This is a genomic window from Allobosea sp. 2KB_26 (assembly GCF_052115715.1).
Taxonomy (GTDB): domain Bacteria; phylum Pseudomonadota; class Alphaproteobacteria; order Rhizobiales; family Beijerinckiaceae; genus Allobosea.
Genome location: NZ_JBFRHE010000016.1, coordinates 56,047 through 111,841 on the forward strand (window position 1 = coordinate 56,047; position 55,795 = coordinate 111,841).

The window sequence follows — 55,795 nt, forward strand, 5'->3', positions numbered from 1 at the left end:
CACCGAGCGCTCTCCCCTATAGTCGTGGCATCGTCGATAGGTGAGCACAAACATGCGCGTTGCAATCGTTGGAGCTGGAGCGATCGGCGGGGTTGTTGCCTGGCATATGGCCCAGGCAGGTCTGCGGCCCGTTATCATCGCTCGCGCTCAGACCGCTGCTCTGCTCGCAGCCGAGGGCCTGACGCTCCAATCTCCCTCAGGCACCGAAACGGTAGACGTACAGGTTGCTGCCGATGCAGCCTCCGCAGGTGTCCAGGATCTCGTTCTGGTCGGCTTCAAGGCACATGACTGGGCGAGCGGTCTCGATGCCGTCAAACCGCTGATCGGGCCATCGACGATCGTGCTGCCGATGCTGAACGGCATTCCCTGGTGGTATCTGCAAGGCTTGGGCCCCGAGTTCGGCGACCGGAGACTCGCCGCGGTCGATGCGAGCGGTGCGATCGAGGCGTCGGTTCCTGCCGGGCAGGTTCTCGGCTGCGTCGTCTATATCGGTGCGAACCGCCCCGCGCCGAACGTCATCGCCTGGAACGGCAGAAAGCGCCTTGTTGTCGGCGAGCCATTGAAGCCGCATGGCGGCAGGCTGGCAGACGTCGTCGCCTTCTTGAGAGCGGGCGGGGTCGATGGCGAGCAGAGCGAGGATATCCGGACTGAAGTCTGGCAAAAGCTGCTCGGCAACGCGGCCTATAATCCGCTTTCGGCCGTGACGGGGGCGACGGTCGACAAGATCGTCGGAGATCCTGGGGTCAGGGCCATCGCAAAGTCGATCATGGCGGAATGCGTCGCGGTTGCCGCCGCGCTCGGAATCGCGAATCTGCCGGAGCTCGAAGCACGCCTCGAACTGCCTCCGACATTGATCGGTGTGAAAACCTCGATGCTGCAGGACATGGAGGCGGGGCGCCCGCTCGAGCTTGGCGCAATTGTGGGAGCTGTTGTGGAACTCGGTCGCAGGACGGGCGTGCCCACTCCGCTGATCGAATGCGTCGGCGCCCTGGCGGCCAATGCCTGGCAGCAGCGATGGGGGCGATGATCGAGGCGAGTTCAGGACATCATGCGCCCGTGATGATCTCGACCATGCGTGCTGCCAGGTGAGACAGCGGACGGCTGCGGGCGGTCATCATGCATATCGTGATCGGGATGCGCGGCGTGATCTGCAGTTGGATGAGACCCTCGAACCGCTGCGCTTCGAACAGCATGCTGTCGACGAGTGAGACATCGCCGTCGCGGGCCAGCAAATGTGCGACGGTGATGCTGTAGGGAGCCGTCATGAACGGGGCGTAGTCCAGCCCGGCCTCTTCATGCGCCTTGGCGATCAGCCAGCCGAGCGGCGACGACTCCCGATCGAAGCAGAGGAGCCGGCGCCCGGCGAGTTCGGCAAGATCGACGCTGCCCCGTGCCGCGAGAGGGTCATCCTTGCGGACCAGGGCAACGATCGCGCCCTCGGCCAGCGGTGTCAGGGCGATGTCGTCGCTCACGCGGGGCGAGAACATGAAGCCGATATCGGCTGTCCCGTTCGAAAGTTCGGCGACCGGATTGCCCATGATCAGTTCGGCCCGCGCATCAGGATGGGTCGCCAGAAGATTGCGCAGCGCACCTGCAACCAGTCCCTGTCCGATGCTGGGTGTCGCGGCGATGCGCAGTGGAAGAGCGTGCCCGGAACGCAGATCCGCGACGGTGTCTCGCAAGTTGCGCCACTCAGCCTCGACCGTGCTCAGGCTCGCCATCAGTTCCCTCGCTTCCGACCGGAGTATCAGCCTGCCATCGCGCCGCTCGAAGACCGGCACGCCGAGGCTTCGTTCGCTCCTCGCCACGATCTTGCTGATGGCTGATTGGGTCAGGTTGAACGCGCGCGCGGCCTCGATCGTGGTGCCGAAGCGATGCACCGCAAGCAGGATGCGGGCCTGGGTCGGAGTGAGTTCGCTCACGGCGCAGGCTCCATCAAACAGGTGATCAGGACCCGCCCGGAGTGCTGCAGGTGCGAGTCTTCCCGATGGTGCGCATAGGCGATGACGGCCGGACTGGCGCGCAGCGGGCGCACGGCCAACCCCTCGGTCAATCCGCTGCTGATCACGAAGCCATCGACGATCGCGACGCCGCAGCCCTCGCGCACGAGATGGCAAGCCGAATCGGTATGGCGGACGGTGATCGAGATACGCGAAGCAAGGCCCGTTTTGGTAAGAGCCTGCTGAAAGCTGTCGGCACTGCTGAAACCATCCGGCCCATAGCTGATCAGCCGACGCCCCGCGAGGTCCTCAAGGCCGATTTCGTCTCGCGCAGCCAATGGATCTGTCTGAAAGAACACGCAGACAAGCGGACTTTCCTGCAGCGTGATATTCCGCAGCCCTTCGTTCGGCAGGGGCCCGTAGGTGATCGCAAGATCGGCGTCTCCCGCCGCGAGATGGGCGGCGACATGATCGAACATGATCTCGACCGGGGCTGCGTCGCCGATGGCGCGGCGGACTGCCGTGATCGCCGGCGGCAAGATGCTGTGGGCCAGTCCCGGCACCGTCACGATCCGGAGGCGGTCGACCATGCCGACCCGCATCATGTCGGCCTCATGGCGAGCCCGCCTGAGCGCAGCGAAAGCCGGCTGAGCCCGCTGGGTCAGGGCCTGCGCCTCAGGCGTCGGCATCAAGCGGCCCTGCAAGGTCGTGACGAGGTTCAAGCCGAGTTCGAACTCGGCAAGCCTCAACGCCTTGATCACGGCCGACTGGCTCATCTCGAGCCCTTGCGCCGCCTCACCGGTCCCGCCGAGCCGGACGAAGGCGTCGAGGACCTGCAGTGAGGAGAGCTTCATGACGCACCCTATTCCATCTGGTTGAAGATCTTGCCAAATCTTTCATTAGCAAGACTAGGAGGCACATGAAAGGATGCCGGCCATCGTCGGCATAGAACCGGCGCCACAGGGGATCGCGATGACCAGATTTCGTTCGATGGCTTCGGCTGCCGCGCTTGCGCTCGCTGTAATGACGCCTGTGATGGGCGGCTTCGCTTCCCCCGCCCTTGCCAAGGGCGTGCTGAGGCTGGCGCAGACGCAGGATCTCGTCTCGCTCGACCCGATCGCGACCAGCGACAACGCTTCGATCTTCGCGCAACTCCTGATTTTCGACACCCTGCTCCGCCCAAGCAAGGATGCCACCAAGCTCGCGCCTGGGCTCGCCGAGAGCTGGCAGGTCAGTGCCGACGGCACGACCTACACATTCAAGCTGCGCGAAGCGAAGTTCTCCGACGGCGCACCGGTCACGTCCGCAGATGTGGCGTTCTCGCTGAAGCGGGCCGGCAGCGATGCGAGCAACTGGAAGCGCTTCTTCTCCGGCATCGAGACGATCGAGACACCGGACGAACGCACGGTGATCCTCACGCTCAAGAAGACCTTCACGCCGCTTCTGAACAACCTGGCCTTGTTCTCTTCCGCCATCCTGCCGCAGAAGGCTTTTGAGGCGGCGCCCGACCGCTTTTTCGAGAAGCCGATCGGCTCGGGCCCCTTCACGGTTGCCGCCTGGAACAAGGGCCAGGGGCTTTCGCTGAAGAAGAACGCGTCCTACTGGCAGGCCGGCAAGCCCGACCTCGACGGCGCCGAGCTCCTTGTCATTCCCGAAGGCAACAGCCGCGTCCTGAAACTGCAGGCCGGTGAGATCGATGTCGCACTGGAAATCCCGCTCAACCAGTTGCAGAGCCTCAGCCGTTCGGGGGCGATCAAGACTGCTGTTGCCGATGTCCTGCGCAGCGACTTCGTGATGATGAACACGAAGAAGAAGCCCTTCGACGATGTCCGTGTCCGTCAGGCGCTGAACTATGCCGTCGACAAGGAAGGCCTGGTCAAGGCGCTGCTCTATGGAACCGGCAAGGTCGCGAATTCGCCGATGCCGCCCATGGCCTATGCCGATGCGACGCTGAAGCCCTATTCCCACGATGTCGCCAAGGCGAAGGCCTTGCTGAAGGAAGCCGGCTACGCGGACGGCTTCAAGACCTCGCTGCTGATCCACTCGGGGCGTCCGCTGCACCGCCAGCTCGGGCAGGCGATGCAGAGCGCCCTGGCGCAGGTCGGCGTGACGGCCGAGATCAAGCTGGTCGAGGGCGGCACGCATTGGTCGACAACCAAGGCGGGCGATTATGAGATGGCGGTTTCCTATGCGTCGAGCGATACGATCGATCCCGATCAGCTCGCCGGCTTCCTGATCGTCAATCCCGAGCGCGCCAATGCCTACCACACGGAATGGAAGAGCGAGCGGGTCAACGAACTCTACGAAAAGGAGCGCGTTACGGCCGACGGCCCGGAGCGCGGTGCGATGTTCAAGGAGATGATCAAGCTCGCGCATGACGGCGCGCCGTCGGTCTTCCTGTTCTATCCCGGCACGTCCTACGCCTATCGCAGCAATGTCGAAGGCTTCGAAGTCCTCCCGACCTCCAATTTTCGCCTGGAGGACGTCAAGCTGAAGTGAGGTGCCGGCGGCCCTGCGGGGCCGCCTCGTCCTTCAGTCGCTCATCATGGTCGGTTACATCTTCAAACGGCTGTTCCAGCTGGTGCCGGTGCTGCTTGGCATCACGCTGGCCTGCTTCTTCCTGCTGCGCGCGCTGCCGGGGGATCCGGCAACGCTGTTGCTTGGCGCGCGCGGCGGCCCCGAGGAGGTTGCGCTGCTGAAGCAGCGCCTCGGACTCGACCTGCCCCTGTGGCGACAATATTGGCTGTTCCTCGGCGATATCGGTTCAGGGACCCTCGGCCGTTCGGTGGTGCATGGCCGTGCGGTCTCAGAACTCGTGCTCGAGCGCCTGCCGGCGACGCTGTGGCTCGTTGCCTATTCGACCATCATTGCCGTCATCCTCACCGTTCCTCTTGCCCTGCTCTCGGCGGTCGAGCGGGACAAGCCGGTGGATGTCCTGATCAAACTCGTCTTCACCATCCTTCTCGCCATCCCCTCATTCTGGCTGGGGCTGGTCCTTGTCGTAATGCTCGCGATCTGGCTGCCGCTGTTCCCGACCTCCGGATACGGAGAGGGCTTCCTTTCGCGGCTGCATCATCTGACGCTTCCCGCCCTGGTGATTGCGCTCGCGACGGCATCCCTGACGATCCGCAGCCTGCGCAGCGGCATTCTGAACGTGCTCGGCTCGGATTATGTCACCACGGCCCGGGCCAAGGGTAACGGCACCAACCGCACGATGCGCGTGCACGTCCTGCCGAATGCCCTGATCAGCTCGATCTCGGTGCTCGGCGCACATACGAGCTGGATCATCGGTGGCACGGTTGTGATCGAAACGGTCTTCGCCCTGCCCGGGCTCGGCTCGCTCTTCGTCGAGTCGATCTTCGCCCGCGACTACCCGATGATCCAGGGCCTGACCATCGTCTTTGCCGTGCTCGTGGTCCTGATCAACCTGGCGACGGATATCGCCTACGCGCTGGCCGACCCGCGCATCAGGCTGGATTGAACCATGACGCGATTGCGCCGCCTCAATCCGACGCTGCTGATCGGCCTTGCAATGCTCGCCCTGCTGAGCCTGTTCGTCGGGCTGGGGCAAGTCTGGACACCACATGATCCCTTCCGCATCGACTACGGCAACACGCTGCAGCCGCCTTCGCTGAGCCACTGGTTCGGCACGGACGATCTCGGGCGGGATGTCGCCTCGCGGGTGATGGCGGGCGGACTCGTCGATCTGAGGGTGGCACTGATCTGCGTCGCGGCGCCAGCCATCCTGGGCGCGACGATCGGCGCGCTCTCCGGCTATGTCGGCGGGCGCGTCGATACCGTGATCATGCGCATCACCGACATCTTCTGGGCCTTCCCCTTCCATGTCCTGGTGATCGCCATCGTCGGCGTGCTGGGTCCCGGGGAATTCAACCTCTATCTCGCCTTTCTGCTGGTGAACTGGATCTCGTTTGCCCGCATTGTCCGGGGCGAGGTGCTGGTGCTGCGCGAACTCGAATTCGTCCAGGCCGCGCGCAGTTTCGGCGGTACCGACCGGCACATCGTTGCCAGGCATGTCCTGCCCAACGCCGTGACCCCGGCAATCGTCTATGCGATGGCGGATGTCGTCCTGACGATCCTGGCCGTGACCTCGCTCAGCTTCCTCGGCCTCGGCATCCAGCCGCCAACGCCGGAATGGGGCCTGATGATCTCGGATGGCCGCGAGTTCCTGTTCGACGCCTGGTGGATCGCGACCTGCCCGGGTCTCGCCATCATCTATACCGGTGTGACCTTCGCCCTGATCGGCGAGGGGCTCGACACCGCCTTGCGCCCGAAGGGCTGACCTTTTCCTGCACGGCCGATGCCTGCGCCATGAGGACATCATGAGCTTTTTTCGCGACGATACAGACCTGCAGCGGATCGGCCGCGCCATCGAGGCGCATGCGTCGTCGATCTATTCCGGCCGGGGTGTCCCGCTGGACCAGTTCGCCTATGTTCTGCTGCGCCCGCAACCTGTTGGCGAGCGCCCGATTGGAACTGCCCGCCATGCCAACTGGCGGAGCTATCCATGTTCTCTGGTCAAGGTCTTTCACCTCGTCGCGGCACAGGCGGCCCTCGCCGAGGGACGGCTGACCGAACACGGGGAACTCGACCGCGCGATGCGCGACATGATCCTCTGGTCGTCCAATTCGGCAACGAACTACATCATCGACCTGCTCACCGGCACGACCGGCGACACATTACTGAAGGGGGAGGCCCTGGCCGATTGGTGCGAGCGCCGCCAGGAGATCAACCGCTTCTTCGCCGGTTTGGGTTGGCCCGAGCTGATCGACATCAATCTCGACCAGAAGCTGATGGATGATTTGCGCTACGGCCGCGAGAAGATCGGGCTCGATCTCTCTCCCATCGGCCACAACCGCCTGACCCCGATCGCAATGGCGCGTCTGATGTCAGAGATCTTCTATGGATCCTCGCTGTTGCCGGAAGCTCGCCTGAAGCGGGTGCGCGACCACCTCATTCGCGACCAGGCGAGTCCGGACCGAAGCCGCGGCGCCTATCAACTGCTCGGATATCTCGGCGGCGGCCTGCCGGACGGTTCGCGGATCTGGTCCAAGGCCGGACGGACCCGCTGGCTGGGCGATGCACGCGCCGAATTTCGCCGTCACGACACGATCCGGGCGATCCTGCCTGGCGGCGAGGACTTCATCCTGACCGTCTTCACCCAGGGCGAAGCCATCGCAGAGGATGACGGCTTCCTGCCGGGGATTGGTAAGTTGGTTGCAGCCGAGATAGCCAGAATTTGAGCGGAATTTTGTCGAGCACGGGGACGTCCGGCGGTCGTACGCACGGGAAAAACAGGACCAGCCGCCTCGACGAGGATCGATTTCTGTAGAAGGCGGGAAAGGACCGGGCTATATCAATCGTTCCTCTTTCGTTCGCGAGACTTCGCCATGACCCGGCGATCCGGCAGCGCCGACCTTCCGCTCCACCATGGCCGCGTGCCCGCCTGGCTCGGCCGGCGCATGACGCAGCTGGGCGCGGTCATCTGCGCGGCGATCATCCATCATTATGGCCGCGACGAGTTGCTCCGGCGGTTGGCGCATCCATTCTGGTTCCAGTCCTTCGGGGCGGTGATGGGAATGGACTGGCACTCGTCGGGCATCACCACGAGCGTGATCGGAGCGCTCAAGCGCGGGCTGACACCGCTATCGGGCGAGCTGGGCCTGCATGTCTGCGGCGGGCGGGGCAGCCATTCGCGCCAGACTCCAACCGAGCTCGAACAGATTGGCGCAAGGGTCGGGTTCGACGGCAAGGCGCTCGCTACTGCGAGCCGGCTGGTCGCCAAGGTCGACAGCGCGGCCGTGCAGGACGGCTTCGACCTCTATCTCCATGGCTTCTTCGTTGGGAATGACGGCCATTGGGTCGTGGTGCAGCAGGGCATGAATGGCGATGGCGGCCTTGCCCGGCGCTATCACTGGCAGTCTGAAGGGCTGGGCAGTTTCGTCGAGGCGCCCCATGCCGCCATCGATGGCAAGAACCAGGGCAGCATCATCAACCTGACCGACAGGCGCGCTGCCCTCTCCCGCAACGGCCAGATCGATCTGCTGCGCGACATCGGACCGTCGGGGATCGTGAGGGAATTTGCGGCGCTGGAGCGCGACCGGGCGCCGCCGGTCCTGTCGCCGGCGCAGCTTTCCCTGCCTCATCTCGTCATGCCGGCTCATCACGAGGTCCGACCCAAGGACGTTATCGCGCGACGGCTCCATGGCGCGCTCGCCGCAGCCGCTGACAGCGCTCCCGCCGATTTCTCGGAATTGCTGCTCGTGCCCGGCGTCGGCGCCCGCACGGTCCGTTCGCTCGCGATGGTGGCGGAAGTGATCCATGGCGCGCCGTGCCGGTTCGCCGATCCTGCGCGCTTCTCTCTCGCCCATGGCGGCAAGGACAGACAGCCCTTCGCCGTGCCCACCACGGTCTACGACCAGACGATCGCGGTGCTGAAATCCGCCATCGATCGGGCGAAGCTCGGTCAGGACGACAAGCTCGCTGCCATCGCGCGGCTGGACCGGGAAAGCCGGCGTCTGGAACGCGTCGTCAGCGGCCCGACGCTGGAAGAGTATGTCACGCAGGAGAAACTCCGCTCCGCTGAGTATGGCGGCCGAAGTGTCTTCGGCTGGGAGCAACCGGATGCTGACGCGGCACCGGCGCCGCCTGCAAAGGCAAGCTCGATCTGACCTGCAGCGGCGTCCGCGCTTCATGCTCAGCTATCCGCCGAAGGAGCCCGGTAAGCGCTGACAGGGAGTGAGAACGGGCAGCGCCTCATTCGACCACCCACTGACAAATCCGGAACCCGCGCGGGCGCTGGCGCATGTCGAGATGGAGATGGTCTTTGTGGGAACTGTCGGCTCCCGGCCCGAGCACGGTGGTGAACCGTTGACAGGCGCTCTTCTGCACGGCTTCGCGCGTTGAACGGGATAGAGGCTCCTTGCCAGCGAATGTCACGGCGCGACCATCCTGCATCAACAATCCGCCGACATCGAAGGCGTTGCCGCTCGCGTGCTCGCTGATCGGCGCTGTCGTATCGCCGTTTCGCGCCCGGCAGGCATAGCCTCCCACGCCGGACAGCTTCGCAATCCGGGCGTTCTCCCGGCTGGCCAGCGCAGCGAGATCGTCGCGGACCCAGGCGAGAAGCTCCAGCGCGAAGGGACACCGTACAGTGATCGCGCTGTCCAGTTCGACCCGGGAACCGTCCTGCATGACCAGTTGCTGGAATGTAACCGGGTCATCGATCGCGCATTCGCCGGCGCCTGCGCCGCCGGAGGGCAGCACGCCTCCTCCGCGCTCCTCGAACGTCCTGATGCAGCTCGACGGAGCCGCCGCCCCGCCCGGTTCGTTCACCCCCTTGCCGTCTGCCGGCTCAACCTGCTGTGTCAAACCGGACGGCCGCCGCGGAGGCAGCGGTGCGGCAACGCGTGCCGGATCGGGTTGAGAGACGCCTTGCTCCTCGGCTTGGCGATCACGGGCAAGCGCTGCGAAGCCGAGCATGAGGAGCGAAAGATCGAGGCACAGCGCTATTACCGCAAGGTCATGCCGGCCCTGGCGGGTTCTCACGATTTCAATCCAGGAACTGCACCGGCACACCGGGGCGCACGAGGTCGGCCAGTTCCTCCGCGTCCCAGTTGGTCAATCTCACGCAGCCATGTGACGTCGTCTTGCTGACCCGTGATGGTTCCGGCGTTCCGTGAATGCCGAATGTCGGCTCCGACAATGCGATCCAGATGGTTCCCACCGGACCATTGGGCCCGGGCGGCAGGACGAGGGTTTCTTCGTTCTTGCCCTGCTGGAAGTTCTTGTCGGGATCGTAAGTGTATCTCGGGTTCCGCGCGATGCGTTTAACCGTGTAATGGCCGGTCAAAGAAGGAGTGTCGCTGCTTCCGATCGTTGCCGGATAGCTGGCAAGGATCGTCTCGCCTTCGCCATAGACGACCACCATTCCCGTGCTCTTGACGACATCCACCCGTTTGGCGGCGCCCCTCTGGAGCGAACGTCCGGCGGAGGTGACGTAAATTCCGCTGCCGGCGTCGGTGAAACCCTGGCCTGGGTTAAGGGCGGTCAACAGCTTTTCACTCATGTGAAAGCGTTCGCCGAGCATCTCCTGCGGGCTGGTGTAGGAGAGCCGCTTCATTCTTGCCTGCTTGGCGTAATCGCGGGGGATGGCGTCCGCGAAATCGTATTCCGTATCTCTTTCGGACAGTTTGTATTCGACTATGACATCCTGAACGGTATCGCCCCTGAGGCTGAGCCAGACGCCCTCGTCCAGATCGTCGCCTTCCCCGAGTTTCTCCTGTCGCCGAAACTGCCCGACGGCCTTGCGGAAGTTCTCGCCATCGGCGCCGTCGATCTCACCCGGTGAGATGCTGCGCCGACTGAGCAGGGCCTGGGCCTTCACGATGAACGGATCGGGTCCGGTCGCTTTGGGGTGCGTCCACGCCGCAAATGTCGCAGCGTTGACCTGATCGGCTGTGAGAGCCAACGCCGGGGCTGCACCGAGTCCAAGAAGAACGACCAAGGTCGTCATGCGCAGATCAATGTGCTTCATCGATCATACCCCGAAGAGGTCACATCATATACGGCCGAAGAGGAATGATGTTCCCTGAGCCGCACTCCATGAGCGGCCGGTGACTCAGTCTGTCGACATGCCGGGTTAGTTGGGTGCCGGCATTGCCAGAGGCCGGCGCCGCCCCACCAGCATCCGACCGATGCGAATTGCACGACCGGCAGCATTCACACTGGAGTACGGTGCCAGCCCATCGCCGGGAGACATCGATTCAAAGAAAGACCGTCGGTGCAAAATGCTAACGGCTTCGTGATGCGACGTTTGACAAGTTGCGCGCCGGATCAGCTTAAGCTCGTGGCCCTGTCATTGGGGATCTTCATGAGATTTCGCGCATTAGCAGCATTCGCCCTTGCCGGGCTGTTCTCGCTTCCCCTGACTGTCATCGATCAAGCGTGGGCGCAGGAGAGTGCACCGGCGCGGCGAGATCAGGGCCCGGCAGAGGCTCAGGGCAAAGGGCAGGATTCCCGTCCAGCGACCGGCCAGGGCGTGCCCCTGCCGCAGCCTTCCGTCACGCGCCACGAATTGATCCTGCCCGGTCGTACGCTGCGCTATACGGCCACCGCCGGCTCCCTGCCGGTCAGTGATCAGTCCGGCCGCAAACTCGCCGAAATCGCCTATATCGCCTATGTGCTCGACCGGGGCCTGGGCGTCCCCGCCTCGTCGCGCCCGGTTACATTTGCCTTCAATGGTGGTCCTGGTGCCGCCTCGGCCTATCTCAATCTCGGCCTGATGGGACCTAAGCGGCTGCCTTTCGGCCGGCAGGGCGACGCGCCGTCCATGCCGCCCCTCATCGTCGACAATGCCGATACCTGGCTCGACTTCACCGATCTCGTCTTCATCGACCCGGTGGGCACGGGTTTCAGCCGCTTCGCCGCCGGCAATGACGACGCACGCGGACTGCTCTGGTCGGTCGAGGGAGACTACAAGTCGCTCTCACGCTTCGTCACCAACTGGCTGCGGTTGAACGACCGCCTCGCTTCACCGAAATTCCTCGTCGGCGAGAGCTATGGCGGGTTCCGCGCACCCAAAGTCGCCAGCGAGTTGCAGACCGGCGACGGTGTCGGCGTCTCCGGCATCGTGATGCTCTCCCCGGTGCTCGACTTCACCTACCAGCGCGACGCCGGCAGTTCGCCGCTTCGCTGGGTGGTATCGCTGCCGACGATGGCTGCAGTGAAGCTGGAGCGCGAAGGCAAACTCTCGCGCCAGGCCCTGGCAGAGGCCGAAAGCTACGCCGGCGGCGACTATCTCGCCGATCTCCTGAAGGGGCCACGCGACAGCGGCGCGACCAAACGACTGACCGACAGGGTCTCAGCGCTGACTGGGCTCGACCGGGCTCTCGTGGAGCGCATGGGTGGCAAGGTCGATGCCGGCACCTTTTTGCGTGAACTGGACCGCAGCAAGGGGCTGGTCGGTAGTCCTTATGACGGAAATGTCGCTACCCTCGATCCCGATCCCGAAGCCGCGCGCGGCAGGGTACCGGACGCCGTGCTGGGCGCGATCACCGCCCCCCTGACCAGTGCCATGCTCAGTCAATATGCGAGCGACCTGAATTGGCGGCCCGAAGGGCGCTATTTCCTGTTGAACGAAGAGGTCAACCGACGCTGGAGTTACGGCCAGGGTCGCGGCGACCGCGAATCCATGCGCGAGCTCCGCAACGTGCTCGCGCTCGACCCACGCCTCGAGGTCATCGTCGCACACGGGTTCACCGATCTCGTCACGCCGTATTTCGAGACCAGGCTTCTCCTCGATCAACTCCCCGCCTTGGGCGATCCTGGGCGGGTGAAGCTGCAGGTGTTCCCCGGCGGCCACATGTTCTATTCGCGCGACGCCTCGCGCGCCGATTTGCGCGAGGCTGTCCGCGCTATGATCGAAACCCGCCAGGGATTGTGAGGACGACCGGGCCTCGCGCGGAAGCGCGTGCTCTCCAGCTGAATCACAGGGAATGCACTTCCGCTATGTCCAATGACATTGCGGGTGGCCAAGCACGGCGACATATAGGATTCTGCGCCGATCGAGCCAGGACAAGATGTTGAACGACCCAGGTGAATCGGCAGAGAGCAAGCTTCGCGCTCGCGAAGCGGAGCTCGCGCGCATTCAACGCATCGGGCAGATCGGCGGCCTGGAAGTAGACCTGCGCCACGGTGAATTCAAGAATGTGCGCTCGCCGGAGTATCTGGCCGTCCACGGCTTGCCGCCGGACGCGATCCATGAAAGCCACGAGGCCTGGGTCGCCCGGATTCATCCCAGCGACCGCGAGCGTGTGGTCAGCCATTTCCTCGCTACCGTTAAGAGTCCTGCCACCGAGTATGAAGTCGAGTATCGCATCGTCAGGCCAAGCGACGGCCAGACGCGCTGGATCCTCGCAAAGGCCGAAATCACCAGGGACGAGCATGGCGGCGCGGTTCGCCTCGTCGGGGCCCATATCGACATCACCGCAAGGCGCCGCGCCGAAGAGCAGCGTGAGCTGATCGCCCGCGAGCTTTCGCATCGAATCGCGAATATCTTCACCGTTGTGAACAGTCTGGTGCGGATGGCTGCCCGCTTCGAGCCGGCGAGCAAGGGCTTCGCCGAGAAGCTGCAGAGCCGCTTCCAGGCCCTGCATCGCGCCCATGCCTTCGTCGTCAACAAGGAGATCGGCGACGGTGGATTGACGCTGCTACTGGCGCGCCTGCTCGACCCTTATCGGGAGGGGTACGCAGATCGCGTGACCATTCGAGGTGAGGACGCTGCGGTCGGCTCAAGCGCGGCAACTGCGCTGGCGCTGATTTTTCATGAGCTGGCGACCAATGCGGTCAAGTATGGTGCGCTTACCAGCGAAAGCGGGTCCGTTTCGGTTTCCACTGAGGTGCGGCAGGAGCAGCTTTTCATAACCTGGCACGAGATCGGCGGCCCCAGCGTGGCCAAGCCTTCCGGACAGCCGGGCTTCGGCAGCGTTCTCGTCGAACGGGCGGCGCACTCTCAGCTCGGCGCCAAGATGCAGTACCTTTGGCTGCCTACCGGTTTGGTCGCGGTGATCGAGGTGGGCCTCGCCGATCTGCGTCGCTGAAGCGCCGTCGACCTCTTATGGCATGACCGACCACGCCCGCAGAACTCGCGTCGGCGGGAACCGCGTCGCAGCGTTCAGGACACTGTTCCAGGCGCCTGAACGCTCATCGGCAGCGCAGGCGTAAAGCTCCCCGGCAGAATTCGGAAACGGCGTGAGGCACGGCTCACGCCGTTGGATCTGCATTTCGGTCCCGGAATGCGGCCTCCCCGGCATCGGACACCTCGACCCATTTTTTGTCGGGCGCCGCGTCGGCAACGTAGCTGTCGTGCCAGTTCCACCACTTATAGGTTGGCGTCTGCGGATAGCCTGCAGGAGAGTCCTCCCAGACCTCCTGCCGGCCCAGCGGCGTGATGTCGAGATAGTTCCAGGTGTTCCCCATCTGCTCGTCGCCGCGGTTGTTGATGAAATAGGTGCGAAACACTCGGTCGCCGTCACGATAGAACACGTTCGTGCCGTGCCACTCGTCCACGCCGAAATCGGCATCGAAACCGTCGGTGAGGGTGAACCAGGGCATCGTCCAACCCATGCGCTCCTTCAGCTGTGCGATATCCGCTTGCGGCGCACGCGAGACGAAGGCAAGCGTGGTGTCGCGGGCGTTCAGGTGGGCGAGATGCGCAACCTGGTCGGCCACCATGGAGCAGCCCCGGCAGGCATGGTCCGGCCAGCCAAATACGCCCGGTTCGAAGAAGGCACGGTAGACGATCAGCTGGCGCCGACCGTCGAACAGGTCGAGCAGGCTGGCTTTGCCTGCAGGCCCCTCGAACGCATACGCCCTCGTCACGGCCATCCACGGCATGCGCCGGCGCTCGGCGGCCAGGGCGTCACGGGCGCGGGTTAGGGCTTTTTCCTTCAGGAGCAGATGCTTGCGGGCCTCCTCCCATGCATGTGACGGCACGATCGGTGGTGTGTGGATGACGGGTTGTCCGGCTTTCCGCCCGCTCTCGGCTGATTGTGTCATGGCCTTTGAAACCTCCTGGTCAGGCGATCTCCCGCGCCTTCAGGACGCGGCAGGTTCCCATTTGACGCTCATCGCTCGTCCTTGATCGCCAGAGAGTTTGGCACCGCAAATCGAACAGTGGGAGTAACAAGCGTGGCGATATTCGGATGGGGTCGCTGATCGCAGGCGCGGGACCGTACTCGAAGCAGAGCGCCCTTACCGATCTGCCCTTGCCACTCGCGGGGCTCGCCGCGATCGGGCCGACCGCTCAAACTCGTTTGAGCGTCACTCCGTGTCTCTATGAATCCGAGTGTGGGTGGAGTGCTCCGATCCGGCCGGATACGGATCGAATTAACGGCGAACGGCCCCCACGGCGACGAAGCGGTCATGAATCGTCATGCCGGCCAGCATGGCCGCGACGAACAGTACGACCGGCAGAAACCCCATGGAGAGGGCGGCAATCGCCGGCCCCGGGCAGAAGCCGGCCATTCCCCAGCCGAGCCCGAACAGGGCAGAGCCGAGGATGAGCCGCCGGTCGATCTGTCCGGGCGGCGGGATATGGAAATGATCGTCAAGGACGGGACGCTTCATTCGCCGCACCAGCGCCATCGCGCCAAGCGCAACGGCAAGAGCGCCGCCGAGCACGAAGGCGAGGCTCGGGTCCCAATGACCGCTCCCGATATCCAGGAAGCCGATGACGCGGGCCGGGTCGAGCATGCCCGACAGCGCGAGGCCGAAGCCGAACAAGGCGCCGGCGACAAGCGCGACGAACAGGCGTGGCAAGGGCTGTGTCATCCGACGAGCCTCATGAGGGTGGCCGCAGCGATTCCGGCCACCAGGAAGATGGCGGTCGCGGCAATCGAACGCCGGGAGAATCGCGCAAGCCCGAGGATGCCGTGGCCCGATGTACAGCCCGAGCCCATCCGCGTGCCGAAACCGACCAGCAGCCCGGCGATCAGGATGGCGGGCAAGGAGGCGACGATCGTCACCTGCGGCCAGCGGCCAAAGGCGATGGCGAAGAGAACCGGACCAGCCAGGAGCCCGATCACGAAGGCCGCGTTGGCTGGTACCTGCGCGCCCTGCGCCAGCCGACCCACGATGCCGCTGATGCCGGCGATCCGTCCATTGAGAAGCAGCAGCAACGCCGCAGAGAGCCCGATCAGCAAGCCGCCGGAGAGCGAAGGCCAGTAATTCATGATTGCGGGCCCTCCGGCTGGCAGAAGATCTCATAGAGCGCACCGATCAATTGCGCCGCCTTGTCTGCGGTCAGGCGATAGAAGATCTGCTTCCCCTCCCGCCGGGTCTCGACGATCCCCGCCTCCCGCAGCACCGTGAGTTGTTGCGAAAGCGTCGGCTGGTGGATATCGAGCCGGCTTTCGAGCTCGCCGACCGCGTATTCTCCCTCGGCAAGCATGCATGCCAGCATCAGCCGCACCGGGTGGGCCATCGTCTTGAGCAGTCCCGCGACCTCGTCCGCGCGGGCCGCCATATCGACTGGCTTCGCAACCTCGCTCGACAGGCTCACCAGACCGCCCCTTCCAGCGCATCGAGCGGAATCCTGAGATAGCGCCGGCCATTGTCTTCCGGCTCCGGCAGGCGCCCGCCCCGAATGTTCACCTGCAGCGCATGCAGGATCAGCTTGGGCATCGGCAATGTCTTGTCGCGTGCCTCGCGCAGCGCGACGTAAGCCGCCTCGTCCATCCCCGCGACATGCGGGTTCGCCCGCCTCTGCTCTGCGACCGTACTCTCCCAGCGCGGCTCGCGTCCGCCCGGCCGATAGTCGTGACCGGTGAAGAGTCGCGTCTCGTCGGGCATCGCCAGAATTCCCTGGATCGAGGCCCAGAGCGCTTTGGCGCTGCCGCCGGGGAAATCGGCCCGGGCGCTGCCGGAATCCGGCATGAAGAGCGTGTCATGGATGAAGGCGGCATCGCCGATCACATAGGTGATCGAGGCCAGCGTATGGCCGGGCGAGAACAGGACATGGGCATCGATCGAGCCAAGCTTGAAGCGGTCGCCATGAGCGAACAGCCGGTCCCATTGCGAACCATCCGTCGGCAGCGCCGGCCAGTTGTAGAGCTTCTGCCAGAGCTTCTGCACCTCGACCACATGCGCACCGATGCCGGTCGGCGCCCCGGTCTTCTGCTTCAGATAATGCGCGGCCGAGAAATGGTCGGCATGGGGATGCGTGTCAAGAATCCACGCGATCGTCAGCCCCTGCTCCGCGACATGCGACAGGATCGCATCGGCGCTCGCCGTGCTGGTCGCACCGGATTTCTCGTCATAGTCGAGCACCGGGTCGATGATCGCACAGCTCTTCGTCGTAGGGTCCGAGACGACATACTGGATGCTGCCGCTACGCGGCTCGTAGAACCCCTTGACCTCGGGCCGGGCAGGTACCGCTCGTGCCGCAAGCCAGGCTTGCGCACCCTTGAGGTCGAAGCCGAGGCGCTCGCCGAATGCCCGGACATCCGCCGCCTCAAGACGCCCGTCGAGAACCTCGCCCAGTGCGTGCAGCGTCAACGCACGCGTTCCGGATTTGCAATGGGCGAAAACCGGTCCGTGCGCCGACGCGACGGCCGTCTGGAATGCCCGCACAGCGGCCTCGGTGATGGTCGCGCCGGTGACCGGAATATGCGCATAGGCAATTCCGGCTTCAGCCGCAGCGGATGCCTCAGCCTCGGTGCCGGGCTGGCCGGCCTCCTCGCCATCGGGCCGGTTGTTGACGACCGTCGCGAAGCCTTCGGCCGCGAGCTGCGCGAACTCGGCAAGCGAAGGCTGGCCACCAATGGTGAGCCTGTCGCTGATCCTGACGGTCGCCATGGGCGTCGCTCCTCTTGCGGGTTTTCAATATACAATATCATATAATGTATATTGAAAACCCGCAAGAGGCGTCACATGATCAGAGCACAACCACCCTGGAGCCGCCGGCGACGCGATTATACAGGTCGATCACATCCTGATTCATCATCCGAATGCACCCGGACGAGACGGCCTCGCCAATCGTCCAGGGCTCGTTGGTGCCGTGGATGCGATAGAGCGTGTCCTTGCCGTTCTTGAACAGATAGAGCGCCCGGGCGCCGAGCGGATTGCTCGCACCGCCTGCCATGCCGCCGGCCCATTTCGCATAGCGGCCAGGCTCGCGCCGGATCATGTCCGGCGTCGGCGTCCAGCGCGGCCATTGTGCCTTGCGCTCGACACGCGCCGTCCCGGTGAATTCAAGCCCCTCCTTGCCGACACCGACGCCGTAGCGCAGCGCCTTGCCACCCTCCTGCACGAGGAAGAGGAAGCGTGCCTCGGGATCGACGACGATCGTCCCAGGCTGTTCGCGGGTCGGGTAATCGACGAGCTGGCGCATATAGGCCGGCTTCAGGTCCTCGAGCGAAACGGCCGGAATGGAGAAGCGTTCATTGTCGAGCGCCGCATAGCGCTCGGCCGCCAACGGATCGACCGCCGGGGTCTTCACGATCTGCGGAGGCGGCAGTGAGGTCGTCGTGCAGGCGGCAGCCAGAAGCGGAAATCCGACGACGGAGAGGACCATCCTGACCGCCTTGCGGCGCGATGGCAGCACCGCCGAACAAGTCTGCAGCCTCATTGTGCCGCCTGCTTTCCGCGTGCATCGGCAACGACCTGCTTGAAGCCCTTGTAGTCGAGCGTCGAGGTCCGGAACGGTCCGACCAGGTAGGCCGGCGTGCCCTGCAAGCCCAGCGAATCCGCTTGCGCCAGATTGCGCCGCAGCTGTGCCGTGATCTTCTCTGCATTCGCATCGAGATCGGCCTGCAGGCGGTTCATGTCGACGCCTGCGCCCTTGACCGCAGCCAGGATCGTGTCCTTCGAGCTCAGCCGGCCGGGAAGCCCCATCAGAGCCTTGTGAACGGCCTCGTAGCGCCCCTGATAGCCGGCGCCGAGCGCGATCTGCGAAGCAAGGACGGAGGATTCGCCCAGGATCGGCCATTCCTTGTAGACAAGGCGGATCTTGCCATCCTCCCTGACGACGCGCGCGAGGTCGGGGGCGGATTTCTTGCAGTAGGGGCAATTGTAGTCGAGGAAGGCGACGATCGTGACATCGCCCTTCGGGTTCCCGCCAGCCGGTGCTTCGGGATCATTGAGGATGCCTTCGACATCGATGGTCTGGGCCATCGCCATGGGCGAGATGAAGGGCGCAGCGGCCAGTGCGGCCGCAATACGAATGAGGTTTCTGCGATTCATGCTGGGTTCCGCTCAGGCTTCCGGGTCCGGCTGGACGAATGAGGTCTGGCACCGCACGGCACGCCGGACGGCATGCCATGCGCTACGCAAAGGATGCCCCCGGGTCGGAAATCCACCTTAAGCCAGCCTTAAGCCGCGCCAGCGAGGGAGGCGTGGCCAATGGAGGGAACGAAATGCGTATCCTCGTCGTGGAGGATGATCCTGTTCTGTCGGACGGGCTGAAGGTCGGGCTCGGGCTTGCCGGCGCGACGGTGGACCGCGTCGAGACCTGCGCCGAGGCGCTGGCCGCGCTCGCGACCTCCTGTTTTGACGCCGTGGTGCTCGACCTGATGTTGCCGGATGGGTCCGGGCTCGACGTGCTGAAGGAGATGCGAGGCAGGTCCGACCGCACGCCCGTCCTCCTCCTGACGGCGCTGGACGAGGTCGCAGACCGGATCCGCGGCCTCGATGCCGGCGCTGACGACTATCTCGGCAAGCCCTTCGATCTCGACGAGCTGGCGGCCCGGGTGCGCTCCGTGGCGCGCCGAAATGCCGGCCGCGCCGCGCCGGTCATGGCTGCAGGCGCGATCATGCTCGACCCTGCAACGCTTGCTGCCAGCGTCGCCGGGACCCCCGTCACACTCTCTCGGCGCGAATTCGCGGTTCTGTCGGCACTCATGGAGCGTCCTGGCGCGGTCCGCTCGAAGGGTGAAATCGAAGACCGGCTCTACGGCTGGCAAGAGGATATCGAGAGCAACGCCGTCGAAGTCCATATCCACAACCTGCGTGCCAAGATCGGCCGCGACGCGATCGAGACCGTGCGCGGCCTCGGCTATCGGATGAGACAGGTGACGAAATGAGGCCTGGGCCATGAGCTCCCTGCGCAAGCGCCTCTTCGTCATCCTGATTGCCGCGACCGGGCTGATCTGGCTCAGCGCGGTCGCCTGGATCTATCTCGACAGCAGATCCAAGCTGGAGCATGTGCTCGACACCCGCCTGCAGGAGGCGGCGAAGATGGTGCATTCGCTGGTCGACGCCGGCCGGATGCCGGAGACCGCGATCGCCGGCCTGCCGGGCGCGACGGTTGAGCCCGCGTTCTATGAGCGCCAGCTATCCTGCCAGATCTGGTCGCTCGACGGCCGGCTGGTTGCCCGATCCAGCGGCGCGCCGGGCTCCCAGTTGACCGATCAGGCTGCCGGCTTCTCCGATCGAACGGTCGATGGCGAACGCTGGCGGGTTTACGCGGTCGAAGATGCCCAGAAGGGCATCCGCGTCATGGTCGGCGATCGCATCGGCTTGCGCCATGGCCTGGTCAACGACCTGATCGCCGGGCTTCTCGCTCCCGCGCTGCTGATCGCCCCGCTGCTCGGCCTGCTGATCTGGTTCAGCCTCGGCCGGGGCTTGCGCCCGCTCGCGACCATGGCTGCGGAACTCAAGTCCCGTGACGCCGAGGACATGCGCCCCCTGGCGGCAGCCGAAGCCCCCATCGAGGTCCGGCCGCTCGCACAGGCGCTGAACGGCCTGTTCGACAAGGTCGCCGCCGCCCGTCGCCACGAGCGCGAGATCACGGCCTTCGCCGCCCATGAATTGCGAACCCCGCTGGCTGGCTTGAAGACGCAGGCGCAGATCGCGCTGGCCACAACCGACGCCACGATCAGGGAAGGCGCGCTGCGCCAGATCCTGATCTCAGTGGACCGGACGGCCCGCCTCGTTCGGCAGCTGCTGACGCTCGCAAAGCTCGAGACGGAACAGCAGGGACCCGCCACGGGCCGCGTCCGGCTCAGCGGACTGCTCGCCGAGATCATCGACAATGCGACTCCGGCGGCCGGCATCGACGTCGAAATCGACCCTGGGCTCGCAGCCCTGGATGTGCCAGGCGACCGCGAGAGCCTCGCCCTGGCGCTGCGCAACCTGCACGAAAACGCGATCCAGCATATGCCGCGCGGAGGCGTCGTGTCCTGGCGTCCGACGGCCGATGGTCGCGGCATCGCGGTATTCGACCAAGGCCCCGGTATCCCCCAGGAGGAACTCGGCCTCGTCACGCAACGCTTCTACCGCGGTCGCCACAAGAGCGCGACAGGCACGGGGCTCGGCCTGACCATCGTCGAGATCGCCGCCAGGCGCGTCGGAGCGCTGCTCGTCCTGAGCAACCGAACCGACGGCCCGGGACTGCAGGCAGCGCTCCTCTGGAGCGACGGTTCGCTGCAGCGCTGAAGCATCGGCCCGAAAGGCGGCTTGCGCTATTCGGGCCGCTGCAAAGACAGGTGCTTAGGTCAGTGCTTCGCGAAGACCGTCGTCTCGCCATCTGCCCCGACCAGAAGCGTCTCATACCGGTCCGGCGTCACGCCCTCGACCTCCATGCCGGGAGACCCGACGGGCATGTCGGGCACCGCCAGGCCGATTGCAGCCGGCTTGTCCTGCAGCAGCTTGCGGATGTCCGGGGCCGGCACATGGCCTTCGATGAAATATCCCTCGATGATCGCGGTATGGCAGGACTGGACCTTGTCGGGCACGCCGACCATGCGCTTGCTCGCCGCCATGTCCTTGCTCTCGATGACCTTGGGCGAGAATCCCGCCTGTTCGAGATGCTTGACCCAGGACTTGCAGCAACCGCAGCTCGGGCTGAGATGGACCTGGATGGACTGGGCCGCCACCGGAGCGGCGAAGAGCGCGAGCGTCAGCGCGGTAGCAAGGGTTTTCATCGTTCTCTCCAGATAGAAAGTCATGAGCGGGCCGGATTCGCAGCCGGCAAGGGAAAGCGTCCCATCGTCAGCGCATCCGCGAATTGCTGTTCGCTGGCGGCGAGCGTCGGCAACGTCACAGCGACCCGCAGCCCTCCCTCGGCCCGGTTGGCGAGCAAGATCTCGCCGCCATGCGCATGAATAACGGCGCGCGCGATCGTCAGGCCGAGACCGGTGCCGCCGGTTTCCCGACTGCGCGATTCCTCGAGCCGAACGAATGGCAGGAAGGCACGCTCGACCTCGTGTTCGGGAATGCCCGGCCCGTCATCCTCGATGATGAAGCTCAGGCCGGTCGGTGTTTCCGAAATGACGATCGAGACCTGGTCGCCGTATTTCACTGCGTTACCGATCACGTTCCAGAAGGCCCGCTTCAAGGCGAGCAGCCGCCCGAGCACGCGGCCATGACCCAGTCCGCTGAGCGTGATCATTCGCCCCTGATCGATATGGTCGTCGACGATGGTTTCGATCACCGAGACGATGTCGAGTGGGCGGATCGCCTCGCTGGAGACGCCGCCGCGCAGGAACTCGAGTGTCGAATCGATCATCGACTCCATTTCGGAAAGATCGGCATCGACCAGATCGCGCGTCGGCTCGTCTTCCATCAGCTCCGAGCGCAGCCGCAGACGCGTGATCGGCGTGCGCAGGTCATGCGAGACCGCCGCGAGCGCCTGCATGCGCTCGCCGACGAGGCGCTGGATGCGCTCGCCCATGGTGTTGAAGGCGCGCGCCGCCCGGCGCACTTCGGCGGGGCCGGCCTCGCTGAGCGGTGTCGGGGCCTGGTCGAGGCTGAAGTGTTCGGCTGCCAGCGCAAGGTCGCGCAGCGGCCGCGTCGCCCAGCGCAGCAGCAGCACACCGATGACGATGATCGCAACGCCGAAACAGATCATGATCGCCAGCACGTTCCAGTCGGCGTGCTGCGCGGCCCCGAGCGTCGTCGAAGAGAAATTGACCCAGGAGCCATCGTCCAACCTGACCGAGACCAGCATCATATGGCGATCGGCATCTCCCTCTCCGGCCCCTCCCTCTCCGGCACTTGGCGCCCCGCCATCGGCATAGCCCAGACGAAAGGATTCCGATGCGAGCTCAGGCGCGAGTTCCTTCAGCCGCGCCGCCATCGCCTGCGTGCGTTCGGTTTTCGGCGCGGTGCCGAGGACGAGGCTGACATTGCTCCAGTGCACCTCCAGGCTCGCGCTCGACAGATCATGGGCGACGCGATCGCGCTCGGCATCGTGCACGTTGCCGGCAATCGCGCGCTTGATGGTGACGATACGCTCCGCCAGCGCCTTGTCGCGCTGCACATTGGCCATGCTGTCGACGCTGACGCGATAGGCCCAGTAGCCGGCGAAATGGAAAGCCAGCAGCGCCGCAACGAGGATCAGGATAGCGCGGCCCGCAACCGTGTCGGGCCAGCGCGGACGGAGGGATCTGCTCATGCCGGCTCACCCTCGCGCGCCTGCACGGTCGGCGTGAACATGTAGCCCGAGCCCCGGATGGTCTTGATCAGCTGGCTGCCATTCGTATCCGCCTCGAGCTTGCGGCGCAGGCGGCTGATCTGGACATCGATCGTCCTGTCGAAAGGGTCGTCACTGCTGCGCGTCTTGGCGAACTGCATCAGCGCCTCGCGCGAGAGCACCCTGTTGGCGTGCTCGGCAAAGGCAAGCAGCAGGTCGAACTCGCCAGTCGAAAGATCGACCAGCGTTCCAGACGGCGACAGCAATTCCCGCCGGCGCAGATCCATCGTCCAGCCATCGAAGCCGATCTGCTCGCTCGCGCGGTCGCTCGGCTCGCCGCGGCGGATGCGCGTGCGCCGCAGCACGGCCCGAACCCGCGCCAGCAGCTCGCGTGGACTGAACGGCTTGGTCACATAGTCATCGGCACCGACCTCGAGCCCCTGTATGCGGTCGCTCTCCTCGCTGCGGGCCGTCAGCATCACGATCGGCACCGACGAGATCCCGCGGATATCGCGGCAGAGTTCGATCCCTGAACGGCCCGGCAGCATCAGGTCGAGAATGACGAGGTCGATTTCGCTGCGCTTGAGGATGTCGAACATCGCATCGCCGTCGGCAGCTTCGCTGACCTGATAGCTGTGCCGCTGCAGGAAGCGCGCGACGAGCAGCCGGATCTGCGGATCGTCGTCGACCACCAGCACATGGCCGTGATCCTCGGCCTGAACGCTTGCAGGGATTGGGTTCAACTTCGGTCTTCCGACTGGACGGGCGAGGACTGATCGGTACGCGGCTTGAAGGGCAAGATAACGCCTGCTTGCGCCAAATGCGCGGATCGCTTCGCAACAATTTGTAACGGACGCGGCCGGAGCGCCGTTGCTAGTCAGACGTCACCACGCCGCTGGAGACGCCGAATCGCAATGATTGCAAGACCACTCCTCCTCGCAACCCTTGCGATCGTGCTCGGCGCCTGCGCCGGCAAACCCCTTCCTGACTATCTCGCGCGTCCGGCCGATCCGAGCATGAAGGTCCCCGCCCTCGCCTATCAGAGCGTCACCGCCGGCAACACCGTGCTGCGCCCGGCCGAGCCGAAGGACTGGCGTGAACTCAATCGGCGCGTTGGACCGCAGCCATGACCGAAGGACCGATCACTGTGGCCATGCCTGCGTCCATCTCCTTCCGGTCGATCACGCTCTTCCCGTCGGTTTCCCGCCTCGCCCTTGTCGCAGGCATGGCCGTGCTGCTTGGCGGTTGCGCGACCTTTTCCAGCGATGGTGGCGTCGGCCCGGCGCAGAATCTCGCCTTCAGCGAGCTGAAGAAGGACGTGGTCAAGATCAATGATGCCGCGGCGGCGATCAGCGCCAAAGCTCGGGTCGACCAGCTGCTGAGGAAGCCGCTGACGGCCGATTCCGCGGTGCAGATCGCGCTGCTCAGCAATCGCGGCCTGCAAGCGGCCTTCAATGATCTCGGCATTGCCGAGGCGCAGATGGTCGCGGCGAGCCTGCCGCCCAATCCCCGCTTTGGCATCTCCAAGCTTTCAGGACGATTTGAACTGGAGATCGAGCGCCAAGTCGCAGGCAGCCTCTTCGCGCTTGCGACATTGCCGGCGCGCGCCGCAATCGCCCGCGAGACATTCCAGACCGCACAGTTGCGCGCCGCCGAAACCGTGCTGAAGCTGGCAGCCGACACGCGCCGTCAGTATTACCGGGCCGTCGCCGCCAATGCGCAGGTCGGCTTCTTCGAGCAGGCCAAGAACTCCACCGACGCCGCCTCCGAACTGTTCAAGCGACTCGGCGAGTCCGGCGGCATCAACAAGCTCGATCAGGCCCGCGAATTCGCCTTCGATGCCGAGCTCGGCGCCCAGCTCTCCCAGGCACGCCTGCTGCAGCGCCAGGAACGCGAACGCCTCGTGCGGCTGCTTGGCCTGTGGGGCGATGAGCTGAAGTTCCAGATCCCCGGCAATCTTGCGCCCCTTCCGCAAATCCAGAGCGTCAAGGCCATCGAAGCCGAGGCCCTGCGCAAGCGCATCGATCTGCAGATCGCCCGCGGCGATCTCGACGCGCTGGCGAAATCGCTTGGCCTCACCAATGCGACCCGCTTCGTCAACGACGTCGATCTGCTCGGCCGGCGCACCTATGACCGCGGGCGCAGAGCTCTGGCCGACGGCGACGTCGAGCGGGAGGCGAAGCGCAGCACCACGCTCGAGCTCGAGATCGAGATCCCGATCTATGATTTCGGACAGTCGCGCGTCGTCCAGGCCGAGCAGAACTATATGCAGGCCGCCAACAAGCTGGCCGAGAGGGCCGTCAATATCCGCTCGGAAGCACGCGAGGCCTATACCAGCTATCGCGCCACCTATGACATCGCCCGGCAATACCAGAACAACGTCCTGCCGCTGCGCAAGATCATCCAGGACGAGTCGCTGCTGCACTATAACGGCATGCTCGTCGATGTGACGCAGCTCATCACCGACGCGCGCGGGCGCATCCTTTCGAATGTCGCCGCGATCAATGCGCGCCGGGATTTCTGGATCGCCCACACCGACCTCAAGCACGTCGTGATCGGCGGTGGCGGCACCGGTGGCGGTGGAGCCACGGCCGCCGCGAGCACCGGTGGCGACGGCGGCGGCGCAGGCCACTAGCGAGCAAGGAACGACACCATGACCATGTCACGCAGAGGCTTCATCGGCTCGTCCGGCCTCGTCCTTGCCGGTGCGACAGCCGTCTCCGGCCGCACCGCCTTCGCTTCCGTCCCCGAGGCGCCGACCATGACGGACGCCTCGACCCAGGCGCCATTGGTTCCAACCAGCGGGCCGGATTACCAGCCCGTCGCCACCTTGAACGGTTGGACCCTGCCCTGGCGGATGAACGGCGACTGGAAGGAGTTCCATCTCGTCGCCGAACCGGTCGAACGCGAGCTCGCGCCGGGCATGAAGGCCTATCTCTGGGGCTATAACGGCCAGTCGCCGGGCCCCACCATCGAGGCCGTGGAGGGCGACAAGGTCCGCATCTTCGTCACCAACAAACTGCCCGAGAACACGACGATCCATTGGCATGGCCAGCGTCTGCCCAACGGCATGGATGGCGTCGGCGGGCTGAACCAGCCGCATATCCCGCCCGGCAAGACCTATGTCTACGAGTTCCTGCTGCGGCGCTCCGGCACCTACATGTACCACCCCCATTCGGACGAGATGGTCCAGATGGCGATGGGCATGATGGGCTTCTTCGTCGTTCATCCCAAGGACCCGGCCTTCCGCCGAGTCGACCGCGATTTCGTCTTCCTGCTCAACGCCTTCGACATCGAGGCCGGCTCCTATGTGCCGAAGGTCAACACGATGCTCGACTTCAACCTGTGGTGCTGGAACAGCCGGGTCTTCCCGGGGATCGATCCTTTCGTTGTGGCGAAGAACGACAAGGTGCGCATCCGCTTCGGCAATCTGACGATGACGAACCACCCGATCCACATGCACGGCTACGAGTTCAAGGTCTCCTGCACGGATGGCGGCTGGGTCGACCCTGCAGCGGCCTGGGACGAGGTCTCGATCGATGTCGCCGTCGGCCAGATGCGCGCCTTCGACTTCGTCGCCGATGAGCTCGGCGACTGGGCGATCCATTGCCACAAGTCGCACCACACCATGAATGCCATGGGCCACTCGGTGAAAACCTATATCGGCGTCGGCAAGAAGGACATCGCCAAGCGGATCGCCAAGATCGCGCCAGGCTACATGCCGATGGGCTCCAACGGCATGGGCGAGATGGGCGCGATGGAGATGCCCCTGCCGAACAACACTCTGCCGATGATGACGGGCTTCGCGCAGTTCGGCCCGGTTGAAATGGGCGGCATGTTCTCGGTCGTGAAGGTCCGCGAGGGCCTCGCCAAGAACGACTACAAGGACCCCGGCTGGTTCAAGCACCCGGAAGGCACCGTCGCCTACGAATACAAGGGCGCCAAGCTGACCGAGGCCCCCCGTGCGACACCGCCCGACAGCGGCGTGCAATCAGCCGACTGGCGCGTGAAGGATCCACGCAAGCCTCGGCTTGGCCCGGATGGCAAGCCGCTACCCGCGGCCAGGGCCGGCGGCCATTCCAATCACTGAGCGTCGATCGACACCCCTTCGGGAGAGGAACCATGTCAAAGCAGTTCACGAAACTCGGGTTGGCGGCTGTGGCCGTCATGTTCACCGCCGCAGCAGCGCTGGCCGGTCCTGGCGGAGCCGGGCATGGCCATGGCGACGAGACCGCCTATGGCAAGCCGGGCGATCCCAAGAAGCCGGCCCGGCTGATCCAGATCGCCATGGCCGAGCGTGAAGGCAAGATGCAGTTCATCCCGGACAGGATCGAGGTCCGGCGCGGTGAGCAGATCCGCTTCCAGCTGCGCAACAATGGCGAGCTTGATCACGAGCTGGTCGTGGCGACGCTCGAGGAGAACCTCAAGCACGCCGTCGAGATGCAGAAGAACCCCGACATGGAGCATGACGACCCGAACGCCAAGCGCCTCGCCCCGAAGAAGACGGGAGAGATCGTCTGGCAGTTCACCAAGGCCGGGCAGTTCGATTTTTCCTGCCTGATCCCCGGCCACCGCGAAGCCGGAATGACCGGCACCATCACCGTCAAGTGACCACTGCAACCCTCACATCACGATGGAGACCATGATGCGCAGACTTCTCACGATCGCACTTGTCAGCGGCAGCCTTGCTGGCGCGGCCCTGGCGCAGGACGCAGCTCTGGTGAGCGCGACGGTCAAGAAGGTCGATATGGCCCAGGGCAAGATCACACTTGATCACGGCCCGATCAAGAACCTCGACATGGACGGCATGACGATGGTGTTCAAGGCCGCCGACCCGGCCATGCTCAAGGAGCTGAAAGCCGGCGAGAAGGTCAAGTTCACTGCTGATCGCGTCAACGGTCAAATCACCGTCACCTCGCTGCAAAAGGCGAAGTAAGGGCACCGGTGGCCCGGATCCCGGCAGCCAGCGGGCGCGATCGACTCTGCGTGGCACTCGCTGCCCTCGTCATATCCGCTCCATCCACGGGCGCCGCGAGCGATGGCGACCTGCAACGCGCCCTGCTCGCATCCGGCTGTGCCAACGCCAAGGTCACCAGGCTGCCCGATCAGGGCAAGATCGTCATCTACCGGGCGAACTGCCTCGGTACTGAGCACAAGGTGATCGAGCTGGTCTGCATCGCTGGTCGTTGCACAGCGAGCGGGCCCTCCCCCGAGGACGAGCGGGACGGGTAGCCGAGCAGCCCCTGCCGACAGTCCGCGCAGGGGAAAGCGCACAATAGAACGAAGGCCGGCAGCGGGATCGTCGCTGCCGGCCTTCTTTGCTGGCTTCAAGCGAGGTTCACAGGTCCTGTGGCATGGGCCTTGCCGGATCCTTCGGCGCCCGCAGCGAGGCGATGATCGTCCAGGCGATGATCCCGACCGTCACCGCCGCGAGCACGGCAGCGATCGGCCGATTGACCAGGCCGATCAGGCTGCCGTCGGACTTGATCATCGAGTTGATGAAATACTCCTCCAGCAGCGGCCCCAGCACCACGCCGAGGATGACCGGCGCAACCGGAAAGCCGTTCTCCTCCAGCACGAAGGCAAGCGCACCGAAGGCCAGCATCAGCCCGACATCGAAGAGCGAGTTGTTGATCGCGTAGGAGCCGACAATGGCGAAGAGCAGGATGATCGGCATCAGGATCCTGCGTGGCACCTGCAGCACCCGCGAGGCCACCTTGATGATCGCCCAGCCGAGCGGCAGCATCAGCAGGTTGGCGATGACGAAGACCAGGAACAGCGCGTAGACGTTCTCGGGATTGTTGACGAAGATCGTCGGCCCTGGCGCCATGTTCTTCATCATCAGGACACCGATGGCGATCGCGGTGATCGAGTCGCCGGGAATGCCGAAGACGAGAGCCGGAATCCAGGCGCCGGCAAGCGAGCTGTTATTGGAGGCGCCGGCCTCGATCAGCCCTTCGGGGTGTCCCGTGCCGAATTTCTCGGGCGTCTTCGAGAAGCGCTTGCTCATCGCATAGGACATCCACGCCGCCATGTCGGCACCGCTGCCGGGCTGGATGCCGACGACGGTCCCGAGCGCGCTGCCGCGGATGAGCTGCCACGGGTATTGCTTGGTCAGCCGCCACATATTGGCGAAGATCGGTCCCATCTTCTTGATGACGATCTGCGGCGCGCTGCCGTCCGAGATCATGTGGCGCATCACCTCCGAGCAGGCGAACATGCCGACCATCATCGGGATCAGTGAAACACCGCCGAGCATCTCGGTGGAGTCGAAGGTGAAGCGCGGCTGGCCGGCCGGATTGTTCATGCCGACAAGCGAGATCATCAGGCCGATCAGCAATGCGATACAGGCCTTGAGCGGCGTCGAAGAGCCAATGAAGACGGCCCCGCCGAGACCGAGCATCACGATCCAGAAGAACTCGACCGAGCCGAAGCCAAGCGCGAAATCGGCGATCGCCGGGGACGCCGCCATCATCACTGCGGTTCCGAACAGGCCACCGAGAACCGAGAACCAGAGCCCGATGCCGAGTGCGAGTTCGGGCTCGCCCCGCAGCGTCATCTGATAGGAATCGTCGACATAGGCCGCCGAGGCCGGCGTGCCGGGAATACGCAGCAGGCAGCCCGGAATATCGCCGGAAAAGATCGCCATCGTACTGGTCGTGACGATCGCGGCGATGGCCGGGACGGGCGGCATGAAGAACGTCAGCGGGACCAGAAGCGCCGTCGCCATCGTCGCGGACAGGCCGGGAATACAGCCGACGACGAGGCCGTAAATGGCCGAGGCGGTGATGACGGCGAGCACATAGGGATCGAGCACCATCCCCAGCGCGGTGACATAGGCATCGAGCATGGCAGCCTCACCAGCGGATCGGTTCGAGGGGCCCCCACGGCAGCTGCACGCCGAGACCGAGATAGAAGATCGAGTGCATCGCAATCGCGGCGAGCAGGGAGAGCGGGAGCGCCAGGCCCGGCCGGACCCCGCCCGCCATGAACAGCACGACAAGGATCAGCGGCGCCGTGATGAGGAAGCCCAGTGTCTCCGAGAACCAGAGGTAGAACAGCACTGCGGCCGGCACGAGCGTGAGCTTCAGCAGCGCCACAGGGCTGCGTGCCCAGTCGGCCAGGGCCAGCATCGGGCCGCGGTCGAACGCGCGGGCGCCATTCAGCCCAAGGATGGCGGCGCAAAGCGCCAGCAGTCCCGACAGGATCAGCGGGAAGGCAGAGGGGCCCAGCGGTTGCTGCGAAGGATTCGGCAGATGCCAGGACGCCGTCGCGACGAGCGCGGCCAGCCCGAGAAACACCAGCCCGGCGAAAAGATCGTTGAATTTCATGGAGACCTGCCCGGCGCGAAGGACACGATGGGTTGGACGCGGCGCGAAATCTGCGCCACGTCATGCTCCGGCTCGCGGCCGGGCTGGAAACGGCTGGAGCTACTGGCGCAGGCGCAGGCCGAGTGCGCCCATGATCTCGCCATTGCGCTTGTGCTGCTCGGCGAGGAAGCTGCCGAAGGCCGGCCCCTTGGCAAAGGCATAGCCAAAGCCGCGCTCGGCCAGGAAGCTCTTGTAGGGATCGGAATTCGCCACCTTGTCGGTCGCCTCGACAAGACGCGCCGTGACCTCCGCCGGCAGGTTGGCGGGAGCGGCAAGGCCGCGCCAGGTACCACCCTCATACTCCTTGCCGATCGCATCCTTGACCGTCGGTACCGATGGGAAGGCGGAGATCTTCTCCTTCGAAAGCACGGCAAGCGACTTGACGCGGCCGGCATCGATCATCGGCTTGCCCTCGGGCAGCGACGACGGGACGATCTGCACGCCGCCGGAGGCCAGCTCCTGGAAACCAGGCGCCGCCCCCTGGCTCGGCACGACGACGACGCTCTTCGGGTCGATGCCCTCGAGCTGCAGCAGCCCGGCAAAAGCGAGGTGATAGGCGGCGCCTGCCGCCATGCCCGACATCTTGAAATGGCCGACCGGCTGCTTGCGGATGTCGTCCAGTGCCACGCGCAGATTGGCCCAGGGGCTGTTGGACGCGACGTTGAACGCGGCGGAATCGAAATTCACCAGCGCCAGCGGCGTCAGCTTCTCATAGGTGAAGGGTGCGGTATTCGACCAGTAGAAGGTCGTCACCTCCGCCGTCGCCAGACCGATCGTGTAACCGTCCGGCTTGGCATTGACGATCTCGGTATGGCCCACGACGCCGCCACCACCGGTGCGGTTGACGACATTGACCGGCTTGCCGAGTTCCTTCTCCAGCCCCGCTGCAAGAACGCAACAGCGTCGGTGCCACCGCCGGCGGCCCAGGGCACGATCAGGGTGACGGGCCGCTCCGGCCAGGCGGCGGACGCGGCAAGGCTGGTCGCCGTCATCGCTGCGGCGAGCATCAGGGTCTTGAATGTCATGGCGTTTCTCCGAGGGTGGATTTCTTGAGATCCGGCGGCGTTATTGCGCCGTCCGAGAGCAGGTGCCCGTAGGTGTAGCCAAGCAGGACTTCCATGGCTTCGCGCGCCTGCTTTGCGTCGCGGGCCTCGATCGCGCGCGCAACGGCAGCATGGTTCGGCAGGTTGCCGGTGAAGACGCCGACGGTGATGTCGAAGATGGCGCTCAGGATCGCATCGATTGCGCCGCGAAAGCTGCGCAGCACCGGATTATGCGTCGCCTCGAGAATGGCGAGGTGAAAAGCCTTGTCCGCAGCAATCGCTGCCTGCGGGTCGAACTGACCATCGTCCATCGCGGCAAGCGCAGCATTGATGCGCCAGACATCCTCAGGCGTTGCGCGCTGCGCCGCGAGGGCCGCCGCCGCAGGCTCGATGATCGCGCGGGTTTCCTCCAATGCAAGCAGCAGGCCGCGGTCAAGGCCCCTGCCGGTCCGCACCCATCCCAGCACATCACTGTCGAGCAGCATCCAGTCCTGGGCGGGACGAACATGCGTGCCGTGGCGCGGACGGACGCTCACCAACCCCTTCGCCGTCAGCGTCTTCATCGCCTCGCGGACGACGCTGCGGCCAACCCGGTAATGCGCCTCGAGCTCGTGCTCGGGGGGCAGCACCGCTCCCGGCGCGATCTCGCCGCGCACGATCGCGGCCCCAAGCGTGGCGACCATCGCGCCGATCTTTCCGGGCTTCGCGCCTTTCCGCATGCCATGAGCCTGGGACATCTCGACCCCTCCATTTCCAGGAAAATGCCACGCTCGGGTTTCGCTTGCAACCATTCATCTGATGTTTAACATCTGATCTTCGAAACGACACGCTACCGTGAGGATATGAGATGGGCTTCGCGCCGCCTTTCGCCGGCATTCATGCCATGGTCTACGCCTTGTTCGACGAGCAGGAGCGGCTTGACCGGGCATCGATGCGCCGCCAGACGGAGCTCTGCCTTGCGCTGGGCGTGCACGGCATGGCCGCACTCGGCCTCGCCACCGAAGTCTCCAAGCTGACTCGCTCCGAGCGCCTCTCGGTGATGGAGTGGGTTTCCGAGGACACTGCCGGACGCGTGCCGCTCGCCTTCACGATCTACGGCTCGTCCGTCGCGGAACAGATCGAGCAGGTCAGGGCAGCCGAGGCTGCGAAGGCCGACTGGGTCATCCTGCAACCGCCAATGGTCGGCAGTTTTGGCGCAGCCGAGTATATCCGCTTCTTCGGCCGGGTTGCTGACGCAACCTCGCTGCCCGTCGCGATCCAGAATGCACCGGCCTATATGGGGCGCGGCCTCTCTGCCGACGACATCCGCGAACTGGTATCGCGCCATCCGAATATCAGCCTGATCAAGGGGGAAGGCCCAGCCGTGGACATTCGGCAGCTGATCGCGACCACAGAGGGGCGGCTTCCCGTCTTCAATGGTCGCGGCGGCCTCGAACTGGTCGACAATCTGCGCGCCGGGTGCGCGGGCATGATCCTGGCCCCCGACACGATCGATCACTCCCTACGCGCCTATGACCGCTTCATGGCTGGAAACGAGCCCGGCGCCGAGGCCGCCTATCGCGATGTCTCGCCTGCAATCGTCTTCATCATGCAGTCGATCGAGAGCCTGCTCTGCTACGGCAAGCGCCTCTTCGGCGAGCGCGCCGGCCTTGCCATCCACGACCGGTCCCCCGCTCTGCGCCCCACGGAATTCGGCTTGGAGCTCGTGCGACGGCACGCCGCGCAGCTCGGCCCCTACAAGGCTCCGGCCTGAAGCAACGGCTCGAAAGGCGGATTGCGACTTTCGGGGAAAGCCGATGCAAACACAGAAGGTTGGATCATGGCCCGGATACGATATCCGGCCCGATGATCAAGCGTGTCATGATCGGGCCCGGACGGAAGCCGGCTCGACTGTCCCTGGCCTGCGTTTCAGGGCAGCGTTGCCGCCCGCGACCGCGGCTTCTGGCAGCCTTGTGATTTGACAATTCGGGCAGCGAGCCTAAGTCATGAGACATGATGGCGCGCTTCTCCAATTTCCGTCGCGGCCTGCACCGGGCAGGTAACCTGATCGCGGGCAACTAGCCCCGGATTCGTCGCGCCGCGCGCCTCGGGTTCGGGGCGGTCGGCCTTCCGGCGCCGAATTGGCATCATTCCGGACTTAAGGTCGAAGCGGGCAACGCCCCGCACATCCACCATCAGCGCAAGCGACGAAAGCGTCTGCCGAAGGCAGACTGCCCCCGACGCCATTGTCCGGCATCGTGCAAGCTCGCCTGCGCGCAATCTTCCACTGCTACGCGCAGCCCGCGGGCGCGCATTCATTCAGGACGACGTTCACATGACCAACCGGACCTCCGGCGGGGCAAAGCCCCGTATCACCCTGACCGCAATCGATCACGAGAAGCTCACCCAGCTCGCGATTGCCGCGACCAACACCTTTCCCGATGTCGCGGCGGAACTCGCGGATGAAGTGGCCCGCGCTCGCATTCTCGCCAAGGGGCGGCAGCTTGCCGATGCCGTGCGCATGGGCAGCGAAGTGCTGTTCCAGGACGAGGTCACGGGCAAGACCACGACCGTTACACTCGTCTATCCCCCTGAGGCCGATATCGCCCAGGGCAAGATCTCGATCCTGACCCCGATCGGGACCGCCCTGATCGGCCTCTCGGTGGGACAGTCGATCAACTGGACGACCCGCAGCGGCGACGTGAAGCGGCTGACGGTTCAGGCTGTCCGTGACCCGGCCGACGGCTCGCCGCAATCGACCTGATTGCCGCGGGCGACTGCTGCGAACCCTCAGGATCGGGCGAGAACGTCGGCGAGCGAAGGCCTCGCATGACCGTCTCGCCCCGTCACTGCGGGCGCAGCCAGCATGGCGTTGAGGACGGCCTCCTGCGTTGCCTCCGCCGCCGCGCGGAAGGGCAGATCGATCCGATTCTCGTTGAGTACGACCATGGGTACGAGATCGGCGCGCTCATGATGGCTGATGCGGCCGGCCGTGCTGAAGGCCAGCGCGATATCGCCGCTGCCATTGCCCCAGAATGCGCCGAGCCGCGCCAGTCCCGCGCCGCACCGCCTTGCAACGCGCGTCAGCTGCCGCGACTCCATCGGGATATCGGTCGCCACAACGATGATGACCGACCCGCGTTCGGGCACCGCGGCATGCGGCATGGTGGGCGGAACGGGCCGACGGCCATCCGGCAGAACCAGGTCTCCTGCATTGCCAAAATTGGCCTGGACCAGCACGCCGAGCATATAATCCCTGCCACCCAGCCTGAGCAGGCGCGAGGCCGTGCCGATGCCGCCCTTGAAACCAAAGGCGCTCATGCCGGTCCCGCCGCCGACGGCGCCTTCTTCGACCGGGCCCGCCCTGGCAGCATCAAGTGCCGCGAAGGCGTCATTCTCGCTCAGGACGCGCGCCCGGATGTCTGAGAGAAAGCCGTCATTGCACTCGAGCACGACCGGATTGACCGTTCCGGTCGTCCGGCCGATGTCGGGATTGGCGGCGAGCGCACGCGTCACCAGGGCATTGAAGCCAGTCCCGACCGATAATGTGTTGCCCAGCAGAAGCGGCGTCTCGATCTGGCCGAGTTCGGAGACCTGCACCAGCCCGGCACTCTTGCCAAAGCCGTTGATGACGTCGACACCGGCGCGCAGTTTCTCGCGGAACAGATCGTCGCCATGGGGCAGGATGGCCGTGAACCCGGTCTGGATATCCCCGTCGCGAATCGTCCTGTGGCCGACACGGACGCCGGCAACGTCGGTAATCGCATTGAGTGGGCCGGGCGGCAGCGAGCCGCAGATCAAACCAAGGGAACGGGCGCGGGCAGGCATGGGCGGCAATCCGGCTGGCTGACGATGCTTCCGGCTATAGCGCAAACCCCGGCATCCGCCAGCACCGGAACGCAGCCCCGTTCCCGCGATCAGGGGGACCGGGCGAGAGCGATCGCATCGGCCACTTCCTCGTAGCGATCGGTCAGGGTCGCGGTCGCAACGCGGATATGGGCGCTGGGCAGGACCGAGAACTTGCTCCCGGGATTGACCGCGATGTTGCGCGCGGCGAGCGTCACCATCGCGAAGGGCTCCGAGACGATCGGCACCCACAGGCAAAGGCCGCTGCCAGGCGCGGTGCGGATGCCCCGCGCGGCCAGCGCTGCAGCCAGCCTGTCGCGCCGCTGCTTGTAGATGATGCGGGCCTTCGCCACGATCTCCCGGCTCGCCTCGTCGCGCAGCAACCAGGAGGCTGCGCCCTGGAGAAGGCGGCTCGTCCACCCCGCGCTGAAGGCCCGATAGGATTGGACCTGTTCGACGATTGCAGCCGAACTCGACAGAACGGCAAGCCGCAGATCGGGCCCAAGCGTTTTCGAATAGGAAACGATATGGATCGTGCGCTCGGGAAAGCGCCCGCCAAGTGAGGCGGGCGGTGCCTCCGAAATGTCGGCGACGCCGTCATCCTCGATGATCAGCGCATCGTTCTCGGCGAGAATGTCGCCGATCAGTGCAAGCCGCTCGGCGCTGACCGTCTGACCCGTAACCGAGTGCAGTCGCGGCTGGAACACGAATGCGGCGAGACGCTCCTGGGCCGCGGCCCGCAGTGCGGCCGGCAGGGGACCCTGCTCGTCGCATGCCACGGGCACGATCCTGACGCCGAGATCCTCGAGGATATCGAGCAGGCGCATGGCCGTCGGATGCTCGATCGCAACAGCCGAGCCCGGCGCCACAAGCGCGCGCAGCGTGTTGTAGACCGCATTGTAGCCGCCATTGGTGGCGAGGAATGCTTCTGGCCGATAGGGCCAGTGTGCCTCAGCTGCCTCGCGCAGTTCAGGTACGACCCGGCTCCGTTCATAGCTGTTGAGCTTGTCGACCGATGCGCCATGGGCCAACGCCTGTGCGAGCGGCGGCAGCAGCGCCGTGTCGGGAATGGCCAGCGACAGGTTCAACACGCCGGCACCATAGTCGCCGGAGCTCGCCAGCCGTTCCGGCTGGGCGATGAAGCGATCGCCGCTGACCCAGGTGCCGTTGCGCCCCCGCCCGCGAATGATCTTCTGGCGGCGCAGTTCGCTCCAGGCCTCGGAGATCGTCGCCGGGCTGACCTTCATTTCATAGGCGATGTCGCGGATTGGGGGCAGTCGCGCCCCGACCGGCAGCGCGCCCGCCCGGATCAGCGCGCTGGTCTCCAGGGCGATACCGCGGATGCTGCGATCGACGATCGTCCTTGCGAGCCAGCCGGCGCTGATCGAGCTGTTCATTGCCTGCCATTAAATGTTCAATAACATAATAACATTTGCGTAGCGATTTTTGAACATTTAGCAGTGGCCTTGTCGAGAGCTTTTTCAGAGTTGCCACCATGGCCGTAACGCTGCGCCTTGCCCTCCGCGACTGGGACTACATGACCCCCCTCGTTCTCGGCGACGTCTCCTCGCCCCGGCTGAGGGTCCAGGTCGATCGTGTCGGCACACTGGTCGGCGATCTGGCCACCGACGAAGCCTACGATGCCGCAGAGCTGTCATTCAGCCGCTATGCCCAGTTGCGCCATGACGGCGACGACAAGATCGTCGGCATGCCGAACTTCATCATGCGCGGCTTTCGCCATCGCTGCATCGTGACCACCAAGGACAGTGCGATCCGCTCGCTCGCCGACCTTGCCGGCAAGAAGATCGGCGTTACTGGCTGGCGCGATTCCGGCAACACCTGGACCCGCGCCGCCGTGCGCCGCGAGGGCGTCGGTGTCGAGGACGCGATGTGGTACGCCGGGCGCCTGACCGAGGCTCACCCGATCACCGACCGTCTCGACGGGTTCGGCCGTCCCGGTCGGATCGAGGCCGCCCCGGGCGAGCGCCCGATGGTCGATCTCCTGCGGGATGGCGGGCTCGACGCCGTCTTCACGCCCTTCATGCCCAAGGGCTTCTTCGATCCGTCCTCGCCGTTCCGTCAGGTGCTCGAGGATTTCCGGGCGGCGGAAACCGCCTATTTCCACGAGGTCGGCTACATCCCGGGAATGCACCTGATCGGCTTCAAGGCCGAACTCGTCCGCGACCACCCCTGGATCATGGACGAGCTCAGTGCGTTGATCGACGAGTCGCAGCGGCTCTGGCTCGAGAAGCGCGAGAAATACGCCGATACGACGCCCTGGATGTTCGACGAGCTGCGCCGTTGCGCCCGCGATCTCCCCTCTTCGTGGAGCGCGAGCGGTTTCGCCGAGAACGAAGTCATGATCGCCGATTTCGCGACCGAGCTCCATGAGCAGAAGATCCTGCCGCGCCTGCTGACACCGGCCGAGCTTTTCCCGCAGCAAGCGCAGACCCGCTGACGCGCCCGAGAAGCGTTGCGACAGGCCGGCGCCGTCGCCCGGCCTGCAAGTTCAGACAAGAATGGGGAGTAGCACCATGTATTTCAGATTGATTGCCTCGGTCGCCTTCGCCGGATTGACGCTGGCCGGATCCGCTCTGGCCCAGCAGGGCTCGATCGCGAAGCAGACGGTCAACGAGGAGCTGCGGGCGCGCCTGCCGGAGACCCTGCGCAGCAAAGGCAAGATGATTTCGGTCAATAACGGCTCCTTCCCGCCCTACGAGATCGTCACCGGCACCGAGATGAGCGGCGCAAGCTCCGACCTCACCGATGCCATCGGTCAGGTCCTGGGCGTCACGATCGAGCATGCGACGGTCGGAGGCTTGCCTGCCCTGCTCGCCGGCGTGAATGCCGGTCGCTACCAGTTCGCCTTCGGCCCGGTCGGTGATTTCAAGAGCCGGCAGGAAGCCAACGACTTCGTCGACTGGGTTCAGGAATTCGTCGTCTTCGCGGTGCAGAAGGGCAACCCCAAGGGCATCACCTCGCTCGACACCGCCTGCGGCAACCGCATTGCCGTCATGGCCGGCGGCTCAGCCGAGCGCGTCATCCAGGTCCAGGCGGAGAAGTGCAAGGCGGACGGCAAGAGCCCCATCGAGGTGCAGTCCTATTCCGATCAGCCGAGCTCTATCCTCTCTGTCCGCTCCAAGCGCGCCGATGCCTTCTTCTCGTCGCAGGCGCCCCTCACCTATTTCGTCGCGCAGGCGAACGGCCAGCTCGAACTCACCGGCGTCGGTGCGCGCAATGGGTTTGAGGATCTCTATCAGGGCGCGGTCGTTCCCAAGGGCTCGCCGCTGGGCCCGGTTCTGCGCGATGCCGTCAAGATTCTGATCGATAACGGCACCTATGCCGCGATCATGAAGAAATGGGGTCTCGAGAACAACATGCTCAAGGAGCCCGGCCTCAATCTCGGCGGGGCCCTGCCGAAATGAGCGGCAAGCCCGCAATCGCGCCGCCCGCGGGCGGCGCCGACCCGAGAGACGTGGTCAATGCTCACGCCCCGTTCCCGATCGGCCGCCTGATCCTCTGGGCGGTCACGGCCGTGATCGTCGTCGATTTCGGTCTGATCGTCGCGAGGAACGAGAATTTCGGCTGGCCGGTCGTCGCCGCCTATTTCTTCGATCGCACCGTGCTCAACGGCCTCTCCGTCAGCCTCGGACTGACGGTCGTCGCCATGGTGATCGGCACCGCGCTCGGGCTCGTGCTGGCGATCGCGCGGTTGTCGAAGGACACTCTCGCGAGCTCCTCCGCGTCGCTGTTCATCTGGTTCTTCCGTGGCACGCCGCTGCTCGTGCAGCTGATCTTCTGGTACAATCTCTCGACGCTGTTCCCCCAGATCTCGCTCGCGATCCCGTTCGGACCGACCCTGGCGAGCTGGGAGACAAACGCCGTCATCACGCCGGTCACCGCCGCCATCGTTGGCCTCGCGCTGAACGAAGCGGCCTATATGGCGGAGGTCATCCGTGGCGGCCTGCTTTCGGTCGATCGCGGCCAGGCCGAGACCGCCGAGGCCTTCGGCATGACCAAGGGCCGGGCGTTGCGGCGGATCATCATTCCCCAAGCCATGCGCTCGATCGTGCCGCCGACCGGAAATCAGCTCATCAGCATGATCAAGGCGACCTCGCTCGTCAGCGTCATCGCCATGGCCGATCTGCTCTACTCGGTCCAATCGATCTACAACCGCACCTTCGAGATCATCCCGATGCTGCTGGTCGCGGTCCTTTGGTACCTGCTGATCACCTCGATCCTCAATGTCGGCCAGAGCTATATCGAGGCCTATTACAGCCGCGGCGAACGCCGCGACGGCGCGGCCGCTCCGCTCCCCGCCGCGCAGGAGGCAAGCCATTGACCGCCGCTGCAGCGACCACGCCGCTCGTCAAGGCCCGCGACATCCACAAGTCCTTCGATCATCTCGAGGTGCTCAAAGGCATCGACCTCGACGTGATGCCGGGCGAGGTCGTCGTCATTCTCGGGCCTTCGGGTTCGGGCAAGTCAACCTTCCTGCGCTGCATCAACCATCTTGAAGCCATCAACAAGGGCTTCATCGAGGTGGATGGCGAGCAGATCGGCTATCGGATGCGCAACGGCCGGCTGCAGAAGCTCACGGGCAACGGCATCGCGCGCCAGCGCCGCAAGATCGGCATGGTCTTCCAGCAGTTCAATCTCTACCCGCATATGACGGCGCTGGAGAATGTCATCGAGGCGCCGATCGGCGTCCATGGCATGAACCGCAGGGACGCGACGACCGAAGCGCTCGAGCTGCTCGATCGGGTCGGCCTCTCCGACAAGGCGGCAAGCTATCCGCGCCAGCTCTCCGGCGGCCAGCAGCAGCGCGTCGCCATCGCCCGCGCCCTCGCGATCAAGCCAAAATTGATGCTGTTCGACGAGCCGACATCGGCGCTCGACCCCGAACTGGTGGGCGAAGTCCTGACGACGATGCGCGATCTTGCCCGGCAAGGGCTCACCATGATCGTGGTTACGCACGAAATCGGCTTCGCGCGCGAGGCCGCCGACCGGGTCGTGTTCATGGATGGCGGCAAGATCGTCGAAATGGGCCGGCCGGAGGAGGTGATGGACAATCCGCGCCATCCGCGCACCCAGGCTTTCCTGGCGCGCTTCCTCTGACCTTCTGTGTTTGCATCGGTTTTCCCGAAAGCCGTAATCCACGTTTCGGGCCGGTGCCTTAGCCGCAGTAGTCCGGCCAGTGCGGTCGGTCGCATCCCAAAAAGACCGAGACAGATCATGCCCGCGCTCGACAACAGCTTCGCCCGTGTCTCCGATTTCGAGGCCATGGATGCCGATCTCAGGGCGACGCGCCGATACCTGCATGCCAACCCCGAACTCTCCCACGAGGAGGCCGAGACCGCACGTTATGTCGCGGACAAGCTTGCGGCCTGGGGTTACGAGGTGACCCGCAATGTCGGCGGCCATGGCGTCGTGGCGCGCCTGAGCAGCGGCACCGGGGCGGGCAGCATCGCGATCCGCGCCGACATGGACGCGCTGCCGATCACCGAAGAGACCGGCCTTCCCTATGCCAGCCTCCAGCCCGGCAAGATGCATGCCTGCGGCCATGACGGGCACACCGCCGTCCTGCTCGGTACGGCCGAATACCTCGCCCGCACCCGCCGCTTCGACGGCACGGTGACGCTGATCTTCCAGCCGGCCGAGGAGGCGGGCAGGATCAGCGGCGCCCAGGCGATGATTGCCGACGGGCTGTTCGAGCGTTTCCCCATCGATGCGATCTTCGGGTTGCACAACCATCCCGGCGCGCCGGAGGGCACGATCCTGCTGCGGTCAGGACCGATGATGGCCGCCGCCGACACGGTCACGATGACGATCAGGGGCAAGGGCGGCCATGCCTCGCGCCCGCATCTGACCATCGACCCGGTCGTGGTCGCCTGCCATCTCGTCGTCGCGCTGCAGACTGTCGTCTCACGCAACATCGACCCGACACAGACGGCTGTCGTGACGGTCGGCACCATCCATGCGGGCCAGGCCGTCAACGTCATCCCTGAAGAGGCCAGGCTGGCGCTCAGCGTACGCTCCTTCGAGCCGAAGATCCGCGACCTGCTGGAGGAGCGCATCGTCAGGCTCGCCCGCTCGGTCGCGGAAGGCCACGGCGCGTCAATCGAGATCGACTACGAGCGCGGCTATCCCGTCGTGGTCAACGCCGAAGCCGAGACGGCCTTCGCGCGCATGGTTGCTGAAGAGCTGGTCGGCGCCGACAAGGTTGCGACCTGCCATCTCATCCCCGGCAGCGAGGACTTCGCCTATTTCCTCGAGCATAGGCCCGGCAGTTTCCTGCGCCTCGGCAACGGGCTGAACTCGCCGATCCTGCACAGTGCGCAGTATGACTTCGCCGATGACAGCCTGACCGTCGGTGCCGCGATGTGGGCCCGGCTCGTCGAGCGCTATCTCCAGGCCGCGACGCGCTGAGCCGCTTGCACGTGCCGCGCGAGGCACGGCCGCGGGTCGAATTTCGCGACGATCCTGTTTCGGTCGATTGTCTGGCCGCGATGCCGCGGCCAGCTGCGCCAACTCGGATCAAACCAACTCCTGGCGAGGGCTCGCCCGCGGTCACCACTCAATAGGCCGCGCCGGACTCCATGAGGCGGCTGATCCGGATCAGCTTGGCGTTCGTCACATGAGCGCGAGCAGCTGCCTCGGCGGCATCAAGATCACGCTCCTTGATGGCCTTGATGATTGCCAAATGCTCCTGCGTGACCTCCTCGAGCCTGCCTTCCTTCTCGAAAGTGGTGCCCGAGAGCAGCGCAATCGTGTCCTGAAGTTCGCCAAGCGCGGGTCCGAGATAGCGGTTGCGAGCGACCTCGTAGATCATCTGATGAAACTTGATATTGGCGATCGCCGCGAGTTGAGGCGTTTGTGCCTCGGCACAACGCTGGGCGAGCGCGTTGAGGATATCGATCTCCGTCGGAGACGCGTGTTCGGCGGCGAAGCGCGCTGCGGCACCTTCCAGGATGGCGCGCAGGCTATAAAGTTCAATGATCTTGGTTCCGGTGATTTCAGCAATGATCAGACCGCGACCAGGAACGGCCTCGACCAGGCCGCGCGACTGCATCCGCCCCAGCGCTTCGCGGATCGGCGTACGGCTGACCCCGAATTGCTCTGCCAGATCCTCTTCGCGCAGGCGGGTTCCTTGCTTGAGCTTGCCGCTCTGGATGGCGTCGCGGAGCGCCTGGAGGACATAGTCCACCCGGGAAAGGCCATGCGTGGCCTGCTGGGACGAGCCTGCCTCATCGTCAGCGGATTTCAGGCGCGTGTTCAAACGTCAAAACTCCAATTCGGTCTCTGTTGCGCGCCCGGCTATTGAAGCGGGCCGGATGCCAACATGGTCGTCACATCCCTTATGTTCTTGGTCTGCTCCATTCTCCAGATACTTTCGGCTAGGGACTCCGCCTTGTGCCGCTCAAGAGCGCGGCTGGAACAGTCCAGAAACTTCTCGGTCAACTCCTCCTGCGACATCGGATTGCCAGGCCCTCGGCCGAAAGGCGTCGAGGCCTGCGCCGTAAAGACCTGCCCATTGCGCAGCGTTACGATCACAGTTCCGAGATACTGGTCGCCGTTGCTGTGCGCCCGCGCCGTGCAGCGAGACATCAGATCGAGGATAGCAGCTTCGGCATAGGCGCCGTTCTCGAAATGGGCGAGGCGGATCTGTCCGTCAGCCAGGGCGCGACAGGTCAGATACTGAACGCTGAACTTGGCGTCGAGCCCATTCTTGAGCTCAGTGCGGTTGGTATGTGCCAACCGGCGCGCATGGGTTTCCGTTTCGATGGCGGCGATGTCGTCAAGCGCGAAAGGACCGTGCGCCTGACGCAGCTTGAGTGCAGCATCGATGGCCGAATGGGCACTTCCGCAGCACGGGTGCTGCTTGATGGCAATGCCCGGCTCCAGCGTTTCCAGGGTTCCGCCCCAATCGGCCAGGATCGCGTCAGCGTCGTAGAGGCCCTCGCCATTGAACAGATTGAAGAAGCCCTGAACCTGCTCAAAGGCATCAGCCGATGCCGAGAAGCCAGACTGTGCCAGCCGGGCGGCGTAGAGCCCGTTGCGCGCGGCGAGGCCGGCATGAAGCGGCTTGGCAGCGGTGCCGAAATTTGCCTTCACACCGCTCGACAGCGAGACGGCGATCGCCAGCGCCCGCGCCAACGCCTCGGCATCGAGCTTCAGCATGCGGCCGCAGGCGGCAGCGGCGCCGAAGACACCAAGCGTGGCGGTAGGGTGCCAGCCCTTCTCGTAATGGCAGGGCAACAGGCCCCGCGCCAAACGTGTCTCGGTCTCTATCCCGGCGATATAGGCCCGTAGCAGGCTTGCTCCATCGGCCTCGATCTCTTCGCCGAGAGCGATCAGGGCGGGCAGGACCGGCACCGAGGGATGCCCACCCATGGTGGTGCTACAATCGTCGAAATCGAGCGCATGAGCCGCTGCCCCGTTGACGAGGGCGGCGTCGAGCGCGCTGGCGCGCTCCTGGCTGCCATAGATCACGCAGGGCCCGCTCTGCGAGCCGATGTCGAGGACGCGGGCCGGGATGCGGGCGGCTGGCTCCTGGGCGCCCGCAAGTGCGACACCGAGCGTGTCCAGCAGCGAGCCCTTGGCGATCTGGAATGCCTCTTCCGGCAACGGCCCGTCGGCCAGTCGGTTGATGCGGGTGGCGAGTTCGAGTGCGAAGCTCATAGTGGTTCCTGTGATCAGGCGGCGGCGCTGAGGGCTGCCCGCGAACTCGTCATGCCGATGGCGAGGTCGCGGACGGAGGGCTGGGCCTCGAGGGCGACCAAACGGTCGAACAGCGGGCCGACCTGCGCCGCATCCAGGCTGCGGCGCGCGCAATCCTCAAACTTCGCGCGCAACATCGGAAGCGGCAGCGGGATTTCAGGACCACGCCCGAGCGGCGCAGGAACAGAGTGCTCCAGCACCGTACCGTCCCGCAGGCGCACTGAAACCGTCGCTCCATAGTCATTGGAGTCATCGTCATGAGCCTGCGTTTCGATGCGCTCCATGACGTCCCTCACATGCGGGTCGCGATAGGCCGTGCCTTCGAAATGCTCCAGGGAGACGCGCCCGTCGACGAGCGCACGCGCCACGGCATATTGCAGGCTGAACTTGGCATCGAGCGGGTTCTCGGCCTTGCGCATCACATGCGGCAGCAGGCGACGGCGATGCATCGTCACCGTCACCTTGCCGATCTGAGAGGCATCGATCCGATGCTCGCCGGCGATCGCCAGGGCGGCATCGACCGCACCATGAACGCTGTAGACGCAGGCGTATTTCTTGATCGAGATGCCCGGTCCGTCGAGGTCCAGCGGCGCGCCCCAGCCCTCCAGCATCCGCTGGGCATCGTAATTGCCAGTGCCGTTGAACACCTCGAGGAAGCCCTGGGGGTGCTCGAAGGCGACGGGGCTGGCATCAAAACCTTCCGAGGCAAGCAGCGCGGCGAACAGACCGTTGCGGGCGGCAAGGCCAGCATGGAGCGGCTTGGTCTGGCTGCCGAAATTGGATTTCACCCCCGAGGCGAAGGAGACGCAGAGCGAAAGCGCGGTCGCGAGCGCCTGGTCGTCGAGCTTGAGCAACCTGCCGCAAGCGGCGGCGGCGCCAAAGATGCCGAGCGTCGCCGTGGGATGCCAGCCCTTCTCATAGTGATGGAAATTGACACCACGCGCGATCCGCGTTGCGGTCTCGACGCCGACGATATAGGCGTCGAGCAGGTCCTTGCCCGTCAGGTCCTGTTGCTCGGCGAGCGCCAGGGCGGCCGGAACAATGATGACGGTCGGATGCCCAGCGAGGGATTTGCTGGTGTCGTCGAAATCGAGCGCATGGCCCGACGTGCCGTTGACAAGTGCTGCATCAAGCGGGCGCAGGCGCTCGCTCACCCCCAATACGGAACAACCGCCGGCCACGTTCCCCACCGCAAGACCGGCAAGCGCCAACGAGGTCGTGCTCTCCGGCGCACCGGCAAGCGCACAACCCAGCATGTCGGCAATGGCGACCTTGGCGGTCTCCCGTGCTGTCTGTGAAAAGCTTCCAGGATCGAGAGCGTTGGCTCTGCGGGCGATGTCGAGGGCAAGGCTCATTGTCGGATCCAATGTCGTGTCGGGAGTTCGCCTGATCGCGTCAGGCAGGAATACGAAGAGCCGGAGCCCGTTCCCTGGACGGCGCGGCCGCCTCGATCGTTGTCAGAAGAGAGCGCAGGCGGCTGCTTCCATCCAATGACAGCAAGGCATCGAGCAGGCGTTCCGTGGCGTCGGGCTCCAGGACCCGTCCGGCGCAATCGTGGAATTTGCCGGCGAACTCGGCTTCGCTCATCGGGTTGTGCGGACCGCGCCCCATCGCCACTGAGGCGCGTGCGCTGCGCTGGCCACCGTCTCGCAGCGTGATGGTCACCCGGCCGGCGGAGACATCGTCTTCGTCATGCGCAAGCAGTTCGGAACGGCCCATCACCGCGCGCAATCGGGCACGGTCATAAGCTCCCGGCTCGAAATCCTCGAAGCGGACGGAGCCCTGTTCCAAGGCGCAAGCGGTGACGTAATGAGTGCTGAACTTGGCATCCAGTTCAGATTTCGGATCCGGTCGGTCGATGTTCTTCAGGCGGCGCCGATGCAGATGGATGTCGATCCGGGCGATATCGTCCGTACCGCCAGCCAGATCGTCACGCAGCTCGGTGGCTGCGGCTATGGCCGAATGGACGAAGGCGCAGCAGGGGAACTGCTTGATCGCAACGCCGGGATCGAGCAGTTCCCAGCGCTCCCCCCAGCCTTCCAGCAATGGGCGCATATCCGATACGCCCGCGCCATTGAAGGCGTGGAAGAATCCCATGCCATGCTCCAGCGCGCGAACATTGGCAGTGAAGCCATTGCGGGCGAGCAAGGCCGCCAGCAGCCCGTTTCGATTGGCCTGACCGGCATGGAGCGGCTTCGTCATGGTGCCGGAATTGGCGCGCAGCCCGCTGGCCGACGAAGCGGCGATGGCTATGGCGACGGCCATCGCTTCGTCGTCAAGCTGCAGCAGGCGCCCGCAAGCGACCGCCGTTCCGAAGATGCCCAGCGTCGCGGTCGGGTGCCAGCCGCGCTCGACATGGGCCGGGTTCAGCACCAGCGCGAGGCGCGTCTCCGTCTCGAAGCCGGCTACATAAGCCGCGAGCAGCTGGTCGCCATGACAGTCCAGTCGTTCAGCCAGCGCCAGCAAGGCCGGGACCATCGGCACAGACGGGTGTCCGTCCAATGTCAGGCTGCAATCGTCGAAATCGAGCGCATGGGCGCTGACGCCGTTGATCAGCGCCGCATCGAGCACGCCGACACGCGTTGCACGGCCCAGCAGGAGACTCCCGGACGCAGCATGACTGGGCTCGATCGTCTCGCAAAGCAGATCGACGACGCCTTCATGCGATCCCGCCAGCATGACGCCGATCGTGTCGGCAATGGCGAGCCGCGCCCAGTGCCTCACGGCAGGGGGGGCATTCACCAGCGACAGGGTGTTTGCATGGCGCGCGAGCGCCAGGGTGATATCGGCCATGGGGTCCAGCTTTCGACGGAGGGCCGCAGCACCTCCAGACTTCGACTCAGGGGTTCAGTGTTTGAGGACCTGGCGGAAGAAGGTGCGAGCGCGCTCGGTTTGCGGATTGCCGAAGATCTTGTCCGGCCGCCCGGATTCGACGATGCGCCCATCCGCCATGAACACGACGCGATCTGCCACCGTCCGGGCGAATCCCATTTCGTGGGTGACCACCACCATCGTCATGCCGGTGCCTGCGAGTTCGAGCATTACGTCCAGCACCTCCTTGATCATCTCGGGATCGAGCGCCGAGGTCGGCTCGTCGAACAGCATGATCTTCGGCTGCGTGCACAAGGCGCGTGCAATGGCGACGCGCTGCTGCTGGCCACCGGAGAGCTGGAGCGGATATTTATGCGCCTGCTCGGGGATATGAACCCGGCGCAGATACTGCATCGCGATCTCTTCCGCGTCGCGCTTGGGCAGCTTGCGCACCAGCATCGGGGCAAGCGTCAGATTGTCGAGTACAGTCAGATGCGGAAACAGGTTGAAGCTCTGAAAGACCATGCCGACATCGCCCCGGATGGTTTCAAGAGCGCGACTGCTGCCGTCGAGCTCGGTATCATTGACCGCGATACGGCCTTCCTGGTGCTGCTCGAGGCCATTGATGCAGCGGATCAGGGTCGACTTGCCCGAGCCGGATGGGCCGCAGATCACCACGCGTTCGCCAGTGGCGATATCGAGGCTGACATCGTCCAGCACCTGGATGGTGCCGTACCATTTCGAGATAGAGCCGATCTCGATGGCGTTCTTCGCCCGAGAGCCCTCTGCGGTCGTGGAGACATTCTGCTGCAGCATCAGTGATGCCCCTTCTTCATCTGGGTTTCCATGGCGCGCGCATAGAGCGACAAGGCAAAGCCGAACACGAAATAGACCAGACCGACGAAGACATAGGCTTCGACATAGTATTTGCGCCAAACCGGATCCTGCATCACCGATGTCGTGGCGTTGAGGATGTCGAACAGGCCGATGATCATCACGAAGGACGTGTTCTTCAGCGCCGCAATGATGTGGTTGACGATCGCCGGGAAGGCGATCTTCAGCGCCTGGGGCAAGATGATGACCCGGGTCATTTGCCAATAGCCAAGACCAAGAGCCTGAGCCGCCTCGTACTGTCCACGCGGGACGGCCTGCAGACCACCGCGAATGGTCTCCGCCTGATAGCAGGCGAAAAAGATCGCGATGCCGATGGTGACGCGCAGCAGCTTGTCGACGCTGCTGCCGGCCGGCAAGAACAGCGGCAGCACGTTGACGGCGACGAAGAGGATGGTGATCAGCGGCACGCCACGCAGCGTCTCGATGATCGTGACGCAAACCGAACGCACCAGCGTCAGCGTCGAGCGCCGCCCGAGCGCCAGCAGAACGGCAACGGGGAAGCCCATCACGACCGTTCCGGTGAACATGATCATGGTGAGAGCCAGCCCGCCCCATTCGCTGGTCGCCACCTCCGGCAAGCCGAACAGGCCGCCATACATCAGCACGCCGATGGCGGAGACGGTGCAGGCCCAGAGCAACGCGAGACCGCGCAAATTCCAGAACCGCGGCATCAACGTGATCGTCAGGCTGACCAGGTAGAGGCAGACCGCCAGCGTAGGACGCCAATGTTCGCTATGGGGATAGAGACCGAACAGGATCGTGCGGTGCTTCTCATAGACGACCGCCCAGCAGGCTCCCTTGGCGGCCTGGCAGGCAGCCGGATCGGAAGCGACGAAGACCGCGTCGAGCAAACCCCAGCGCAGCAGGAACTGCCCGATAAAGGCTGCTCCCACGAGCACGACGATCGAGAGCGCGACATGGAAGGGACTGGAGAAGATCCGGTCCTTCAGCCACCAGGCGGCAGTGCGCGAAACACGGGGCTGGCGGCGCCCCGGCGCCGGCAAGATCTGAGCGTCAGCCATCTCAACGCTCCTTCAACGCGACGGCGTTGTTGTAGAGGTTCATCGAAATCGACGTGGTCAGGCTGAGGCCGAGATAGATGATCATCATGATCGTCACCATTTCGACCACCTGGCCGGTCTGGTTCATGATCGTGTTCCCGATATTGACCAGTTCGGGGTACCCGATGATCACGCCCAACGAGCTGTTCTTGGTCAGGCTGAGGAACTGGCTCGACATCGGCGGGATGATGACGCGCAGCGCCTGCGGCAACACGATCCGGCTCATGATCGAGGACGGTTTGAGACCGAGCGCACGCGCAGCCTCGCTCTGGCCTTTCGGCACGGACTCGATGCCGGCGCGAACGATCTCGGCGATGAAGGCACCCGTATAGACCGTGAGTCCGACGACCAGGGCGAAGAACTCGGGCGGAACGGTCATGCCGCCGCTGAACCCAAACCCACGCAGCTTCGGCATGTCGAATGCGACGGGGGCGCCGGACAGGAGCCAGGGCAGGAATGTCGCGGCCACGACCAGCGCCAGGGCCGGCGGCAGCGGCGCCACATAGCGCCCGGTGCGCTCGCCATGACGCTTGATCAGCTTGTAGAGAATGACGGCAGCAACGGCACCGACCAGGAAGCCAAGACCCATCGCACCATGCGCCGGATCCGGTACCAGGACAGGCAGGGTCAGGCCGCGATTGCTGATGAAGCCGATGCCGAGGACATCCAGGGCCTGGCGTGGTGCCGGCAGGTTGCGGATGATCGAAGACCACAGCACGACATGCAGGATCACCGGCACGTTCCGCGCGAACTCCACGTAGCAGCCGGCCAGCTTGGAGACGAGCAGGTTGCGGGACGCACGCGCAATGCCCATCACCACGCCGACCAGCGTGGCGCAGACGATGCCGACCAATGAGACGTGAATGGTGTTCAGCAGTCCGATCAGCAGCGCCCGGCCGTAGGAATCGGCAGCTGTGAAGGAAACCGGCGTCTCGCTGATGTTGAACTTCGCGGCTTCACCCAGGAAGCTGAACCCAGTGGCGATGTTCTGGCGGCGCAGATTGGTGGCGACATTGTCGTAGAGATACCAGCCGACGAAGGCCAGAACCGCGGCCAGGGCCAGTTGGTAGGTGAAGGTCCGGACACCGGGGTCGTTCCGGTTCCACGAGCGCCGCGGCGGTGGTCGCCGCCGCTGCGAAGCCGGCGCGCCAGGGGCGGTGGCCGTCGTGGCGTGAGCGCGCAAATCCGCTGTGCCTGCCCTGGCCTCACTCATCATGGTCATGTCGTTTCCGCAGGCTGGGAGAAATTGACGCCGAGGCATGTCGCTTGCCGTCGCGCGAGCGGGCGTTACTTGATCGGCAGGCCGTAGAGCAGGCCGCCATCCGTCCAGGGCTTGTTCACGCCGCGCGGCAGAGGCAGGGCCGTACCGGCGCCGAAATGGCGCTCGTAAATGTCCTTGTAGCTGCCGACGCTCTTCACCGCCGAGTAGAGCCACTTGTTGTCGAGGCCGAGCTTCGCGCCGAAATCGCCGGTGACGCCGAGCATGTCGCGTACATAGGGATCGCCGGATTTGAGCATCGCGTCGGCATTGGCCTGGCTGATGCCGTTCTCCTCCGCCTCCATGAGGCCGTACATCACCCACTTCACGATGTCGTACCATTGGTCGTCGCCGTGGCGGACGGCCAGCGCCAACGGTTCCTTGGAATAGGTACCGTCGAGAATGACATGGTCATCGGGGTTGGGAGCGTCATAGACCCGCACACCGGGCAGCGCATCGCGATCCTTCGCCAGCGCGTCACAGCGGCCCGCAACATAGGCGCTGGCGAGCTCCTTGTTGTTCTCGATGACGATCGGCGTGTACTTCAGATTGCGTTGGGCGAAGATACGCGCCACCGACTGCTCGGTTGTGCTGCCAGGCGCCATGCAGATGACCGCGCCGTTCAGCTCCTCGATCGATTTGACGCCGGCATCTTTGCGCACGAGGAAACCGAGGCCAGTGTAGAAAACCGGCGGGCTGAAGTTCAGGCCAAGCGCCGTGTCGCGGGTCAGGGTCGCAGTGGTGTTGCGCGGCAGAACATCGACTTCGCCCGACTGGATCGCCGGGAAACGCTGCTGGCTGGAAAGCGCGACGAACTTCACCTTCTCGCCATCACCGAAGATTGCGGCTGCGATGGCACGGCAGAGATCGACCTCGAATCCGACCCAGCGCCCCTTCGCGTCAGGAGCAGCAAAGCCGTAGCGGCCGGGATGGGCCCCGCACAGCAGCATGCCGCGCTCCTTGACCGTCTTCAGCGTCGCACCCTGCTCGGCCATGGCCGAACCGGCCGACAAAGCGATAGCCGCGGAGACCAGCAGCACCTTGCCATGCTTCAGCAAACCCATCCCGAACATGCTTCCATCCCCCGTACTGCGCCGCCGTTTGCACCATCGGCGAGCGCTTGTCATTTATTGAATGCGCCTGTATCCAAAGATATACAACTGAGCACGGAGCGCAAGCGGGCAGAAGCCCGGTGAGCGGAGAATGCATCCAACTCTTTGTATCAATTGAACAATAAGACCGGGATCGACCGGTTCCCAGGATCGAGATCGAAGGAAGACGCGTGATGAGCAGCACAGACCCGCAGGCTGAATCCGCCTTTGGCGAGCCCAAATCCTCCCAGGGGAATCAGACCGGTTCTGAACACGGCTTCCGGCAGGACACGGTCATCTGCCATAGCGGCCGCGACCCGGCCGCTCATTCCGGCGCCGTTAATCCGCCGGTCTTCCATGCTTCCACCATTCTGTTTCCCACACTTGCGGCGCTTGACGCGAAGGCGACGACGAAGATCCGCTATGGCCGCCGCGGTACGCCAACCAGCTTTGCCCTGGAGGACGCCGTCTCCGCCCTCGAGCAGGCAGCGGGCTCCGTACTGACACCTTCAGGCGCGTCGGCGATCTCGACGGTCCTGCTGGCCTACGCCAAGCCTGGCGCCCATATGCTCGTTCCCGACTCGGCCTATGGGCCATGTCGCCATTGCTGCAACGAGATCCTCAGCCATCTCGGCGTTGAGACGACATTCTATGATCCGGTGATCGGCGCCGGCATCGCGACGCTGGTCCGGCCCGAGACCTGCCTGATCTGGATGGAAACGCCAGGTTCCCTGACCTTCGAGATGCAGGACGTTGCGGCCATCGTCGCTGTTGCCAAGGCGAACCGCATCGTGACGGTGATCGACAATACCTGGGCGGGTGGCGTCTTCTTCAAGCCCCTGACGCTGGGCGTCGACATCTCGCTCCAGGCCGGGACGAAGTACATTTCCGGCCATTCCGACATCATGCTGGGCACCATTTCCTGTGCCGAGAGCGTCTATGACCGGATCAAGACCTTTGCCCTCCGGCTCGGCCTCTGCGTCGGGCCCGATGATGCCTATCTCGCGCTGCGCGGTCTGCGGACCATCGCGGTGCGCATGCGGCAGCACCATGAAAGCGGCCTGACGCTGGCCCGCTGGCTGGCCGCACGCCCGGAGGTCGAGCGCGTCATGCATCCAGCCTTGCCGCAGGACCCCGGCCACTCTCTATGGAAAGCCAATTTCACCGGCGCGTCCGGCCTGTTCGGCTTCGTCCTGAAGGAAAAGGACCGCACACGCCTCGCCGCCATGATGGATGGGCTGCGGCTCTATGGCATGGGCTCGAGTTGGGGCGGCTTCGAGAGCCTGATGGTCCCGACCAATCCGTCCCCCCTGCGGTCGGCGACCAACTGGGCTGTCGATGGCCAGTCGATGCGCGTCCATGTCGGGCTCGAGGATATTGCCGACCTGATCGACGATCTCGAGCGCGGATTGAAGCGGCTGACCGCCTGATCTCGATCCCGCACTTCTTCACGGCGCGACCGCCAGGAGGTCGTGCCGACACGCTGCTCCCGGAGAATGACGAGCGATGCTCACAGTTTATGGCCGCAATAATTCCTCGAATGTCGCCAAGGTGCTCTGGACGCTCGACGAGCTCGGATTGCCCTACCAGTTGAACAAGCGCGGCGGCAGCTTCGGAGGAACGGACGATCCGGTCTATCGTGCACTGAACCCCCATGGCCGCGTGCCCACTCTCGATGACGACGGGGTGATTGTCTGGGAGTCGAACGCAGTCATCCGCTATCTCGCAGCCAGGTACGGTGCTGGCCTGCTCTGGCCCGAAGCTCCCGGAGAGCGGGCCCAGTCGGATCGCTGGATGGATTGGGCATCGATGACGCTGGCCCCCGCATTGGCGCCCCTGCGAAAGCAAGGACTGACGGGAGACGATCTCAAGGCCAAGCGGGACGCTGCATTCGCACAGTTTGCCGTACTCGATCACGCCCTGGCGGATCGCCCGTTCATCGCCGGCGAGCATGTCAGCGTCGGCGACATCCCGCTCGGGCCGATCGTTCATCGCTACATGCTGCTGACGGGTGACAAGCCGGACTGTGCCAATCTCGAGCGCTACCATCGCCAGCTGATGCAGCGCCCCGCCTTCATACGGCATGTCGCGGACGCTCTCAGCTAGGCGATAAGCCCTCGCCGAATGGGTCGGACATGAGCAGGGTGGCATGCGGGCGCTTCGCCATTGCCCGCGTGCCAGGCACCGTTCCGAGCGTCATCGCTGACGAGGCCGCAAGCCCTTGCGTCTTGTCGAGATCGGCGTGTTTGGCGGTGGCCCCGCCCGGACGGCAAAGGAAGAGATATCGACTTACCCCCGCCAACATTCGCCCCAGGCATCATCGGGTCAGCTTGGGGCGCGACGCAACGCTACCGTGGCGCTCGCTGACTGATGCGGATTCCGATTGAAGCGGGCGGGGTATTCCGAAGCGAAGCCGGCAGGGCATTCCGATTTGAAGCCGGCATGTGATTCCGAGATGAAGCCGGCACCCTGAAGGGGGTGTTGGAGGCCTGGGTCAGCCACTCTGGCAGACGTTTTCACGAGCCCGGGAAGCCGGCCTGTCCTGGCCGCTGCCGGCGGAGCTGAGCGATGATGCGCTGGCAGGCCGGTTGTTCGCGCGATCCGGTGCTCTTTCGGGGGCGCGTCGCCGCCCCGAGCCGAACTGGGGCGACCTCGTCGTCGAGCTGAAGAAGCCCGGCGTGACGATGGCGATCCTGTGGGAGGAGTATCGCGGCGTCCATCCGCAGGGCTACGGCTATAGCCGTTTCTGTGACCTCCTGCGCGGCTTCCAGCGTCGGCTGTCGCCGACCATGCGTCAGGAGCACGTCGCCGGCGACAAGGTCTTCGTCGATTATTCCGGTAAGAAGCTCGGCATCGTCGATGCCCGGACCGGCGTCATCCGGGAGGCCGAGATTTTCGTCGGCGTGCTCGGCGCCTCGAACTTCACCTTCGCCGAGGCAAGTTGGACCCAGGCCCTGCCGGACTGGATCGGCTCGCATGTGCGGATGTTCCGGTTTTTCGGCGGCGTCCCCCGCCTGATCGTGCCGGACAACCTGAAGGCCGGCGTCAACAAGGCTTCGTTCTACGATCCGGATCTCAACCGCAGCTACGGCATGATGGCCTCGCATTACGGCGTCGGCGTACTGCCGGCCCGCGTCCGCAAACCGCGCGACAAGGCGAAGGTCGAGAACGGGGTCCGCTTCGCGCAAAGCGCCATCCTTGGACGCTTGCGCAACCAGACCTTCTTCTCGCTGGCCGAGGCCAATGCCGCGATCCGCGACGCCGTCGACCGGATCAACGACCATGTCATCCGGCGCCTTGGCGTCACCCGCCGCCATCTGTTCGAGACCGTCGAGCGGCCGGCCCTGGCGGTACTGCCCGAGGATTACGAGTTCGCCGAGTGGCGCCTGGCCCGCGCCGGCGTCGATTACCACGTCGAGTATGACGGCTATTTCTACTCCGTCCCCCACGGCCTGATCCGCGAACAGGTCGATCTGCGGGCCACCAGCCGGACGATCGAGGTCTTCCATCGCGGCCAGCGCGTCGCCGCTCACCAGCGCCGCTATGGCGGACGCCGGCACGGTACCAACCCCGATCACATGCCGAGCTCTCACCGGCGCTACGCCGACTGGAGCCCTGAACGGGTTCGGCGCTGGGCGGCGACGGTGGGCCCGAGCACGGAGGGCCTGGTCATTGCCATCCTGGCCAACCGCCCGCATCCCGAACACGGCTTCAGAACCTGCCTCGGCGTACTGCGCCTGTTCCGCGACCTCAAGCCGTCCCAGGCCGAAGCCGTCTCCGCGCGCGCCCTCGAGATCGGCGCTTTCGCCTACCGCGCGGTTGCCGCCATCGCCGCCAGACAAGCCGCGGCACCAGCCAGGACCTCCACCGAACCCGCCGCCATCATCGAGCACAGCAATCTGCGCGGCCCCGGCTACTTCCACTGACACCAGGAGACATCATCATGTTGATCCATCCCACCATGACCTTGCTCGCCGAGCTCGGACTGCACGGCATGGCCAAGAGCTTCCAGGAGCTCCAGGCCCAGCCCGAAAGCCGCGCCCTCGAACATGCCGACTGGCTCGCCCTCCTGCTCGAACGCGAGAGCACCGCGCGCAGCCAAAAACGCTTCGAGAACCGCGCACGCACCGCCAGGCTGCGCCACAACGCCAGCATCGAGGATGTTGACTTCAAGGCGTCGCGCGGCCTCGACCGCGGGCTCTTCCTCAGCCTCGCCGGCGGCGACTGGATCCGTCAGCATCGCAGCTTGCTGATCACCGGGCCGGCCGGCGTCGGCAAGAGCTGGCTCGCCTGCGCCCTCGGGCAAAAGGCCTGCCGCGACGATGTCTCGGTCGCCTACCATCGCGCCCCGAGGCTCTTCACCACCCTGGCCCAGGCCCGTGACGAGGGCCGCTACGCCCGCCTGCTCAAGGCGCTCGCCAGGGTCGAACTCCTGATCATCGACGACTGGGGGCCGGAAAAACTCGACGATACCCAGCGACGCGATCTCCTCGAACTCACCGAGGATCGTTACGAGCGCCGCGCCACCATCATCACCAGCCAGATCCCCGTGGACCGCTGGTACGAGATTATCGGGAATCCCACGATCGCCGACGCCGTCATGGATCGTATTGCCCACAATGCCTACCGCATCGAACTCGCCGGCGAGAGCATGCGAAAACGCCAGTCGCAGAGCCCTCCAGCCACGATCGCTTGACCGTCAAATCCATCCACGACAATCATCACGAACGACCCAGGCAAATCACCTCGCACCTGCCGGCTTCAAATCGGAATGGGGTGCCGGAATGAAATCGGAACAGGGTGCCGAATTCATATCGGAATTGCCCGCCGAATTCGTCGGAATCCGCAC

General features: G+C 64.9%; 56 protein-coding genes. 28 read left to right on the plus strand and 28 right to left on the minus strand.

What is annotated here, in order from left to right; translation table 11 throughout:
• Window positions 1-52: 52 nt before the first annotated feature.
• Window positions 53-1,027 carry a ketopantoate reductase family protein gene (locus AB4099_RS28770; protein WP_113517179.1) on the plus strand — a complete coding sequence of 325 codons (975 nt, stop codon included), beginning with the start codon at window positions 53-55 and terminating at the stop codon, window positions 1,025-1,027.
• A 19-nt stretch (window positions 1,028-1,046) separates the two neighbouring features.
• On the opposite strand, the gene AB4099_RS28775 is transcribed toward AB4099_RS28770, so the two are convergent.
• Window positions 1,047-1,922 carry a LysR family transcriptional regulator gene (locus AB4099_RS28775; protein WP_162768314.1) on the minus strand — a complete coding sequence of 292 codons (876 nt, stop codon included), beginning with the start codon at window positions 1,920-1,922 and terminating at the stop codon, window positions 1,047-1,049.
• The gene (locus AB4099_RS28780) at window positions 1,919-2,794 is read right to left on the minus strand and encodes a LysR family transcriptional regulator (RefSeq protein ID WP_113517181.1); all 876 of its coding nucleotides are present in this window, start codon (window positions 2,792-2,794) and stop codon (window positions 1,919-1,921) included. Before AB4099_RS28780 ends, AB4099_RS28775 begins: the two co-directional genes overlap by 4 nt.
• Before the next feature lie 118 nt (window positions 2,795-2,912).
• Between AB4099_RS28780 and AB4099_RS28785 the strand changes: the two genes are divergently transcribed.
• The 5 genes from AB4099_RS28785 to AB4099_RS28805 all read left to right on the plus strand — a co-directional run bounded on the left by AB4099_RS28785 (window position 2,913) and on the right by AB4099_RS28805 (window position 8,629).
• Complete coding sequence (locus tag AB4099_RS28785; protein ID WP_441480614.1) at window positions 2,913-4,439, plus strand: ABC transporter substrate-binding protein; 1,527 nt, start codon at window positions 2,913-2,915, stop codon at window positions 4,437-4,439.
• Between the two features lies 1 nt (window position 4,440).
• On the plus strand, window positions 4,441-5,421 hold the full coding sequence (locus AB4099_RS28790; RefSeq protein ID WP_441480615.1) for an ABC transporter permease: 981 nt from the start codon (window positions 4,441-4,443) through the stop codon (window positions 5,419-5,421).
• A gap of 3 nt (window positions 5,422-5,424) precedes the next feature.
• Window positions 5,425-6,240, plus strand: coding sequence for an ABC transporter permease (locus AB4099_RS28795; RefSeq protein WP_441480616.1), 816 nt, complete (start codon window positions 5,425-5,427; stop codon window positions 6,238-6,240).
• 40 nt (window positions 6,241-6,280) lie between these two features.
• On the plus strand, window positions 6,281-7,201 hold the full coding sequence (locus tag AB4099_RS28800) for a serine hydrolase (RefSeq protein WP_441480617.1): 921 nt from the start codon (window positions 6,281-6,283) through the stop codon (window positions 7,199-7,201).
• Between the two features lie 147 nt (window positions 7,202-7,348).
• On the plus strand, window positions 7,349-8,629 hold the full coding sequence (locus tag AB4099_RS28805; protein WP_441480618.1) for a DUF763 domain-containing protein: 1,281 nt from the start codon (window positions 7,349-7,351) through the stop codon (window positions 8,627-8,629).
• A gap of 85 nt (window positions 8,630-8,714) precedes the next feature.
• On the opposite strand, the gene AB4099_RS28810 is transcribed toward AB4099_RS28805, so the two are convergent.
• Window positions 8,715-9,506, minus strand: a complete 792-nt coding sequence (locus tag AB4099_RS28810) for an extensin-like domain-containing protein (protein WP_441480619.1) — start codon at window positions 9,504-9,506, stop codon at window positions 8,715-8,717.
• A gap of 4 nt (window positions 9,507-9,510) precedes the next feature.
• Window positions 9,511-10,494: a L,D-transpeptidase gene (locus tag AB4099_RS28815; protein ID WP_441480620.1), complete on the minus strand. Its 984-nt coding sequence runs from the start codon at window positions 10,492-10,494 to the stop codon at window positions 9,511-9,513.
• Window positions 10,495-10,830: 336 nt separating this feature from the next.
• Here AB4099_RS28815 and AB4099_RS28820 point away from each other — a divergent pair, with 336 nt between their 5' ends.
• Complete coding sequence (locus AB4099_RS28820; protein WP_441480621.1) at window positions 10,831-12,402, plus strand: S10 family peptidase; 1,572 nt, start codon at window positions 10,831-10,833, stop codon at window positions 12,400-12,402.
• 139 nt (window positions 12,403-12,541) lie between these two features.
• The gene (locus AB4099_RS28825; RefSeq protein ID WP_441480622.1) at window positions 12,542-13,558 is read left to right on the plus strand and encodes a PAS domain-containing protein; all 1,017 of its coding nucleotides are present in this window, start codon (window positions 12,542-12,544) and stop codon (window positions 13,556-13,558) included.
• A gap of 163 nt (window positions 13,559-13,721) precedes the next feature.
• Here AB4099_RS28825 and AB4099_RS28830 read toward each other — a convergent pair whose 3' ends face one another.
• The 7 genes from AB4099_RS28830 to AB4099_RS28860 form a co-directional block, all read right to left on the minus strand.
• On the minus strand, window positions 13,722-14,516 hold the full coding sequence (locus tag AB4099_RS28830; protein WP_113517189.1) for a DUF899 domain-containing protein: 795 nt from the start codon (window positions 14,514-14,516) through the stop codon (window positions 13,722-13,724).
• A 330-nt stretch (window positions 14,517-14,846) separates the two neighbouring features.
• On the minus strand, window positions 14,847-15,290 hold the full coding sequence (locus tag AB4099_RS28835; protein ID WP_113517190.1) for a DUF6691 family protein: 444 nt from the start codon (window positions 15,288-15,290) through the stop codon (window positions 14,847-14,849).
• A complete protein-coding gene (locus AB4099_RS28840) occupies window positions 15,287-15,694 on the minus strand; it encodes a YeeE/YedE family protein (RefSeq protein ID WP_162768320.1) in 408 nt (135 codons plus the stop codon). The genes AB4099_RS28835 and AB4099_RS28840 overlap by 4 nt, the downstream gene beginning before the upstream one ends.
• Window positions 15,688-15,984 carry a sulfite-sensing transcriptional repressor BigR gene (gene bigR, locus AB4099_RS28845; RefSeq protein ID WP_113517233.1) on the minus strand — a complete coding sequence of 99 codons (297 nt, stop codon included), beginning with the start codon at window positions 15,982-15,984 and terminating at the stop codon, window positions 15,688-15,690. The genes AB4099_RS28840 and bigR overlap by 7 nt, the downstream gene beginning before the upstream one ends.
• Window positions 15,985-16,016: 32 nt before the next feature.
• Entirely contained in the window at window positions 16,017-17,315 is a 1,299-nt protein-coding gene (blh, locus tag AB4099_RS28850; RefSeq protein WP_441480623.1) for a bifunctional sulfur transferase/dioxygenase Blh, read from the minus strand.
• Window positions 17,316-17,394: 79 nt separating this feature from the next.
• On the minus strand, window positions 17,395-18,033 hold the full coding sequence (locus tag AB4099_RS28855) for a L,D-transpeptidase (protein WP_441480653.1): 639 nt from the start codon (window positions 18,031-18,033) through the stop codon (window positions 17,395-17,397).
• A 50-nt stretch (window positions 18,034-18,083) separates the two neighbouring features.
• Window positions 18,084-18,701, minus strand: coding sequence for a DsbA family protein (locus tag AB4099_RS28860; protein ID WP_113517193.1), 618 nt, complete (start codon window positions 18,699-18,701; stop codon window positions 18,084-18,086).
• A gap of 173 nt (window positions 18,702-18,874) precedes the next feature.
• On the opposite strand from AB4099_RS28860, the gene AB4099_RS28865 reads away from it, so the two are divergent.
• On the plus strand, window positions 18,875-19,540 hold the full coding sequence (locus tag AB4099_RS28865; protein ID WP_113517194.1) for a response regulator: 666 nt from the start codon (window positions 18,875-18,877) through the stop codon (window positions 19,538-19,540).
• Window positions 19,541-19,550: 10 nt separating this feature from the next.
• On the plus strand, window positions 19,551-20,894 hold the full coding sequence (locus tag AB4099_RS28870; RefSeq protein WP_441480624.1) for an ATP-binding protein: 1,344 nt from the start codon (window positions 19,551-19,553) through the stop codon (window positions 20,892-20,894).
• A 59-nt stretch (window positions 20,895-20,953) separates the two neighbouring features.
• Here AB4099_RS28870 and AB4099_RS28875 read toward each other — a convergent pair whose 3' ends face one another.
• The 3 genes from AB4099_RS28875 to AB4099_RS28885 are packed head-to-tail and all read right to left on the minus strand — an operon-like array spanning window position 20,954 to window position 23,615.
• Window positions 20,954-21,382 (minus strand): DUF411 domain-containing protein, encoded by a 429-nt coding sequence (locus tag AB4099_RS28875; protein ID WP_113517196.1) that lies wholly within the window; start codon window positions 21,380-21,382, stop codon window positions 20,954-20,956.
• Between the two features lie 20 nt (window positions 21,383-21,402).
• Window positions 21,403-22,854 (minus strand): ATP-binding protein, encoded by a 1,452-nt coding sequence (locus AB4099_RS28880; protein ID WP_441480625.1) that lies wholly within the window; start codon window positions 22,852-22,854, stop codon window positions 21,403-21,405.
• Window positions 22,851-23,615, minus strand: coding sequence for a response regulator (locus tag AB4099_RS28885; protein ID WP_441480626.1), 765 nt, complete (start codon window positions 23,613-23,615; stop codon window positions 22,851-22,853). The genes AB4099_RS28880 and AB4099_RS28885 overlap by 4 nt, the downstream gene beginning before the upstream one ends.
• Window positions 23,616-23,786: 171 nt before the next feature.
• Between AB4099_RS28885 and AB4099_RS28890 the strand changes: the two genes are divergently transcribed.
• Genes AB4099_RS28890 through AB4099_RS28915 form a run of 6 tightly spaced genes read left to right on the plus strand, consistent with a single transcriptional unit; the run spans window position 23,787 to window position 28,104 of the window.
• Window positions 23,787-24,002 (plus strand): hypothetical protein, encoded by a 216-nt coding sequence (locus tag AB4099_RS28890; RefSeq protein ID WP_441480627.1) that lies wholly within the window; start codon window positions 23,787-23,789, stop codon window positions 24,000-24,002.
• Window positions 23,999-25,507, plus strand: coding sequence for a TolC family protein (locus AB4099_RS28895; protein WP_441480628.1), 1,509 nt, complete (start codon window positions 23,999-24,001; stop codon window positions 25,505-25,507). The genes AB4099_RS28890 and AB4099_RS28895 overlap by 4 nt, the downstream gene beginning before the upstream one ends.
• 18 nt (window positions 25,508-25,525) lie before the next feature.
• Window positions 25,526-26,962, plus strand: a complete 1,437-nt coding sequence (locus AB4099_RS28900) for a multicopper oxidase family protein (protein ID WP_113517199.1) — start codon at window positions 25,526-25,528, stop codon at window positions 26,960-26,962.
• Window positions 26,963-26,994: 32 nt separating this feature from the next.
• The gene (locus AB4099_RS28905) at window positions 26,995-27,483 is read left to right on the plus strand and encodes a cupredoxin domain-containing protein (RefSeq protein WP_441480629.1); all 489 of its coding nucleotides are present in this window, start codon (window positions 26,995-26,997) and stop codon (window positions 27,481-27,483) included.
• Window positions 27,484-27,514: 31 nt separating this feature from the next.
• On the plus strand, window positions 27,515-27,808 hold the full coding sequence (locus AB4099_RS28910; protein ID WP_113517237.1) for a copper-binding protein: 294 nt from the start codon (window positions 27,515-27,517) through the stop codon (window positions 27,806-27,808).
• Window positions 27,809-27,858: 50 nt separating this feature from the next.
• Window positions 27,859-28,104, plus strand: a complete 246-nt coding sequence (locus AB4099_RS28915; protein ID WP_441480630.1) for a hypothetical protein — start codon at window positions 27,859-27,861, stop codon at window positions 28,102-28,104.
• 106 nt (window positions 28,105-28,210) lie between these two features.
• Here the strand turns inward: AB4099_RS28915 and AB4099_RS28920 are convergent, their stop codons facing one another.
• From AB4099_RS28920 to AB4099_RS28930, 3 genes are all read right to left on the minus strand, one after another.
• Window positions 28,211-29,722, minus strand: a complete 1,512-nt coding sequence (locus AB4099_RS28920; protein WP_113517202.1) for a tripartite tricarboxylate transporter permease — start codon at window positions 29,720-29,722, stop codon at window positions 28,211-28,213.
• Window positions 29,723-29,729: 7 nt separating this feature from the next.
• On the minus strand, window positions 29,730-30,203 hold the full coding sequence (locus tag AB4099_RS28925) for a tripartite tricarboxylate transporter TctB family protein (RefSeq protein WP_441480631.1): 474 nt from the start codon (window positions 30,201-30,203) through the stop codon (window positions 29,730-29,732).
• 99 nt (window positions 30,204-30,302) lie between these two features.
• Window positions 30,303-31,169 (minus strand): tripartite tricarboxylate transporter substrate binding protein, encoded by an 867-nt coding sequence (locus AB4099_RS28930; protein ID WP_441480654.1) that lies wholly within the window; start codon window positions 31,167-31,169, stop codon window positions 30,303-30,305.
• On the opposite strand from AB4099_RS28930, the gene AB4099_RS28935 reads away from it, so the two are divergent.
• The gene (locus AB4099_RS28935; protein ID WP_441480632.1) at window positions 31,053-31,295 is read left to right on the plus strand and encodes a hypothetical protein; all 243 of its coding nucleotides are present in this window, start codon (window positions 31,053-31,055) and stop codon (window positions 31,293-31,295) included. The genes AB4099_RS28930 and AB4099_RS28935 overlap by 117 nt on opposite strands.
• On the opposite strand, the gene AB4099_RS28940 is transcribed toward AB4099_RS28935, so the two are convergent.
• Window positions 31,264-32,022, minus strand: a complete 759-nt coding sequence (locus tag AB4099_RS28940; protein ID WP_441480633.1) for a FadR/GntR family transcriptional regulator — start codon at window positions 32,020-32,022, stop codon at window positions 31,264-31,266. The two genes, AB4099_RS28935 and AB4099_RS28940, sit on opposite strands and share 32 nt — an antisense overlap.
• 110 nt (window positions 32,023-32,132) lie before the next feature.
• Between AB4099_RS28940 and AB4099_RS28945 the strand changes: the two genes are divergently transcribed.
• Together AB4099_RS28945 and rnk are read left to right on the plus strand one after the other, a co-directional pair.
• Window positions 32,133-33,038 carry a dihydrodipicolinate synthase family protein gene (locus tag AB4099_RS28945; protein ID WP_113517205.1) on the plus strand — a complete coding sequence of 302 codons (906 nt, stop codon included), beginning with the start codon at window positions 32,133-32,135 and terminating at the stop codon, window positions 33,036-33,038.
• A gap of 561 nt (window positions 33,039-33,599) precedes the next feature.
• On the plus strand, window positions 33,600-34,028 hold the full coding sequence (gene rnk / locus AB4099_RS28950; protein ID WP_441480634.1) for a nucleoside diphosphate kinase regulator: 429 nt from the start codon (window positions 33,600-33,602) through the stop codon (window positions 34,026-34,028).
• 26 nt (window positions 34,029-34,054) lie between these two features.
• On the opposite strand, the gene AB4099_RS28955 is transcribed toward rnk, so the two are convergent.
• Both AB4099_RS28955 and AB4099_RS28960 read right to left on the minus strand, forming a co-directional pair.
• On the minus strand, window positions 34,055-35,092 hold the full coding sequence (locus tag AB4099_RS28955) for a DmpA family aminopeptidase (RefSeq protein ID WP_441480635.1): 1,038 nt from the start codon (window positions 35,090-35,092) through the stop codon (window positions 34,055-34,057).
• Window positions 35,093-35,181: 89 nt separating this feature from the next.
• Window positions 35,182-36,507, minus strand: a complete 1,326-nt coding sequence (locus tag AB4099_RS28960) for an aminotransferase-like domain-containing protein (protein WP_441480636.1) — start codon at window positions 36,505-36,507, stop codon at window positions 35,182-35,184.
• A 98-nt stretch (window positions 36,508-36,605) separates the two neighbouring features.
• On the opposite strand from AB4099_RS28960, the gene AB4099_RS28965 reads away from it, so the two are divergent.
• From AB4099_RS28965 to AB4099_RS28985, 5 genes are all read left to right on the plus strand, one after another.
• Window positions 36,606-37,568, plus strand: a complete 963-nt coding sequence (locus AB4099_RS28965; protein ID WP_441480637.1) for an ABC transporter substrate-binding protein — start codon at window positions 36,606-36,608, stop codon at window positions 37,566-37,568.
• 76 nt (window positions 37,569-37,644) lie between these two features.
• Window positions 37,645-38,535, plus strand: a complete 891-nt coding sequence (locus AB4099_RS28970; RefSeq protein ID WP_441480638.1) for an ABC transporter substrate-binding protein — start codon at window positions 37,645-37,647, stop codon at window positions 38,533-38,535.
• Window positions 38,532-39,452 carry an amino acid ABC transporter permease gene (locus AB4099_RS28975; protein WP_441480639.1) on the plus strand — a complete coding sequence of 307 codons (921 nt, stop codon included), beginning with the start codon at window positions 38,532-38,534 and terminating at the stop codon, window positions 39,450-39,452. The genes AB4099_RS28970 and AB4099_RS28975 overlap by 4 nt, the downstream gene beginning before the upstream one ends.
• A complete protein-coding gene (locus AB4099_RS28980; RefSeq protein ID WP_113517213.1) occupies window positions 39,449-40,228 on the plus strand; it encodes an amino acid ABC transporter ATP-binding protein in 780 nt (259 codons plus the stop codon). The genes AB4099_RS28975 and AB4099_RS28980 overlap by 4 nt, the downstream gene beginning before the upstream one ends.
• A gap of 117 nt (window positions 40,229-40,345) precedes the next feature.
• Window positions 40,346-41,539, plus strand: a complete 1,194-nt coding sequence (locus tag AB4099_RS28985; RefSeq protein ID WP_441480640.1) for a M20 aminoacylase family protein — start codon at window positions 40,346-40,348, stop codon at window positions 41,537-41,539.
• A gap of 148 nt (window positions 41,540-41,687) precedes the next feature.
• Here the strand turns inward: AB4099_RS28985 and AB4099_RS28990 are convergent, their stop codons facing one another.
• The 8 genes from AB4099_RS28990 to AB4099_RS29025 all read right to left on the minus strand — a co-directional run bounded on the left by AB4099_RS28990 (window position 41,688) and on the right by AB4099_RS29025 (window position 50,928).
• Window positions 41,688-42,389: a GntR family transcriptional regulator gene (locus AB4099_RS28990; RefSeq protein ID WP_441480641.1), complete on the minus strand. Its 702-nt coding sequence runs from the start codon at window positions 42,387-42,389 to the stop codon at window positions 41,688-41,690.
• A gap of 38 nt (window positions 42,390-42,427) precedes the next feature.
• On the minus strand, window positions 42,428-43,792 hold the full coding sequence (locus tag AB4099_RS28995; protein WP_441480642.1) for an MmgE/PrpD family protein: 1,365 nt from the start codon (window positions 43,790-43,792) through the stop codon (window positions 42,428-42,430).
• 14 nt (window positions 43,793-43,806) lie between these two features.
• Window positions 43,807-45,186 (minus strand): MmgE/PrpD family protein, encoded by a 1,380-nt coding sequence (locus tag AB4099_RS29000; RefSeq protein ID WP_441480643.1) that lies wholly within the window; start codon window positions 45,184-45,186, stop codon window positions 43,807-43,809.
• A gap of 40 nt (window positions 45,187-45,226) precedes the next feature.
• Window positions 45,227-46,624 carry an MmgE/PrpD family protein gene (locus AB4099_RS29005; RefSeq protein ID WP_441480644.1) on the minus strand — a complete coding sequence of 466 codons (1,398 nt, stop codon included), beginning with the start codon at window positions 46,622-46,624 and terminating at the stop codon, window positions 45,227-45,229.
• A gap of 54 nt (window positions 46,625-46,678) precedes the next feature.
• A complete protein-coding gene (locus AB4099_RS29010; protein ID WP_441480645.1) occupies window positions 46,679-47,458 on the minus strand; it encodes an amino acid ABC transporter ATP-binding protein in 780 nt (259 codons plus the stop codon).
• Window positions 47,458-48,558, minus strand: coding sequence for an amino acid ABC transporter permease (locus AB4099_RS29015; protein WP_441480646.1), 1,101 nt, complete (start codon window positions 48,556-48,558; stop codon window positions 47,458-47,460). Before AB4099_RS29015 ends, AB4099_RS29010 begins: the two co-directional genes overlap by 1 nt.
• Before the next feature lies 1 nt (window position 48,559).
• Entirely contained in the window at window positions 48,560-49,819 is a 1,260-nt protein-coding gene (locus AB4099_RS29020; protein WP_441480647.1) for an amino acid ABC transporter permease, read from the minus strand.
• Window positions 49,820-49,884: 65 nt separating this feature from the next.
• Entirely contained in the window at window positions 49,885-50,928 is a 1,044-nt protein-coding gene (locus AB4099_RS29025) for an amino acid ABC transporter substrate-binding protein (RefSeq protein ID WP_441480648.1), read from the minus strand.
• 212 nt (window positions 50,929-51,140) lie between these two features.
• On the opposite strand from AB4099_RS29025, the gene metC reads away from it, so the two are divergent.
• The 4 genes from metC (at window position 51,141) to istB (ending at window position 55,642) form a co-directional block, all read left to right on the plus strand.
• Window positions 51,141-52,376 (plus strand): cystathionine beta-lyase, encoded by a 1,236-nt coding sequence (gene metC / locus AB4099_RS29030; protein ID WP_441480649.1) that lies wholly within the window; start codon window positions 51,141-51,143, stop codon window positions 52,374-52,376.
• A 76-nt stretch (window positions 52,377-52,452) separates the two neighbouring features.
• Window positions 52,453-53,052, plus strand: coding sequence for a glutathione S-transferase family protein (locus AB4099_RS29035; RefSeq protein ID WP_441480650.1), 600 nt, complete (start codon window positions 52,453-52,455; stop codon window positions 53,050-53,052).
• Between the two features lie 482 nt (window positions 53,053-53,534).
• A complete protein-coding gene (gene istA, locus AB4099_RS29040) occupies window positions 53,535-54,872 on the plus strand; it encodes an IS21 family transposase (protein ID WP_441480651.1) in 1,338 nt (445 codons plus the stop codon).
• A gap of 17 nt (window positions 54,873-54,889) precedes the next feature.
• Entirely contained in the window at window positions 54,890-55,642 is a 753-nt protein-coding gene (istB, locus tag AB4099_RS29045) for an IS21-like element helper ATPase IstB (protein ID WP_441480652.1), read from the plus strand.
• The last annotated feature ends 153 nt before the right edge of the window (window positions 55,643-55,795 follow it).

What these genes read in the sequence shown, in the direction of transcription:
- AB4099_RS28770 (WP_113517179.1), top strand. Translation starts at nt 53, where the DNA reads ATGCGCGTTGCAATCGTTGGAGCTGGAGCGATCGGCGGGGTTGTTGCC.
- AB4099_RS28780 (WP_113517181.1), bottom strand. Translation starts at nt 2,794, where the DNA reads ATGAAGCTCTCCTCACTGCAGGTCCTCGACGCCTTCGTCCGGCTCGGC.
- AB4099_RS28785 (WP_441480614.1), top strand. Translation starts at nt 2,913, where the DNA reads ATGACCAGATTTCGTTCGATGGCTTCGGCTGCCGCGCTTGCGCTCGCT.
- AB4099_RS28795 (WP_441480616.1), top strand. Translation starts at nt 5,425, where the DNA reads ATGACGCGATTGCGCCGCCTCAATCCGACGCTGCTGATCGGCCTTGCA.
- AB4099_RS28800 (WP_441480617.1), top strand. Translation starts at nt 6,281, where the DNA reads ATGAGCTTTTTTCGCGACGATACAGACCTGCAGCGGATCGGCCGCGCC.
- AB4099_RS28805 (WP_441480618.1), top strand. Translation starts at nt 7,349, where the DNA reads ATGACCCGGCGATCCGGCAGCGCCGACCTTCCGCTCCACCATGGCCGC.
- AB4099_RS28815 (WP_441480620.1), bottom strand. Translation starts at nt 10,494, where the DNA reads ATGAAGCACATTGATCTGCGCATGACGACCTTGGTCGTTCTTCTTGGA.
- AB4099_RS28820 (WP_441480621.1), top strand. Translation starts at nt 10,831, where the DNA reads ATGAGATTTCGCGCATTAGCAGCATTCGCCCTTGCCGGGCTGTTCTCG.
- AB4099_RS28830 (WP_113517189.1), bottom strand. Translation starts at nt 14,516, where the DNA reads ATGACACAATCAGCCGAGAGCGGGCGGAAAGCCGGACAACCCGTCATC.
- AB4099_RS28835 (WP_113517190.1), bottom strand. Translation starts at nt 15,290, where the DNA reads ATGACACAGCCCTTGCCACGCCTGTTCGTCGCGCTTGTCGCCGGCGCC.
- bigR (WP_113517233.1), bottom strand. Translation starts at nt 15,984, where the DNA reads ATGGCGGCCCGCGCGGACGAGGTCGCGGGACTGCTCAAGACGATGGCC.
- blh (WP_441480623.1), bottom strand. Translation starts at nt 17,315, where the DNA reads ATGGCGACCGTCAGGATCAGCGACAGGCTCACCATTGGTGGCCAGCCT.
- AB4099_RS28855 (WP_441480653.1), bottom strand. Translation starts at nt 18,033, where the DNA reads ATGGTCCTCTCCGTCGTCGGATTTCCGCTTCTGGCTGCCGCCTGCACG.
- AB4099_RS28860 (WP_113517193.1), bottom strand. Translation starts at nt 18,701, where the DNA reads ATGAATCGCAGAAACCTCATTCGTATTGCGGCCGCACTGGCCGCTGCG.
- AB4099_RS28865 (WP_113517194.1), top strand. Translation starts at nt 18,875, where the DNA reads ATGCGTATCCTCGTCGTGGAGGATGATCCTGTTCTGTCGGACGGGCTG.
- AB4099_RS28870 (WP_441480624.1), top strand. Translation starts at nt 19,551, where the DNA reads ATGAGCTCCCTGCGCAAGCGCCTCTTCGTCATCCTGATTGCCGCGACC.
- AB4099_RS28875 (WP_113517196.1), bottom strand. Translation starts at nt 21,382, where the DNA reads ATGAAAACCCTTGCTACCGCGCTGACGCTCGCGCTCTTCGCCGCTCCG.
- AB4099_RS28880 (WP_441480625.1), bottom strand. Translation starts at nt 22,854, where the DNA reads ATGAGCAGATCCCTCCGTCCGCGCTGGCCCGACACGGTTGCGGGCCGC.
- AB4099_RS28890 (WP_441480627.1), top strand. Translation starts at nt 23,787, where the DNA reads ATGATTGCAAGACCACTCCTCCTCGCAACCCTTGCGATCGTGCTCGGC.
- AB4099_RS28895 (WP_441480628.1), top strand. Translation starts at nt 23,999, where the DNA reads ATGACCGAAGGACCGATCACTGTGGCCATGCCTGCGTCCATCTCCTTC.
- AB4099_RS28900 (WP_113517199.1), top strand. Translation starts at nt 25,526, where the DNA reads ATGACCATGTCACGCAGAGGCTTCATCGGCTCGTCCGGCCTCGTCCTT.
- AB4099_RS28905 (WP_441480629.1), top strand. Translation starts at nt 26,995, where the DNA reads ATGTCAAAGCAGTTCACGAAACTCGGGTTGGCGGCTGTGGCCGTCATG.
- AB4099_RS28910 (WP_113517237.1), top strand. Translation starts at nt 27,515, where the DNA reads ATGATGCGCAGACTTCTCACGATCGCACTTGTCAGCGGCAGCCTTGCT.
- AB4099_RS28920 (WP_113517202.1), bottom strand. Translation starts at nt 29,722, where the DNA reads ATGCTCGATGCCTATGTCACCGCGCTGGGGATGGTGCTCGATCCCTAT.
- AB4099_RS28925 (WP_441480631.1), bottom strand. Translation starts at nt 30,203, where the DNA reads ATGAAATTCAACGATCTTTTCGCCGGGCTGGTGTTTCTCGGGCTGGCC.
- AB4099_RS28935 (WP_441480632.1), top strand. Translation starts at nt 31,053, where the DNA reads ATGGCCCACGACGCCGCCACCACCGGTGCGGTTGACGACATTGACCGG.
- AB4099_RS28940 (WP_441480633.1), bottom strand. Translation starts at nt 32,022, where the DNA reads ATGTCCCAGGCTCATGGCATGCGGAAAGGCGCGAAGCCCGGAAAGATC.
- AB4099_RS28945 (WP_113517205.1), top strand. Translation starts at nt 32,133, where the DNA reads ATGGGCTTCGCGCCGCCTTTCGCCGGCATTCATGCCATGGTCTACGCC.
- rnk (WP_441480634.1), top strand. Translation starts at nt 33,600, where the DNA reads ATGACCAACCGGACCTCCGGCGGGGCAAAGCCCCGTATCACCCTGACC.
- AB4099_RS28955 (WP_441480635.1), bottom strand. Translation starts at nt 35,092, where the DNA reads ATGCCTGCCCGCGCCCGTTCCCTTGGTTTGATCTGCGGCTCGCTGCCG.
- AB4099_RS28960 (WP_441480636.1), bottom strand. Translation starts at nt 36,507, where the DNA reads ATGAACAGCTCGATCAGCGCCGGCTGGCTCGCAAGGACGATCGTCGAT.
- AB4099_RS28965 (WP_441480637.1), top strand. Translation starts at nt 36,606, where the DNA reads ATGGCCGTAACGCTGCGCCTTGCCCTCCGCGACTGGGACTACATGACC.
- AB4099_RS28970 (WP_441480638.1), top strand. Translation starts at nt 37,645, where the DNA reads ATGTATTTCAGATTGATTGCCTCGGTCGCCTTCGCCGGATTGACGCTG.
- AB4099_RS28975 (WP_441480639.1), top strand. Translation starts at nt 38,532, where the DNA reads ATGAGCGGCAAGCCCGCAATCGCGCCGCCCGCGGGCGGCGCCGACCCG.
- AB4099_RS28985 (WP_441480640.1), top strand. Translation starts at nt 40,346, where the DNA reads ATGCCCGCGCTCGACAACAGCTTCGCCCGTGTCTCCGATTTCGAGGCC.
- AB4099_RS28995 (WP_441480642.1), bottom strand. Translation starts at nt 43,792, where the DNA reads ATGAGCTTCGCACTCGAACTCGCCACCCGCATCAACCGACTGGCCGAC.
- AB4099_RS29000 (WP_441480643.1), bottom strand. Translation starts at nt 45,186, where the DNA reads ATGAGCCTTGCCCTCGACATCGCCCGCAGAGCCAACGCTCTCGATCCT.
- AB4099_RS29005 (WP_441480644.1), bottom strand. Translation starts at nt 46,624, where the DNA reads ATGGCCGATATCACCCTGGCGCTCGCGCGCCATGCAAACACCCTGTCG.
- AB4099_RS29010 (WP_441480645.1), bottom strand. Translation starts at nt 47,458, where the DNA reads ATGCTGCAGCAGAATGTCTCCACGACCGCAGAGGGCTCTCGGGCGAAG.
- AB4099_RS29015 (WP_441480646.1), bottom strand. Translation starts at nt 48,558, where the DNA reads ATGGCTGACGCTCAGATCTTGCCGGCGCCGGGGCGCCGCCAGCCCCGT.
- AB4099_RS29020 (WP_441480647.1), bottom strand. Translation starts at nt 49,819, where the DNA reads ATGACCATGATGAGTGAGGCCAGGGCAGGCACAGCGGATTTGCGCGCT.
- AB4099_RS29025 (WP_441480648.1), bottom strand. Translation starts at nt 50,928, where the DNA reads ATGTTCGGGATGGGTTTGCTGAAGCATGGCAAGGTGCTGCTGGTCTCC.
- metC (WP_441480649.1), top strand. Translation starts at nt 51,141, where the DNA reads ATGAGCAGCACAGACCCGCAGGCTGAATCCGCCTTTGGCGAGCCCAAA.
- AB4099_RS29035 (WP_441480650.1), top strand. Translation starts at nt 52,453, where the DNA reads ATGCTCACAGTTTATGGCCGCAATAATTCCTCGAATGTCGCCAAGGTG.
- istB (WP_441480652.1), top strand. Translation starts at nt 54,890, where the DNA reads ATGTTGATCCATCCCACCATGACCTTGCTCGCCGAGCTCGGACTGCAC.